This window comes from Haloterrigena alkaliphila (assembly GCF_017352155.2).
In the GTDB taxonomy this organism is placed as follows: domain Archaea; phylum Halobacteriota; class Halobacteria; order Halobacteriales; family Natrialbaceae; genus Haloterrigena; species Haloterrigena alkaliphila.
This window is the reverse complement of sequence record NZ_CP071462.1, coordinates 2,024,517-2,082,187: the sequence shown is the minus strand read 5'-3', so window position 1 is coordinate 2,082,187 and position 57,671 is coordinate 2,024,517. Positions and strand designations below refer to the sequence as shown.

48 protein-coding genes and 1 pseudogene (2 of these 49 cut by a window edge) are annotated in these 57,671 nt (G+C 65.2%); 23 read left to right on the top strand and 26 right to left on the bottom strand.

Translation table 11 applies throughout. From position 1 onward, the window contains the following. Positions 1–231, bottom strand: partial view of a PAS domain S-box protein gene (locus J0X25_RS28865; RefSeq protein WP_207287355.1) — the 5' portion only. The gene continues 3,273 nt to the left of window position 1, outside the view; the window shows 231 of its 3,504 coding nt (coding positions 1–231); it begins with the start codon at positions 229–231; its stop codon lies off the left edge, out of view. A gap of 151 nt (positions 232–382) precedes the next feature. After that, a complete protein-coding gene (locus J0X25_RS28860) occupies positions 383–901 on the bottom strand; it encodes a peptidylprolyl isomerase (RefSeq protein WP_207287353.1) in 519 nt (172 codons plus the stop codon). Between the two features lie 164 nt (positions 902–1,065). On the opposite strand from J0X25_RS28860, the gene J0X25_RS28855 reads away from it, so the two are divergent. The 3 genes from J0X25_RS28855 to J0X25_RS28845 all read left to right on the top strand — a co-directional run bounded on the left by J0X25_RS28855 (position 1,066) and on the right by J0X25_RS28845 (position 2,805). Then, entirely contained in the window at positions 1,066–1,416 is a 351-nt protein-coding gene (locus tag J0X25_RS28855; protein ID WP_207287352.1) for a MarR family transcriptional regulator, read from the top strand. Next, positions 1,413–1,745 (top strand): type II toxin-antitoxin system PemK/MazF family toxin, encoded by a 333-nt coding sequence (locus tag J0X25_RS28850; RefSeq protein ID WP_207287350.1) that lies wholly within the window; start codon positions 1,413–1,415, stop codon positions 1,743–1,745. The genes J0X25_RS28855 and J0X25_RS28850 overlap by 4 nt, the downstream gene beginning before the upstream one ends. 91 nt (positions 1,746–1,836) lie before the next feature. Next, positions 1,837–2,805, top strand: coding sequence for a succinylglutamate desuccinylase/aspartoacylase family protein (locus J0X25_RS28845; RefSeq protein ID WP_207287342.1), 969 nt, complete (start codon positions 1,837–1,839; stop codon positions 2,803–2,805). 36 nt (positions 2,806–2,841) lie between these two features. Here J0X25_RS28845 and J0X25_RS28840 read toward each other — a convergent pair whose 3' ends face one another. The 5 genes from J0X25_RS28840 to J0X25_RS28820 all read right to left on the bottom strand — a co-directional run bounded on the left by J0X25_RS28840 (position 2,842) and on the right by J0X25_RS28820 (position 7,305). Then, positions 2,842–3,228, bottom strand: a complete 387-nt coding sequence (locus J0X25_RS28840) for a small multi-drug export protein (RefSeq protein WP_207287341.1) — start codon at positions 3,226–3,228, stop codon at positions 2,842–2,844. Between the two features lie 102 nt (positions 3,229–3,330). Beyond that, a complete protein-coding gene (locus J0X25_RS28835) occupies positions 3,331–4,089 on the bottom strand; it encodes an SDR family NAD(P)-dependent oxidoreductase (protein ID WP_207287339.1) in 759 nt (252 codons plus the stop codon). 219 nt (positions 4,090–4,308) lie between these two features. Continuing rightward, complete coding sequence (locus J0X25_RS28830) at positions 4,309–5,247, bottom strand: hypothetical protein (RefSeq protein WP_207287338.1); 939 nt, start codon at positions 5,245–5,247, stop codon at positions 4,309–4,311. 96 nt (positions 5,248–5,343) lie between these two features. Further along, positions 5,344–6,411 (bottom strand): anthranilate phosphoribosyltransferase, encoded by a 1,068-nt coding sequence (locus J0X25_RS28825; protein WP_207287336.1) that lies wholly within the window; start codon positions 6,409–6,411, stop codon positions 5,344–5,346. Positions 6,412–6,543: 132 nt separating this feature from the next. Next, positions 6,544–7,305, bottom strand: a complete 762-nt coding sequence (locus J0X25_RS28820; protein WP_207287334.1) for a GNAT family N-acetyltransferase — start codon at positions 7,303–7,305, stop codon at positions 6,544–6,546. Positions 7,306–7,485: 180 nt separating this feature from the next. On the opposite strand from J0X25_RS28820, the gene ahbB reads away from it, so the two are divergent. After that, a complete protein-coding gene (gene ahbB, locus J0X25_RS28815) occupies positions 7,486–8,625 on the top strand; it encodes a siroheme decarboxylase subunit beta (RefSeq protein WP_207287332.1) in 1,140 nt (379 codons plus the stop codon). Positions 8,626–8,710: 85 nt separating this feature from the next. Beyond that, positions 8,711–11,044, top strand: coding sequence for an MEDS domain-containing protein (locus J0X25_RS28810; RefSeq protein ID WP_207287330.1), 2,334 nt, complete (start codon positions 8,711–8,713; stop codon positions 11,042–11,044). Positions 11,045–11,148: 104 nt separating this feature from the next. On the opposite strand, the gene J0X25_RS28805 is transcribed toward J0X25_RS28810, so the two are convergent. Both J0X25_RS28805 and J0X25_RS28800 read right to left on the bottom strand, forming a co-directional pair. After that, on the bottom strand, positions 11,149–14,226 hold the full coding sequence (locus J0X25_RS28805) for an FAD-binding and (Fe-S)-binding domain-containing protein (protein WP_207287328.1): 3,078 nt from the start codon (positions 14,224–14,226) through the stop codon (positions 11,149–11,151). Between the two features lie 664 nt (positions 14,227–14,890). After that, positions 14,891–15,775, bottom strand: a complete 885-nt coding sequence (locus tag J0X25_RS28800; RefSeq protein WP_207287320.1) for a 3-hydroxyacyl-CoA dehydrogenase family protein — start codon at positions 15,773–15,775, stop codon at positions 14,891–14,893. Positions 15,776–16,471: 696 nt separating this feature from the next. On the opposite strand from J0X25_RS28800, the gene J0X25_RS28795 reads away from it, so the two are divergent. Next, positions 16,472–17,614: a thiolase family protein gene (locus J0X25_RS28795; RefSeq protein WP_207287319.1), complete on the top strand. Its 1,143-nt coding sequence runs from the start codon at positions 16,472–16,474 to the stop codon at positions 17,612–17,614. A gap of 215 nt (positions 17,615–17,829) precedes the next feature. On the opposite strand, the gene J0X25_RS28790 is transcribed toward J0X25_RS28795, so the two are convergent. The 4 genes from J0X25_RS28790 to J0X25_RS28775 form a co-directional block, all read right to left on the bottom strand. Further along, complete coding sequence (locus J0X25_RS28790; protein ID WP_207287317.1) at positions 17,830–18,969, bottom strand: acyl-CoA dehydrogenase family protein; 1,140 nt, start codon at positions 18,967–18,969, stop codon at positions 17,830–17,832. Between the two features lie 208 nt (positions 18,970–19,177). Further along, positions 19,178–20,737 carry a long-chain-fatty-acid--CoA ligase gene (locus J0X25_RS28785; protein WP_207287308.1) on the bottom strand — a complete coding sequence of 520 codons (1,560 nt, stop codon included), beginning with the start codon at positions 20,735–20,737 and terminating at the stop codon, positions 19,178–19,180. Positions 20,738–20,893: 156 nt separating this feature from the next. After that, the gene (locus J0X25_RS28780) at positions 20,894–23,044 is read right to left on the bottom strand and encodes a TRAP transporter permease (protein WP_207287301.1); all 2,151 of its coding nucleotides are present in this window, start codon (positions 23,042–23,044) and stop codon (positions 20,894–20,896) included. 12 nt (positions 23,045–23,056) lie between these two features. After that, positions 23,057–24,112 (bottom strand): TAXI family TRAP transporter solute-binding subunit, encoded by a 1,056-nt coding sequence (locus tag J0X25_RS28775; protein WP_207287296.1) that lies wholly within the window; start codon positions 24,110–24,112, stop codon positions 23,057–23,059. Between the two features lie 354 nt (positions 24,113–24,466). Here J0X25_RS28775 and J0X25_RS28770 point away from each other — a divergent pair, with 354 nt between their 5' ends. The 3 genes from J0X25_RS28770 to J0X25_RS28760 all read left to right on the top strand — a co-directional run bounded on the left by J0X25_RS28770 (position 24,467) and on the right by J0X25_RS28760 (position 27,252). Continuing rightward, positions 24,467–25,630: an acyl-CoA dehydrogenase family protein gene (locus J0X25_RS28770; RefSeq protein WP_207287295.1), complete on the top strand. Its 1,164-nt coding sequence runs from the start codon at positions 24,467–24,469 to the stop codon at positions 25,628–25,630. A 217-nt stretch (positions 25,631–25,847) separates the two neighbouring features. Continuing rightward, a complete protein-coding gene (locus tag J0X25_RS28765) occupies positions 25,848–26,609 on the top strand; it encodes an IclR family transcriptional regulator (RefSeq protein WP_207287294.1) in 762 nt (253 codons plus the stop codon). 235 nt (positions 26,610–26,844) lie between these two features. Further along, positions 26,845–27,252: a DUF3006 domain-containing protein gene (locus J0X25_RS28760; protein WP_207287293.1), complete on the top strand. Its 408-nt coding sequence runs from the start codon at positions 26,845–26,847 to the stop codon at positions 27,250–27,252. Between the two features lie 46 nt (positions 27,253–27,298). On the opposite strand, the gene J0X25_RS28755 is transcribed toward J0X25_RS28760, so the two are convergent. Continuing rightward, complete coding sequence (locus J0X25_RS28755; protein ID WP_207287292.1) at positions 27,299–29,269, bottom strand: archaea-specific SMC-related protein; 1,971 nt, start codon at positions 29,267–29,269, stop codon at positions 27,299–27,301. Positions 29,270–29,360: 91 nt separating this feature from the next. Beyond that, positions 29,361–30,008 carry a rod-determining factor RdfA gene (gene rdfA, locus J0X25_RS28750; RefSeq protein WP_207287291.1) on the bottom strand — a complete coding sequence of 216 codons (648 nt, stop codon included), beginning with the start codon at positions 30,006–30,008 and terminating at the stop codon, positions 29,361–29,363. A gap of 390 nt (positions 30,009–30,398) precedes the next feature. Between rdfA and J0X25_RS28745 the strand changes: the two genes are divergently transcribed. The 3 genes from J0X25_RS28745 to J0X25_RS28735 all read left to right on the top strand — a co-directional run bounded on the left by J0X25_RS28745 (position 30,399) and on the right by J0X25_RS28735 (position 33,005). After that, positions 30,399–31,172, top strand: coding sequence for an IclR family transcriptional regulator (locus J0X25_RS28745; RefSeq protein WP_207287290.1), 774 nt, complete (start codon positions 30,399–30,401; stop codon positions 31,170–31,172). A gap of 330 nt (positions 31,173–31,502) precedes the next feature. Continuing rightward, complete coding sequence (locus J0X25_RS28740) at positions 31,503–32,636, top strand: amidohydrolase family protein (RefSeq protein ID WP_207287289.1); 1,134 nt, start codon at positions 31,503–31,505, stop codon at positions 32,634–32,636. Positions 32,637–32,639: 3 nt separating this feature from the next. After that, positions 32,640–33,005 carry a Rieske (2Fe-2S) protein gene (locus J0X25_RS28735; protein ID WP_207287288.1) on the top strand — a complete coding sequence of 122 codons (366 nt, stop codon included), beginning with the start codon at positions 32,640–32,642 and terminating at the stop codon, positions 33,003–33,005. Between the two features lie 433 nt (positions 33,006–33,438). Here J0X25_RS28735 and J0X25_RS28730 read toward each other — a convergent pair whose 3' ends face one another. Beyond that, positions 33,439–34,893 (bottom strand): MATE family efflux transporter, encoded by a 1,455-nt coding sequence (locus J0X25_RS28730; protein WP_207287287.1) that lies wholly within the window; start codon positions 34,891–34,893, stop codon positions 33,439–33,441. Between the two features lie 177 nt (positions 34,894–35,070). Between J0X25_RS28730 and J0X25_RS28725 the strand changes: the two genes are divergently transcribed. Then, on the top strand, positions 35,071–36,465 hold the full coding sequence (locus J0X25_RS28725) for an SLC13 family permease (RefSeq protein ID WP_207287286.1): 1,395 nt from the start codon (positions 35,071–35,073) through the stop codon (positions 36,463–36,465). Between the two features lie 87 nt (positions 36,466–36,552). On the opposite strand, the gene J0X25_RS28720 is transcribed toward J0X25_RS28725, so the two are convergent. The 3 genes from J0X25_RS28720 to J0X25_RS28710 all read right to left on the bottom strand — a co-directional run bounded on the left by J0X25_RS28720 (position 36,553) and on the right by J0X25_RS28710 (position 40,360). After that, positions 36,553–37,890 (bottom strand): CoA-binding protein, encoded by a 1,338-nt coding sequence (locus tag J0X25_RS28720; RefSeq protein ID WP_207287285.1) that lies wholly within the window; start codon positions 37,888–37,890, stop codon positions 36,553–36,555. 81 nt (positions 37,891–37,971) lie between these two features. Further along, complete coding sequence (locus J0X25_RS28715; protein WP_207287284.1) at positions 37,972–38,520, bottom strand: helix-turn-helix domain-containing protein; 549 nt, start codon at positions 38,518–38,520, stop codon at positions 37,972–37,974. A 1,066-nt stretch (positions 38,521–39,586) separates the two neighbouring features. Next, positions 39,587–40,360 carry an IclR family transcriptional regulator gene (locus tag J0X25_RS28710; protein ID WP_207287283.1) on the bottom strand — a complete coding sequence of 258 codons (774 nt, stop codon included), beginning with the start codon at positions 40,358–40,360 and terminating at the stop codon, positions 39,587–39,589. A 199-nt stretch (positions 40,361–40,559) separates the two neighbouring features. On the opposite strand from J0X25_RS28710, the gene J0X25_RS28705 reads away from it, so the two are divergent. Both J0X25_RS28705 and lpdA read left to right on the top strand, forming a co-directional pair. Next, the gene (locus J0X25_RS28705) at positions 40,560–42,221 is read left to right on the top strand and encodes a 2-oxo acid dehydrogenase subunit E2 (RefSeq protein ID WP_207287282.1); all 1,662 of its coding nucleotides are present in this window, start codon (positions 40,560–40,562) and stop codon (positions 42,219–42,221) included. After that, positions 42,221–43,645, top strand: coding sequence for a dihydrolipoyl dehydrogenase (lpdA, locus tag J0X25_RS28700; protein ID WP_207287281.1), 1,425 nt, complete (start codon positions 42,221–42,223; stop codon positions 43,643–43,645). Before J0X25_RS28705 ends, lpdA begins: the two co-directional genes overlap by 1 nt. Positions 43,646–43,796: 151 nt before the next feature. Here the strand turns inward: lpdA and J0X25_RS28695 are convergent, their stop codons facing one another. The 3 genes from J0X25_RS28695 to J0X25_RS28685 form a co-directional block, all read right to left on the bottom strand. Further along, the gene (locus tag J0X25_RS28695; protein ID WP_207287280.1) at positions 43,797–44,762 is read right to left on the bottom strand and encodes an alpha-ketoacid dehydrogenase subunit beta; all 966 of its coding nucleotides are present in this window, start codon (positions 44,760–44,762) and stop codon (positions 43,797–43,799) included. Positions 44,763–44,765: 3 nt separating this feature from the next. Further along, positions 44,766–45,923, bottom strand: coding sequence for a pyruvate dehydrogenase (acetyl-transferring) E1 component subunit alpha (gene pdhA / locus J0X25_RS28690; protein WP_207287279.1), 1,158 nt, complete (start codon positions 45,921–45,923; stop codon positions 44,766–44,768). A gap of 130 nt (positions 45,924–46,053) precedes the next feature. Next, a complete protein-coding gene (locus J0X25_RS28685) occupies positions 46,054–46,203 on the bottom strand; it encodes a hypothetical protein (RefSeq protein ID WP_207287278.1) in 150 nt (49 codons plus the stop codon). Positions 46,204–46,295: 92 nt separating this feature from the next. Here J0X25_RS28685 and J0X25_RS28680 point away from each other — a divergent pair, with 92 nt between their 5' ends. From J0X25_RS28680 to J0X25_RS28670, 3 genes and pseudogenes are all read left to right on the top strand, one after another. Then, on the top strand, positions 46,296–47,384 hold the full coding sequence (locus J0X25_RS28680; RefSeq protein WP_207287277.1) for an amidohydrolase family protein: 1,089 nt from the start codon (positions 46,296–46,298) through the stop codon (positions 47,382–47,384). Continuing rightward, a complete protein-coding gene (locus tag J0X25_RS28675) occupies positions 47,381–47,755 on the top strand; it encodes a Rieske (2Fe-2S) protein (protein ID WP_207287276.1) in 375 nt (124 codons plus the stop codon). The genes J0X25_RS28680 and J0X25_RS28675 overlap by 4 nt, the downstream gene beginning before the upstream one ends. 104 nt (positions 47,756–47,859) lie before the next feature. Then, positions 47,860–48,131 (top strand): annotated as a pseudogene (locus tag J0X25_RS28670) (NAD(P)-binding domain-containing protein); the annotation flags it as partial. 69 nt (positions 48,132–48,200) lie between these two features. On the opposite strand, the gene J0X25_RS28665 reads toward J0X25_RS28670, so the two are convergent. The 4 genes from J0X25_RS28665 to J0X25_RS28650 all read right to left on the bottom strand — a co-directional run bounded on the left by J0X25_RS28665 (position 48,201) and on the right by J0X25_RS28650 (position 52,383). Further along, positions 48,201–48,413 (bottom strand): hypothetical protein, encoded by a 213-nt coding sequence (locus J0X25_RS28665; RefSeq protein WP_207287274.1) that lies wholly within the window; start codon positions 48,411–48,413, stop codon positions 48,201–48,203. A gap of 116 nt (positions 48,414–48,529) precedes the next feature. Beyond that, the gene (locus J0X25_RS28660) at positions 48,530–49,522 is read right to left on the bottom strand and encodes an aminopeptidase (protein ID WP_207287273.1); all 993 of its coding nucleotides are present in this window, start codon (positions 49,520–49,522) and stop codon (positions 48,530–48,532) included. 144 nt (positions 49,523–49,666) lie between these two features. Continuing rightward, positions 49,667–51,871 (bottom strand): LUD domain-containing protein, encoded by a 2,205-nt coding sequence (locus tag J0X25_RS28655; protein WP_207287272.1) that lies wholly within the window; start codon positions 51,869–51,871, stop codon positions 49,667–49,669. 2 nt (positions 51,872–51,873) lie between these two features. Further along, positions 51,874–52,383 carry an LUD domain-containing protein gene (locus tag J0X25_RS28650; RefSeq protein ID WP_207287271.1) on the bottom strand — a complete coding sequence of 170 codons (510 nt, stop codon included), beginning with the start codon at positions 52,381–52,383 and terminating at the stop codon, positions 51,874–51,876. Between the two features lie 339 nt (positions 52,384–52,722). Between J0X25_RS28650 and J0X25_RS28645 the strand changes: the two genes are divergently transcribed. From J0X25_RS28645 to J0X25_RS28625, 5 genes are all read left to right on the top strand, one after another. Then, the gene (locus tag J0X25_RS28645; RefSeq protein WP_207287270.1) at positions 52,723–53,697 is read left to right on the top strand and encodes a Bug family tripartite tricarboxylate transporter substrate binding protein; all 975 of its coding nucleotides are present in this window, start codon (positions 52,723–52,725) and stop codon (positions 53,695–53,697) included. Positions 53,698–53,759: 62 nt separating this feature from the next. Beyond that, positions 53,760–54,257, top strand: coding sequence for a tripartite tricarboxylate transporter TctB family protein (locus J0X25_RS28640; protein ID WP_207287269.1), 498 nt, complete (start codon positions 53,760–53,762; stop codon positions 54,255–54,257). Further along, positions 54,258–55,763, top strand: a complete 1,506-nt coding sequence (locus J0X25_RS28635; RefSeq protein ID WP_207287268.1) for a tripartite tricarboxylate transporter permease — start codon at positions 54,258–54,260, stop codon at positions 55,761–55,763. 139 nt (positions 55,764–55,902) lie between these two features. Beyond that, positions 55,903–57,009: a mandelate racemase/muconate lactonizing enzyme family protein gene (locus tag J0X25_RS28630; protein WP_207287267.1), complete on the top strand. Its 1,107-nt coding sequence runs from the start codon at positions 55,903–55,905 to the stop codon at positions 57,007–57,009. Between the two features lie 626 nt (positions 57,010–57,635). Beyond that, positions 57,636–57,671 carry the start of an ABC transporter substrate-binding protein gene (locus J0X25_RS28625; RefSeq protein WP_345778465.1) on the top strand. 822 nt of this gene lie beyond the right edge of the window, so only the first 36 of its 858 coding nucleotides appear in the window; the start codon lies at positions 57,636–57,638; the stop codon falls past the right edge of the window.

The window sequence follows — 57,671 nt, the reverse complement described above, 5'->3', positions numbered from 1 at the left end:
GCGGTCCGTCGACGGGCCGGCGCTCCCTCGCAGTACGGCCTCCGTACCGTCACCTCGTCGCTCGAAGACGGCACAGTACTCGACGTCGAGCGTCTCCGCGACGGCCGTCGCTGCGTTCCCGAGCAATCCCTCGAGGTCCTCCGTCTCGAGGGCCTGCTGGCTGAGGTCGGTGACGACCTCCTGTCGGCGAATCTGCGCGCGGTGGTCCGCGTCGGTGGACGACGATCCCATTCACCGATACACAGTAGCGCATCGGGTAAAACATCTTGGTCGGGAGCCACTCCGAAGGGAGCAGTCTCCGGCGGGTCATGCCGGCGATTCAGCCGTCCTCGGAGTGGGTCGGTGGCGCGGCCGTTACTCGTGATCGACGGCTACGAGAGGATCACTCGTAGTCGACGTCGACCGACTCGAGGACGACCTCCTCGCGCGGCTGGTCGTTCGGACCGGTGTCGACGCTCCCGATCTCGCGGACGACGTCCATGCCGTCGATCACTTCCCCGAAGACGGAGTGGCGGCCGTCGAGGTGGGGCTGGGCGTCGAGCGTGATGAAGAACTGCGAGCCGTTGGTGTCGGGGCCGGAGTTGGCCATGCTCAGGATGCCCGCGTCGTCGTGGCGCAGATCGTCGTGGAACTCGTCGTCGAACTGGTAGCCGGGGCCGCCGCGCCCGGTTTCGGTCGGGTCGCCGCCCTGAATCATGAAGTCCTCGATGACGCGGTGAAAGGCGACGTCGTCGTACAGCGGTTCGCCCTCGACCTCCTCGCCCGTCTCGGGGTCCTCCCAGGTCTTGCCGCCGGTCGCGAGCCCGACGAAATTGTCGACGGTCCGCGGCGCGCGCTCGTCGTAGAGTTCGACTTCGATGTCGCCCTTGTTGGTGTGCAAAGTGGCAGTAACGTCTCCCATGTCTCCGACGACGGCGGGCTGACGGAAAACGGTAGTGGTCTGGGCCGCTGCTTCCGTCGGCACCAGATGCCCTCGGAGTGATCGGTCGAAATCCGCGCGATACGGAGATAAATTACATCGGTTACAGAATAACTATTATGACTTAGTGTACGATAGTAACACCCGTGCCCATCGATATCGAGACCTTCGACGAACGATCCAGTGACGATCTGCAGTCGGTCACGAACGCCGAGAAGGTGATCCGCTTCCTCGCCGCAAACGACGACAAAGCGTACACGCCCTCCGAAATCGCGGATCGGGTCGACGTCAAGCGGAATTCGCTCGGAACGGTTCTGAGCCGCCTCGAGGATCGAGACCTCGTTCGCCACAAGGGCGACTACTGGGCGATCGGGGATATGGAGACGGTCCGCAACGCGTACGAAATGCATCGGATCATGGAGTCGCTGAACGAACGATACGGGGAAGAAGACATCGAGGAGTGGCGAGCACACGCTGCCGAGGGCGACTCGCGGTGAGTTACGGGCGTGGCGACGTCGTCATCGCTCTCGATCCGTTCAAGAAGGACTCGAGCGGGCGGCCGTTCCTCATCGTTAGCGACGAGGAGACGCCGTTTCACGAAGAGCAGTATATTGCACTTTCACTTACGACGAAAACGTGGTATGAGGAGCGAATATCGCTGAGTCCAGACGATTGGGTGAAAGGAGGTGCTCCACAATCGAGTTCGATCATGTCATGGTACATCAATTCGATCGACGAGGATCTGATCAAGAGGTATCAGGGCCGAATCAGGGACGGTATCGTCGAGGAGACCACGGCACAGCTTTCAGAATACGTCCACGACTGATTTCAACCGCGACAGGTTCGATAGTAGTGGCCGTGCGACATCGGCGAGGAGCGGCCGCAGGTACATACCGCCGGACGTGGAAGGGCCATCCATGACCGGGACGCACACGACCGAGGAGGTGACGCTCGCGCGACTGCCCTCGGGCGTCGAACTCACGACGACGATCCACACGTATCGCGGCGACGACGACGGTCCGACGCTGTACGTACAGGCCGCCCAGCACGGTCGCGAGATCAACGGTACCGAGACGCTCCGGCGGTTTCACGAGCGACTCCCGCTCGAGGAGTTGTCGGGGACGATCGTCACCGTGCCCGTCGCGAACCCGCTGACCTTCGACCTCGTCTCCTACATCACGCCCGAGGAGTTCGACAGCGTCAATCCGAACATGAACCGGATCTGGCCCGGCGACGAGAACGGCAGTCTCCACCAGCAGATGGCCGCGCGCCTCTGGGCGGAGATCCGCCGCGCCGACGCCATCGTCGACCTCCACACGGGGAGTCCCGACATGCTCCCCCACGTCGTCTACCGCGAGGGCGACGAGCGCTCGCGCGCGCTCGCCGAAGCCTTCGGCACCGATCTGTTGCTGTCCGAACAGGCCGACGAGGACGCCCCCGACGAGTGGCACCGGCGGGGCTTTTCGGGGAAACTCCGCGTCGTCGCCGCCGAGGAGGGGATCCCGTCGATCACGCCCGAACTCGCCCACAACAAACAGATCCTCGAGTACGCCGTCGAGGAGGGTGTCGACGGTCTCCTCGGCGTCTGCCGGTATCTCGGGCTCCTCCCCGGTGAGCCCCCCGAACACGAGGGGACCGTCGCCCGGAACCACCTCGGACAGGTCACCGCCGAGGAATCGGGACTGTTCCGCCCGGAGCCGTCGCTCGAGGTCGGGCAGTCGGTCACCGAAGGAACGCCCCTCGGAACGGTGTACGATCCGCGGACGTACGAGCCGCGCCACGAGGCGGTCGCGGATCGCGACGGGATCCTCTACGCGCTCACGCGGGAGGCGACGGTGACCGCGGGCGATCAGCTCGCGAGCGTCGCGTTAGTCCGCGAGGTGTGACGACCGGCGCGACTCGAGAGTGACGACCGACGCGGCTCAGACGAGTCCCAGCAACGAGAACCCGAGCGTCGAGGCGGCGACGAGCCCGACCGTCCAGACGGCGAGCCCGTATCGCTTCCAGACCCGCCGCGCGCGACCGTAGCGATCGCTCGAGTCGATGTCGTCGCCGCCCCGTCGGTTCGCCAACCAGGCGGCGACTCGCCGGTGTGCGAGGACGATCGCCGCGACGCCGGTGAGGCTGCCGGCGAAGGCGGCGACCCCCGTCGCGATCGGATCGAGTCCGAGGCCGATCGCGACCGGGATGACGATGAACGGTTCGATCGCCGGAATCATCGCGAGGACGAACACGAGGAGGTATCGACCGACGCCGGTCGCGCCCTCGAGGGTGCTTCCGACGTCGGCGAGTGCTGGAGCGAGTGTCATAGGGACCGTCGTCCGCCGAACGGACGTGTTAGTAGATAGAAACTACTGGCGGTGGAAAAAACGATTTCGGTTTCGGCCCCGGGCGATTCCCGAGTCCAGTCCTCAGGCCGAGAAGCCGCCGTCGACGACCAGTCCGTGGCCGGTGACGAACGAGGCCTCGTCGCTGGCGAGGAACAGGATCGCGTTCGCGATTTCGTCGGGTTTCCCGAGGCGTTTGAGCGGGTACTGTTCGGCCATCGCCTTCTGCGCTTGCTCCGGATCGTCCCGTTTCTCGAGGTACTCGTCTAACATCTGGGTCTCCGTGAAACCGGGACAGACGGCGTTGGCGCGGACGCCGTGGGGGCCGGCCTCGGCGGCGATCGTCCGGGTCATGTTCAACACGGCGGCTTTGGTCGTCGAGTAGGCGGCCTGTTTCGGGAGGCCGAGAATGCTCGCCAGCGAGCCGACGTTGACGATCGAGCCGTGTCCCTGCTCCTTCATGTGTGGCAGGGCGGCGGAACAGCCGTTCCAGACGCCGTTGACGTTGATATCGACCACGAAGTCGCGGACCTCGTCGTCCAGCTCCTCGAGCGGGCCGCCGGGGTGACCGGTGCCGGCGTTGTTGATCATCACGTCGAGCCCGTACTCCTCAGCGACCTCGTCGACGACGGTGTGGACCCGCTCGCTGTCGGTGACGTCGAGTTCGGCGAACTCCGCCTCGCCGCCGGCGTCCTCGATCAGGTCGACGGTTTCCTCGCCACCCTCGACGTCGACGTCCGTAACGATGACGCGCGCGCCCTCGTCGGCGCACAGTCGAGCCGTTTCGCGACCGATCCCCGCACCCGCACCGGTGATAACGACCGTTTTGTCTTCCAATCGCATACTCGCGGTATCGAACGGCCATTACATAAGTTCGTTCATTATTTTGGCGTAGAACGCCCCCACTGTTTACGAAAGTGGTCGTCTGAGAAAACAGAGATAACATTTGACGCCCGGTAAGCGAACGACTGGTATCGCTGTCGGTCGAAACCGGACTCGAGCGTAATCGCCGTCTCACTCGATGATTCGCTCGAGGCCGACGATCTCGAGAGTGCCGCACGCTCAGTCGTCCGCCGGCTCTTCGAGTCGACTGCCGTCGGACGCGCCGGTGTCGGATGTGCCGGTGTCGGACGTGCCGATGTCGGTCGCGCCGCACGCATCGTCATCGCCGAACGTGCCGACGCGGTCCGCTCGCTCGGGTTCGGGTCGGACCGCCCGCAGGTCCGGGTGGTCGAGATGCTGGCGGTAGTCGGCGGGAACGTCGACGATCGACTCCGCCGCCGCGACGGTCTCGCGGATTTCCTGCCACTCCGCGTGGCGGACGACGACCCGAACGGGAATCTCGAGGTCGAGGAGTTTCGCGATCGAGATCCGGTGGTAGCCGCCGCCCTGCGCGGAGACGAGTCGGCCGTCGCGGCCGACGTTGACGGTCGGAAGGTCCAGTCGCGACTCGACGCCCAGCGGGCCGCCCAGTTCGTCGGGGCCCCGGTACCCCGCTTCCCGGATGCGCTCGTAGAGTTCGTCGATCTCTCGGTATCGCTCGCGGAGGTCCGCGCGGCTCTCGCAGCCGTCGAACCGGCCGCGTTCCGCGATCGTCTCGGCGAGTTCCGCGAAGATGTCGGTCTCCTCCCAGGGGACGCCGTCCTCGAAGCGCGCCGCGACGGCCCGGTACTTGGGCATCTCCTCGAACCGCACCGAGAGGAGGCGGTCCCAGTCGCCGCCGACGACCGCGCCGGCGTGGCGGCGGTTGTGGAACCGCACGACGTCAGCCCCGCCGTGGACCGGTTCGCGCTTCATCGTCCACTCGATCGAACGGGCCGGCACCTCGATCGGTCGCCACGGATGGGGACGGCCCGACAGCCGCGAGCGGAGGGCCCGCGCGTAGTAGCGGCCGACCCGCTGCGTTTTCCACGAGAGGAAGTCCCGCGCGTCGGCGAGCAGTCCCGTCGCTCCGTTCGACCGGAGTCGCTCGAGCGCAGTCGTCGCGAGGCCCGCGTCCATACGCGTCGGGGCTACGGCGTCACACAAGAAAGTAGTCACCCGTTCCGGACAGTGAGGATCGGGCGACCGTCGGGCGGTGACACCGGCCGGCGCCGTTCAGAACGCTCGCAATTCGTCGAGCACCGCTCCGGCGCTGCCGTCGGCGATGACGTCGCGGGCCGTTTCGAGTCCTTCCTCGAGACTGTTCACGTCCTCGCGGGCGTACATCCGGAACGCGCCGTTGAGCGCGATGGCGTCGGCGAAGTGGTCGTCGCGCTCCCCGGCCAGCACGGCCTCGGTGATCGACGCCGAGTCGGCGGCGACGTCGTCGACTGCGAGGTCCTCGCTCTCCATCTCCATGCCGTACTCGGCGGTCTCGATCTCGTAGTCCTCGAGATCCTCACCCTCACTCCATTCCGCGACCTTCGTGTAACCGGGGCGGATGTCGTCGTAGCCTTCCATCCCCTGGAAGAAGATGGCTCGAGAGTAGTCGAGGTGGTCGCTGTTCCGGATGAGGTCGGTCAGCTTCTTCGCGAACGCGAGGTGGTAGAACGAGCCGAGGTGGACGTCGGCGTTCGCGGGGTTGGCGACGGTCTCGATCGTGTTGACGAACGTGCGCACACCCATCTGATCGCGTCGCTCGAGCAGGTCGTGGACGCCGGGGTTGAACGCGGGCTGGTAGTAGAAGCCGAAGCCGGTCTCGTCGACCATGTCGGCGCTCTCGGCGGGTTCGAGGTCGGTTCTGACGCCGAGTTCGTCGAGGACGTGTTTGTACGCCGTCGCCTTCTGGGTGGGGACGCGATCGCCGGAGTGGACGACGATCGGCGTGCCCGCGGCGGCGGCGACGATGCCGGCGCCGACGCCGAGGACGGCGGAGGTGTGCTTGCCGTCGTAGTTGGCCCCGCAGTCGACCGGGTCGGCGTCGGGTTCGGCGGTCACGACCGACTCCTCGCGCATGACGTCGGCGTACGCCGCCAATTCCTCGGGGATGTTGCGCTTCCAGCGGTTGGCCAGCCAGAACGCGCCGAGGGTCGTTTCGTCCGGTTCGCCCGCGAAGATCCGCTGCATCGCCTCGCGTGCCTGCTCGGAACTCATGTCGTCGGCCGATTTGGGACCGGAGCCGACGACCTCCGTCAGCAGCCGCTTGAGCGGCCACTCGCCGAACGTCTGGGATGCATTCGCCATACGCGTTCGTTGGGAGGCGACCCGCAAAAACCCCCCGTAATCGGGAGTGCGTCGGCCGTCGAACGGCGCATTCGTCCAGTCTCGACGGCCACCAAGTTCGAACGATATCGCCGACTCACGTCGGTCGAACCGTCACAGCTCCGTCGCCATCATCACCTCGTCGATGTACTCCTCGTCGAGTTTGTAGTGGGCCTCCCGGACGGCCTCGACGATCCAGCCGCGGTCCTCGAAGAATTCGATCGCCCGCTCGTTGGTCGACGGGACGCTCTGGTAGACTTTCTCGTGATCCGTCGAGCGGGCCCACTCGAGGGCGCGGTCGAGCAACTCGCTGCCGACCCCCATTCCGCGATAGCCCTCGAGGACGCCGACGGTCAGTTCCGCGGTGTGGCGGAGTTTCTCGAGGTTCGGCAGGTGGAGGTGGGCCCAGCCGACGACGTCGCCGTCGACGGTCGCGACGAAGAACATCCGGGACTCGTACTCGTTGTGGCGGAGCAGCGCGTCCTCGTGGTCGAGTTCGTCCGCGACGGACTCGGCCTCGATGGAGGTCAGCTCCGCGACGACCTGTCGCATCGCGCCGACGATCCCCGAGAGGTCCTCCTGTCTAGCGGGTCTGATCGTGACGTCGGCGTCGTCGGTCGCGAACTCCTCGCGGCCCTCGTCGACGTCGATGGCGATGCGAAGGGTACCGTCGTCCTCCTCCTCGAGGTAGCCGTCGCGCTTGAGGATCGCCACGCTGTGCCGGAACGCCCGGGAGTGCTGCGGGTCACCGGGCGGGTCGGCCGGGAACAGCTCCCGTCTGACCCGGTCCCTGTCGACGGCGCCCTGTGCCTCCACGTAGTCGTAGATCCGCGTTCGGTCGTCGTCCGCGATGGCGTCGGGTTCGGCCAGCCTCATGACTACTGGTAACGTCCACCACGATAATAACCGTTTCAATCATCATGCGAGAGAGACGGTCAGCGCTTCGGATACGTACCGGACCGGGTCGGTCCCGGAGACGGCGACAGTCGTCGGAAACGGTCCCGCAAACCGTCACGACCCGAAAGCAATACGGTCCCGTTCTCCCTAGGCCCACCAATGAGCACCCCCTCGGGGGACTGGCGTGCGGGGCTCGACGACGTCGACGCCGCCATCGTCGACGGCTTCCAGAGCGGCGTCCCCGTCACGGAACGCCCCTTCTGCCGCATCGGCGATGCGCTTGGCGTCGGCGAGGACGAGGCCCTCGAGCGCGTTCGCCGACTCCACGAGTCGGGGATCGTCCGCCGGTTCGGCGCCGTCCTCAATCCGCCGGTGATCGGCTCGTCGACGCTCGCGGCCGTCCGCGCGCCTGCGGACCGCTTCGAGGAGGTCGCGGCGGTCGTCAACGAGTACCGGCAGGTCAACCACAACTACGCCCGCGACCACGAGTGGAACATGTGGTTCGTCGTCACCGCCGGCTCCCGGGAACGGCGCGACGAGATCCTCGCCGAAATCGAGGAGCGAACCGGCTGTGCGGTGCTGAACCTGCCGATGCGGACCGATTACTACATCGACCTCGAGTTCCCCGTGGTCAACGCGGACCGCTTCGCGCGGGAGAGCGCGCCACGCTCAGCGGACTCGACGGGTAGCGTGGAACAATGTTCCGCGAACAGTCAAGCGGCGAGGCCGCGAGACAACGATGAACCTGCGAGCCTCGACGCGGGCACGGACGCCTCGGCGACCCGCGTCAGCCAGGAGGCCGCCGGCGACCTCTCGGCGTTCGATGCCGACCTCCTGCTGGCGATTCAGGACGGGTTTGCGCTCTCGCGGACGCCATACCGCGATATCGCGGCTCGGCTCGGGGACGACGTCGACGTCGCGGACGTCCTCGAAGGCGTCGAACGACTGCTCGAGACCGGCTGTATCAAACGCATCGGCTGCGTCGTCAACCACGTCGTCACCGGCTTCGACGCGAACTGCATGGTCGTCTGGGACGTGCCCGACGACCGCCTCGACGAGTGGGGCGAGCGCGCGGGCGGTTTGCCCTCCGTCACGCTCTGCTACCATCGACCTCGCCGGCCCGCGCAGGCGTGGCCGTACAATCTGTTCACGATGATTCACGGCCGCGACGCCGACGCCGTCGACGCGAAGATCGACGAACTGGCCGCGGAATATCTCCCCGTCGACCACGAGCGGCTCTACTCGACGGCAACGCTGAAACAGACCGGGGCGCGCTACGAGGACCTGGTCGGGCGCTGAACTCGAGTCGCGCGTTTTTCGACGGCCGTCCGTGGCGGTGCCAGCCGCACCACGTTTAACCGTCCGGCACGACTAGCCCGCAGCAATGAGTCAACAGGCCCAGGGCGATACGCGGCGCAGCCGGTCGGTCGGAGAGACCGGACTCGACGCGCTGCGTCAGTGCTCGGCGTTTCGCGGGCCCGTCGAGTCGCTCGACGATCACGAGCACGGGAACGATCATCTCGCACTCGTCTACGAGAGCCGCGACGAACAGTTCGCGGCGGTTGTCCCCTACATCCGCCAGGGACTCGAGCGCGGGGAGCGGTGCGTCTACATCACCCACGAGAACTCTCGAGAAACGGTGACCGACGCGATGCGGAAGCGCGGAATCGACGTGGACGACGCCCTCGAATCGGGCGCCCTATCCATTCACGACGAACAGGAGACCTATCTCCGGACCGGGTCGTTCGACCCGGCGGATACGCTCGCGTTTCTCGAGGACGCCATCGCCGAAGCGAACGAGGAGTACGACGCGCTCCGCGTGACCGGCGAGATGAGCTTTATTCTCGGCGACGATCCCGACGCCGACGACCTCCTGATCTGTGAGAGCAAGGCGAACTACCTCTTTCAAGACGCCGACGGGATGGCGCTCTGTCAGTACAACCGCGAGCGATTCTCGCCGGAAGTGATTCGCGACGTCATCAACACCCATCCCCACCTGATGCACGGCGACAGGGTGAGCCGGAACGCCTACTATACGCCGCCCTCCGAGTTCCTCGGCCCCGACCGGCCCGCTCACGAGGTCGACCGCATGCTGGGGACGCTCCGCGAGCAGACCGATGCGAAAGCGGACCTGGAGGAGCGCCAGCGGTTCGAGCGGGAGCAGACCGAGATCATCGCCGACACGGATCGGACGTTCGAGGAGAAACTGCAGGCGCTGTTCGAACTGGGGCGTGAGCGGTTCGACCTCGAACTCGGTGCGATGGCGCGCGTCGATACGGCCGACGACTGGTTCGAGGTCGAGCGCGTCAGCGACGACCACGAGCATTTCGAGCCCGGCGTCGAACTGCCGCTGTCCGAGACCTACTGCACTGCCGCCACCGAAATCAAGTCGGCCGGGAGCGTATCGGACCCCCGCGAGGAAGGGTACGACGACGTCACCGTCTATCGGGAGTTCGGCATCCGCGCGTATCTCGGCACGTACGTCGAAATCGACGGCGGTACCGACCGGACGTTCTTCTTCGTTACCTCCGAGCCGAGGGACGTCGGCTTCTCGGACGACGAGCGCGCGTTCCTGCAGTCGATGGGACAGTGGGTGAAGTACGAACTCGAGCGCCGCCAGCGCGAGCGGGACCTCCGCGAGCGCACGGAGCACCTGAGTGCGCTCGTCGAAACGACCCCCGAGTGCATCAAGACCGTCGGCGCCGACGGCACGCTGTTGCAGATGAACCCCGCCGGGCTGGAGATGGTGGAAGCCGAGTCCGAGTCCGCCGTGGTCGGCGAATGCGTCTACGACCTGATCGCCCCCGAACACCGCGAGTCGTTCCGCGAGTTCAACGAGCGGATCTGTGGGGGTGAACGGGAGACCCTCGAGTTCGACGTCGTCGGACTGGACGGCACGCGACGGCACATGGAGTCGCACGCGGCGCCGCTGCACCGCCCCGACGGAACGACCGTCCACGTGGCGCTGACGCGAGACGTCACCGAACAGGTCGAGCGCGAGGCCGAACTCGAGCGGACGATCGAGCAGTTGAAACAGTCGAACGATCGGCTCCAGCAGTTCGCCTACGCCGCCAGCCACGACCTCCAAGAGCCGCTGCGGATGATCTCCAGCTACCTCCAGCTCCTCGAGAACCGATACGCGGACGAACTCGACGAGGACGCGACGGACTACATCGAGTTCGCGGTCGACGGCGCCGACCGGATGCGGCTGATGGTCGACGATCTCCTCGCGTTTTCGCGGGTCGAGCAGTCCGGCGAGGAGTTCGAACCGGTCGACGGAGACGCCGTCATCGAACGGGTCACCGAGAACCTGCGGATGCAGATCGAGGAGAGCGGCGCGACGCTCACCGTCGACGCACTGCCGACCGTGACGGCCGATCGCGAGCAACTCGAGCAACTGTTCGGTAACCTCGTCTCGAACGCGATCAAGTACAGCGGCGACGACCCGCCAGCGATCGAGATCAGCGTCGAAGAGCGCCCCGACTGCTGGGAGTTCGCGGTGGCCGACGACGGCATCGGCATCGACCCGGAAAAGACCGACCGGATCTTCGAGGTCTTCAAGCGACTGCATCACGAGGACGAGTATCCGGGAACCGGGATCGGGCTCTCGCTGTGCCAAGAAATCGTCGAGAATCACGGCGGGTCCATCTGGGTCGAGTCCGAACCCGGCGAGGGCGCGACGTTCTCCTTCACCCTCGCGAAACAGTTGACGGAGTAGCGGATGAGACGGGTTCGACCGGCGATACCGACGTTTTCGAGCACCGCTCGGCTACGGTCGATCACTCGCGTGGCGCCGACACCCGCTCGAGCGGCACCGCCCACTCACTCGAGCGCGGCCGCCACCAGTTCGATCGGCGTCGGCGGTTCCTCGGTCGCGCCGGGCCGCCCCTCGAGTTGGGTCCGACACGAGGCGCCGGGGGCGACGACGCGGTCGCCCTCGCTCTCGTCGACCTGTTCGTAGAGGATGTCGGCGATGGCGTCGCTCATCGAGGCGTGTTCGGCCTCGTAGCCGAAACTGCCGGCCATCCCGCAACAGCCCGAGTCGAGCGGGTCGACGGCGTACCCCGCCCGCCGCAGGACGCCGACGGCGTGGTGGTCCTTTCGCGTCGCCTTCTGGTGACAGTGGCCGTGGTAGGTCAGCGCGTCGGTCGCCGCGCGCTCGTCGAACGCCATCGTCTCGTCCAGCCGGAACGTATCGATGTACTCGCAGACGCCGTAGGTCGATCCCGCGACCTGCTGGACCTGCTCACCGGTGAGCAGGTCCAGGTAGTCCAGTTGGAACATGACCGCGTCCGAGGGCTCGATGACGACGATATCCCGGCCCTCGTCGACGAGCGCCGCGAGTTTCGAGACGTTCTCGCGGGCGGTCTCGCGGGCCTGCTCGAGGAAGCCCTTCGAGAACGCCGGCCGACCCGTGTCGCCGAGTTCGTCGGGCACGGTGACGTGGACGTTCGCGGCCTCGAGCGCGCGGACGGCGGCTTTCCCGGCTGCGAGGTGGCTGTGGTTGGTGTAGGTGTCGGGGTAGAGGACGGCGCGCCGGTCGGCCTCGCGCTCAGCGACCTGCGACCCGCCGCGGTGTGCGAACCAGTCCCGGAACGTGTTCGCGCGGAACGTCGGCAGCGGCCGACTCGAGTCGATCCCGACGGTGGCCTCGAGGAGCGAGCGAGCGCCCGGGAGCTTCGACGCGGTGTTCGACAACGGCGCGAGGCGCGAGCCCCACTTCGAGAGGGTCGCGACGTTGGCGAACAGCCGATCGCGCAGCGTCGCGCCGTTGCGCTGGTGGTACTCGTGGGTCACTTCGGCCTTGAGCTTCGCCATGTCGACCTCGCTGGGACAGTCGATGGCGCAGCCCTTGCAGCCGATACAGAGCCCGAGGACCTCCTCGATGAACTCGTCGGTAAACGCCTCCTCGGACTCGAGGTCGCCGCTCATGGCCTGCCGGAGCGCGTTCGCCCGGCCGCGGGTGGCCGTGATCTCCTCGCGGCTGGCGCGGAAGGTCGGGCACATCACGCCGCCGGTCGTCTCCTGCTCGCCGCGACAGCCGCCACAGCCGTGACAGAGTTCGACCATCCCCTGGAAGCCGTTGTCGTTCTCCCAGCGGAGTTCGGGCTCGAAGTCGGATTCGAACGCGTAGTCGGGGTCAAAGCGCAGGTGCTCGCGAAGGTCGGTGGGGTCGTCTTCCCGGAAGACGACCTGCCCCGGATTCAGCAGCCAGTCGGGGTCGAACGCGGTCTTCAGGTCCTGGAAGGTCTCCCAGAGCTCGTCGCCGTAGAGCTTGTGATTCCACTGGGTGCGGGCGCGGCCGTCGCCGTGTTCGCCCGACACCGAGCCGCCCAGATCCACGACGAGGTCGGTGACGTCGTCCGCGATACCGTGTAACTGGTCCAGCCCGATCTCCGTCTTCGTGTTCACGAGCGGCCGGACGTGGAGCACGCCGGGGCCCGCGTGGGCGTAGAAGGTGGCGTAGGTGTCGTGATCCTCGAGGATCTCCTCGAAGCGTTCGACGAACTCCGGCAGATGTTCGGGCGGGATCGCGGTGTCCTCGATGAAGCTGATGTGTTTCTCGTCGGTCGTCCGCGAGAGCAGGATCGGGAGGCCGGACTTGCGGAGCTTCCACAGCTGGGCGCGCTCGTCCGCGTCGTAAGCCTCGAGCGCCTCGAGCGCGAGTGTTTCCGCGTCGTCCGCACGCGGCGCGTCCGCGGCCGGTTCGCCGGCGGGGGTCGCCGAGGGGACGCGGTCGGCGAACAGCCCGGCGACCTGCTCCCTCCCGTGGTCGGTATCCTCGGCGTAGAACTCGACCAGTAGCGTGGCGTTGGTCCCCTCGGGGAGCATCTCGGTGACGGGGCCGAACTCCGCCGTATCGCGCGCGAGGTCGATCAGCACGTCGTCGAGCACTTCGACCGCGGCGGGGTCGTGGGCGAGGATCGGTTCGACGTCCCGCATCGCGTCGTGGAGTTCCGGATAACAGAGGAGGGCGACGGCCTTCGTCTCGGGAACGGGCTCGAGCGAGACGGTCGCCTCGGTGACGATGGCCAGGGTCCCCTCGCTGCCCGCCAGCAGGCGCGCGAGGTTGACGGTGCCCGGTTCGCCCGTGTCTTCACCGCCCGGCAATTCCTCGCCGCGGGCCTCGGCGACGAGTCGGTCGAGGTTGTATCCCGAGACGTTTCGCTTCAGGTCGGGATACGTCTCCGCGATCAGGTCGGCGTCCTCCTCGAGGATGCGGTCGACTTCGGCGTGGATCCGGGCCTCGAGGTCGCCGTCGGGGTCGGCCCTATCGGCGATCTCCTCGCGGGTGACCTCGCCGAAGGTCGTCACGGTCCCGTCGGCGAGGACGGCCTCGACTTCCTCGACGTACGCGTCGGTCTTCCCGTACTTCAGCGAGTGGGCGCCCGTCGAGTTGTTGCCGATCGCGCCGCCGATCGCGCTCTTGTCCCCCCACGCCGGGTCCGGGGCGAACTTCAGGTCGTGGGGCGCGAGGGTCTCGTTCAGCGTCCCGAGAATCGTCCCGGGCTGGACCGTCGCCGTTCGTTCGTCGGGATCGATCTCACGGATCTCGTTCATGTGCCGGGAGAAATCCAGCACGACGGCGCGGTTGACCGTCTGCCCCGCGAGGCTCGTTCCGCCGCCGCGGGGGAGCACCGGAATCTCCCGCTGCGCGCAGTACTCGACGATGGCGACGACGTCGGCCGTCGACTGCGGGAAGGCGACCGCGATCGGTGTCACCTCGTAGGCGCTCGCGTCGGTCGCGTACAGTTCCCGCGAGTAGGAGTCCGCGCGGACCTCGCAGTCGACGACGGCCTCGAGGTCGTCGACCAGCGCCGGGCGATCCACCTCGTCGCTCCGGTAGTCGTAGTTCGCACGGCGGTCGGCGGCCGGGTCGCCGCTCGGCTCCAGTGACATACTGCCCCCTTCCGCAGGAGCGGCCAAAAGCGTCGGCATTGCCGAACCCGACCTCGCGGGTCTGGACGACGTCCGATCGTCGAGAACCGTGCGGACCGGGGGTCGGCAGAGAGGCGACCCCTGCCGATCGCGTGAGGTGTTCGAACTGGTGGTGATCGAGTGGTCGTGCCCCGTGTCGTGTTCGCAGGTGCGCCCCCGGGTCGCCGTCCGCCCGTCGGACGGCGCGTACCTGTACGCAGACCAGTAGAACGAGCGCTATCCCTAACTAGTTGGGACAACGTAGCACACGAGAGCAGTCGACGATTCCCGAGGCGCGGAACCGCGGGACTCGCTCGAGATCGATTCGATACGACAGCGTCCACTCTAACTCGTATACTGTCTCTACTCCACACACATCACCGACACAATAACTGTGGATGAGAGAGGGATGAACGGGCCAATTATGGGAAATATAGCTTCTTTCGGCCCTTCTAGGGGTGTTTCGTGCTCGAGAAGTAGTCTCGACGACAGTGATCCGCAGTTCGTCGGCAGTAGCCGCCGATATCCACACGAGAGCCGCTCGGTCGTCGAGCGGATACCGAAACTCGTGATAATATCTAATTTTCGATAGTAACGAGTTTACTACTAAAATCTGATATTTCTGCCGACCGGTCGTCCGCGTCGGTCAGTCCTCGCCCCAGTCGCCGCTCATCCCGACGCGCTCGCCGTCCTCCCAGACGTAGTAGCCCTCGCCGGTCTTCTTGCCGAGATTGCCCGCGCGGACCTTCCGGCGCAGGGACTGGGGCGGCTTGAACCGCTCGCCCAGTTCCTCGCGAAGGTGTTCCGCGATGTGGAGGCGGACGTCCAGCCCGACGTGGTCGGTTAGTTCGATCGGGCCCATCGGATGGCCGTAGCCGATCTCCATCCCCTCGTCGATGTCGGCGGGGCTGGCGACGCCCTGCTCGACCATCCGAATCGCCTCGAGGCCTAGCGCCAGCCCCAGCCGGGAGGTCGCGAAGCCGGCCGTGTCGCGGACGACGACGTCCTCCTTGCCGATGTCCCGGACGTAGTCGACCGCGAACGCTTCGGTGCGCTCGTCGGTCTGCTCGGCGATCACGATCTCGACGAGGTCCATGATGTGGGGCGGGTTGAAGAAGTGCAGCCCGACGGCGCGCTCGGGGTGCTCGAGCGCGCTGGCCATCTCCGTCACCGACAGCGAGGAGGTGTTCGAGGCGATGACCGTCTCCTCGCCGGTCGCCGCTTCGACGTCTGCGAAGACCTCCTGCTTCAGATCCATGTCCTCCGGAACGGCTTCGATCACGAGGTCGGCGTCCGCGACGGCCGCCTCGAGGTCGGTCGTCCCCTCGATTCGCTCGAGGGTCTCCTCCATCTCGTCTTCGGTGAGTTTGTCCCGATCGACGCCGCCCTGGAGGTTGGTTCGGATCCCCTCGAGGCCGTCCTCGACGAACTCCTCCTCGATGTCGCGCAGCACGACGTCGTTGCCCGCCATCGCCGAGACCTGTGCGATTCCGTGGCCCATACTCCCCGCTCCGAGAACCGTGACTTGCATACGTGTAGTCACAGGGGAAACTATCAAAAGCGTTCCCGTTCGGACAAACTGCTCGAACCGTACGAATACGGTGGCGATCCGAGGGCCGCTGCGCAGCAGTCGAATCAGTCCACGTGGCGCGCGCTGTCGATCGTCCCTGAGCGACAACGAAGGGCGATCGATACCGCCGTGCGAGGGACGAACGAGCGCAGCGAGTGAGTCGGCTGGGGAGGACGAGGGCGTGGAACGGGTGGGACTGAAAGGGGCGAACGTCTCGAGGAAGGCGGGCGACATCCTCGCGAACGAAGTGAGCGAGGGGGCAGCGAGACGCGAAGCGTCTCGCAGAGCAAGCACCGCAGGTGAGCGACCAACGGGAGCGAACCGAGGAGCACAGCGAGCCCCCCGACTCGAGACGCTCGGGGCTTTCTGGGTATTGCTAACTCACGAGCAAGAAAAACTGCTGGCGACTAGGATTTCCACGTCCTCCCCAGCCGATTCGCTCGTTCACTGTGGTCACTCGCTCATCCCTCGCGCAATGTCATCGATCCTCCTTCGCTGTCGCTCAGGACGATCGACAGCGCGCGCCACCGCGACGTATCCACGCTGTGCCGGACACGAGTCCAGTCCCTCCCGAAGTGGTGACTGAACCACCGATGGGCGGTCGAATGACGAAGAACGGAGCTACTTTGGGTTCGGAGCGTGAGTTACACAGTACCAATGAGCGATCGACAGCCAGTCATCGTGCAGGCAGTTCGGACTCCACAGGGGAAACACGGCGGCGTCTACGCCGAGACCGGGAGCGAGGAGCTTTCGGTCCCGCTCGTAAACGAGATGCTCGAGCGCACGGGCCTCGCCGGCGAGGACGTCGACGACATCCGCTGGGGCTGTGCCAAGCAGGTCAACGAGCAGAGCAACAACATCGCGCGGGTGATCGCCCTGCTCTCCGATCTCGGCGAGGGGGTGCCGGGAACCACCATCGACCGGCTCTGTGCCTCCTCGGCGGAGGCGATCATGAGCGCCAGCGACGCCATCCGGGCGGGCCAGCGCGAGGTCATCGTCGCCGGCGGCGTCGAGAACATGTCCCGCAACGAGCGCCGGAAGGGGATCGACTCCTACGCGGGCATCGCCGAACAGTACGACGCGGCCGGCCTCGCGATGGGCCAGACCGCCGAGAAGGTCGCCCGCGAGTACGACATCTCCCGCGAGGAACAGGACGCGTACGGCGCGCGCAGCCAACAGCGCGCGGTCGAGGCCACTGAGGCGGGGAAGTTCGACGACGAGATCGTCCCCATCGAAACCGAGGATGGTACCATCACCGAAGACGAAGGACTCCGGCCCGGTACCACGAAGGAGAAGATCGCCGACCTCCCGCCGGCCTTCGAGGAAGACGGCACCGTCACCGCCGCCAACGCCTCGCAGGTCTCCGACGGCGCGGCGGGCGTGCTCATCACGAGCCGCGAGTTCGCCGAGGAGCGGGGCCTCGAGATCACCGCCGAAATCGAGGATCACAACGTCGCCGGCGTCGATCCGAAGGTCATGGGAATCGGCCCCGTCCCCGCGGTGCGGGGCATCTGGGAGCGAAACGGCCGCGACGCCGACGACTACGACCTCGTGGAACTCAACGAGGCCTTCGCCAGCCAGACGATCTACTGCCGTGACGAACTCGGTTTCGACGACGAGACCTTCAACGTCAACGGCGGCGCCATCGCCATCGGCCACCCGCTGGGGGCCTCGGGCGCTCGCCTGCCGGTGTCGCTGATCCACGAACTCGAGCGCCGGGGTGGCGGGCTCGGCCTCTCGACGATGTGCGTCGGTTACGGCCAGGGGGCAGCGGTCGAACTCCGCGTCCCGGAGCAGTAACGGCCACAGTTCGGCCGGTTCGGGGCTCGAGGCGGGGGACTCGAGGGCGCAGCGATTCTCAACTCGAGCTCGAAACGATTCCGCCGACTCGAGGGCGCAGCGATTCGCCAATTCGGAGCCGGCACTCCGGTCTCGAGCGCGACCGAGTTGCTGTCCGCCGTCCGTTCGAACGCCGCAAAAAATCGATGCCCGAAACGTGATCGTCGCGGACCCGACTAGAGGATCTGGTCGGCGATGATGTTCTTCTGAATCTCGCTGGTGCCCTCGTAGATCTTCGTGATGCGGGCGTCGCGGTAGTAGCGCTCGGCGGGGTAGTCCGTGACGTAGCCCGAGCCGCCGTGGACCTGAATACCCTCGTCGGCGACCTCGACCGAGATCTCGCTCGCGAAGTACTTCGCCATGCTCGAGTACTGCGCGGCGATGTCCTGGTTGTTCTTCTCGACTTGCGAGGCGGCGCGGTAGGTCAGCGAGCGGGCGGCCTCGACCTTGGTGGCCATCTCGGCGATCTTGTGCTGGATGGCCTGGAACTCGGAGATTTTCTGGTCGAACTGCTCGCGCTCGTTGGCGTATTCGATGGCGGCGTCGAGTGCGCCCTGAGCGGCGCCGACGGCTTGCGCGGCGACGCTGGTGCGGCCGGAGGCGAAGAACTCCATCAACTGGTAGAAGCCCCTGTCGACCTCGCCGATGACGTTCTCCTCGGGGATACGGACGTCGTCGATGATGACCTCCGCGAGGTCGGAAGCGCGGATCCCCAGCTTGTTGGTGATCTTGTCGGTCGAGATGCCGTCGCGGTCCATCTCGACGAGGAACGCGGTGATGCCGCGGTGGCCCTCGTCGGGGCTGGTCTTGGCCATCAGGACGCCGACGTCGGCCACGGTCCCGTTCGTGATCCACATCTTGTTGCCGTTGAGGACGTACTCGTCGCCGTCCTTCTCGGCGACCGTCTCGATGCCGGCGACGTTCGAGCCGTGTGCGGGCTCGGAGATCATGGAACAGGAGGCCGTCTCGCCGTTGGCGATCTTGGGCAGCCACTCCTCTTTCATCCACTCGTCGCCGAATTCGATGATCATGTCCGAGCCGAATCCGGCGGAGCCGACCGCGGAGCCGATTCCGGGGTCGGCGCGCCAGAGTTCCTCGGTGACGATCGTCGAGGAGATCTTGTCCATCCCGGCACCGTCGTACTCGATCGGGATGTTCGGCGCGACGAAGTCGTACTCCGCGGCCTTCTTGCGGATCTCCTCGGGATAGATGTGGTCCCGGTCGTGCTCCTCGGCGACCGGCGCCATCTCGTTCTCGCCGAACTCGCGGACGGCGTCGCGAATCGCCTGGTGTTCGTCGGACAGCGTGAATGCCATACGTTATCGATCGGGTGCCGGTACCAAAATAGCTTCGATATATTCAACAGTTGCAAGGTATCGCCAAGTGCGGCCTAACGTTGTTAAGACACGATGGTGAAAACGAGCATCCCGCTAGTACCGCCGCTGTGGGCCCTGTTACACAGTCTCGTCCCGGTGCTGAACCGGTCTACAACGAGGGGCGCCGACTCGGGACGATCCCTGGCGACTACTCCTCGTTTTGGAGCTCGAACTTCTGGACTTTCCCCGTCGTGGTCCGGGGCAGTTCCTCGACGAACTCGACCTCGCGGGGGTGTTTGTACTCCGCGAGGTTGGTCAGGCAGTACTGCTTGATGTCCTCCGGCGTCGCCTCGGCGTCCGGCGTCGGAACGACGAACGCCTTCACCGTCTCGCCCCGCCGTTCGTCCGGGACGCCGACGACGGCGGCGTCGGCGACGTCCTCGTGCTCGAAGAGGAGTTCCTCGACCTCGCGGGGGTAGACGTTGTAGCCGCCGGTGACGATCATGTGCTTCTCGCGGTCGACGACGTAGAAGAAGTCGTCCTCGTCCCAGTAGCCGATGTCGCCGGTGTGGAACCACGTCTTCCCTTCGGCCTCGGTGAACGCCTCCTCGTTGGCCTCGGGCAGCCCGTAGTAGCCCTGCATCACGTTGGGGCCGGAGACGACGATCTCGCCGGTGATCTCGCGGAGGTCGGCCTCGTCTTCATTGACGGGGCCCTCCTCGACGCGCGGGACTTCCGCGAAGTCATCGGTCACGACCTTCGCGTCCATTCCCTCGAACGGGCGACCGATGCTCCCCTTCCGGCGGGCGTTCGGGCTGTTCGCGTGAGTCGTCGGACTCGTCTCGGTCAGGCCGTAGCCCTCGTAGAGGGTCACGCCGAACAGGTCCTCGAAGCGCTCGAGGACTTCCATCGGGAGGCTCGAGCCGCCGGAGTTGACGAACCGCAGCGAGGAGAGGTCGTACTCGCCGGCGTCGGGGTGGTTGATCATGTCGTTGAACATCGCCGGGACGCCGAACATCACGGTGATGCGTTCGGACTCGATCATCTTCATGACCTCGGTAGCGTCCCACTCGGGGACGGGGTAGTAGGCCGCACCGTTGAACAGCGCGCCGTTCATCACGACGGACATCCCGTAGATGTGGAACAGCGGCAGCGTCCCGACGAGTTTGTCGTCCGGCTCGATGCCGCCGATGAGGTCGGAGTTTGCTTTCGCGGTCCACGCGAGGTTGTCGTGCGAGAGCAAGACGCCCTTCGGCGTCCCCGTCGTCCCGCTCGTGTAGGGCTGGACCGCAACGTCGTCGTCGGCCCGTTCGACGGTCTCGAGGCTGTCGTCGGCGAGAAAGTCCTCGAAGTCGGTCGCGTCGGCGCCCGATCCGCCGCCACCGACGCTGACGACCTGTTCGACGTCGGTCTCCTCGAGGACCTCGGCGACCGCGTCCACGTTCGAGGCGAGCGTGACGACGGCCTTCGCGCCGCTGTCCGAGAGCAGGTGACTGATTTCTCGAGCTTTGTACTGCGGGTTCATCGGCACGACGATGCCGCCGGCCCGGAGGGTTCCGTGAAACGCCGTCACGAACTGCGGGAGGTTCGGCAGGTAGATGGCGACGCGGTCGTCGGCGCCGATGCCCCGATTCGCGAGCGCCTGCGCGAAGCGGCCGGTTCGCTCCCAGAACGCTTCGTAGGTCAGTTCGGTGTCGTCGACTGCGACGGCGACCGACTCCGGAAACGATTCGACACTCTCGGCGACGCTCGTCACGAGGTTCGTCATACTTGTGAGTGAATGACAGACCGCCACAAAAGGATTGTTACTCGCGAACGCGGGCAATTGCGGATTGACCCGTGACCGACGGGACGGCGTGACGGGTCGAAACGGGTGACGATCGGTGACGCGCGACGCGTCGAGAACGGACGGTCGCCGCCGGAATCAGTCGCCCTCGAACGACGACGTCTCCGCCGGCTCCGCGACCGTCTCGTGGTCGTAGCCGACGACGAAGTTCGCGTATCCGAGGCCGGCGGCGATGAGGAGGCCGGCGGCGACCTGGATTCCGAGATCGACCGCGGCGGTCGTGGTCAGCAGCGGCGCCAGCGGCACGGCGCCGAACATCGCGCCGAAGGCGGCCACCAGATAGAGCGCGCGGGCGGGCACCGACAGTCGGTGTGCGCCGTCGAATCCGATCGTCACGACGACGAGTGCGGTCGTCCCCGCGAGCACGAGCGGGAGCGCGACGACCGTCTCGGGGATCGACCAGTAGATGAGGCTGTTGTTCGTGATGAACGCGAAGGGGATCACGAAGCCGGGCGCGCCGATCCGAAGCGCCTGCACGCACGACTTGGGGAAACTCGCGTCGGCGATGCTCGAGCCGATCGCGACGGAGACGGCGACCGGCGGCGTGATCGCCGACAGCATCGCGAAGTAGAACACGAACATGTGTGCGGTGATCGGCGGGATGCCGACGGCGATGACGCTGGGGACGATCAGCATCGCGACGAGGATGTACGCCGCCGGCGTCGGCATGCCGAGGCCGAAGAGGATGCTCGCGATCATGGCCATCACGAGCAGGAAGAAGAGGACGCCGCCCGCGATCGACACCATCTGCTGGCTGATCGATCCCGAGAGACCGGTCCCCTCGACCATCCGCAGGATGACCCCGAGCGAGCCGAGGATGCCGACCAGCGGCGCCATCTCGACGGCGCCCTGCTTGAAGCCGTCGAGCGTCTGTTTAGTCGTCGCGAGGACGTTCCGGCCGATTTCGCCGGCCGAGACGTCCTCGGTGTCGGCCTCGAGGGAGCCGTTCGCAACCGACACGTTCAGCACGTCGACGAGGACGTTCCGGACGTACATCACGCCGACGATGGTCGCGATCGTGTACAGTCCCGCGGCCAGCGGCGTGAACCGCAGGAAGACGAGCGTGTAGATCAGGACGGCCAGCGGGATCGCGAAGTGAAGCCCGCCCAGCAGGACGGTGTAGTCGAACGGGCGGATCTCGTCGGTCGTCCAGCCGAACTTCAACACGAGGAGGTAGACCGCGATCCCGACGCTGACGTAGAACAGCGCCGCGGGGATGATCCCGGCGCGAATGATCGTCAGGTAGGGCACGTTGAGGATGTCGGCCATCAGGAACGCGGCGACGCCCATCACCGGCGGGAGCATCTGCCCGCCGCTCGAGGCGACGGCCTCGATGGCGGCCGCGAAGTCCTCGCGGATGCCCTGATCCTTGATCATCGGAATGGTGAAGGAGCCGGTCGTCGCCGTGTTCGCGGCGGCGCTGCCGGTGATCGAACCCATGATCATGCTGGCGACGACGGCGATCTGGACGACGCCGGTTCGGAGGCTCGTCCCCATCTCCCGGCCGACGCCGAGCACGTAGTCGAGCGCGCCGTAGGCCTTCGCGATGCCGGCGAACATGATGAAGATCGCGACCCACGTCGACCCGATGCGGAGGATGAAGCTGTAGGTCCCCATCAGGCCGATGGCCCCTTCGCGGGCGATCCGGGAGATGCTCATGCCGCTGTGGTTGAAGATCCCGGGCAGCAGCGGACCGACGAACGCGTAGACCAGCGAGAAGACGACGACGGACGTGAAGAGGTAGCCGAAGGCCCGCCGCGTCGCGTCGGTCACGATGAGGATGATGAGCAGTCCGACCAGGATGTCGAGCGTCGAGTAGCCGACGGTGTAGGCGGACTGCAGTCGGCCGAAGTGGAAGTGGACGTAGCCGGTCGCGAACAGTGATGCGATCGCGATGCCGACGGCTACCGCCGCGAGGGTTCGAGCGCCGTTCCGTCGGACGACCGGCGAGTCGGGGACGATCGCGTCGAGGACGCGCCCCGTGAAGGGGTCATCGACGAGGTACTCCCTGGCCTGCATGAGGTAGTAGAGGGCCAGCCCGATGCCGAGGAAGATGTTGGCGTACACCATCGGCTCCGGGAACCGCAGCGTCCGCGCGTAGTCGACGGTCAACACCGTCAGCGAGACGGCAAAGACGTAGATGAGCCCGGTCAAGACGTCGACGACGGTGAGCTCCCCTGGCGACGGGAGTTCACGCCGGATCCGCTCCGGAAGGGTGGCAGCGCTCATGACGGTATCTCTCTATTCCTCACCGCGGACGAAGTCGTCGCTCCACATTCCCTTCTCCTCGTAGAAGTCGGCCGCGGCCGGGTGGAACGGGAAGTCGTCGTACATCCGCGTCGTCCACCACTCGTCGTCCATGTAGTAGCTCAGATACGGGTGATCGTTTTCCATCTCCTCGCGGTACTCGTACATCGTCTCGAGGAAGCTGTAGATGTAGTCGTACTCGTGGCCGTTGCGGACGACGAAGTTGTACGGGATGTTGATCCCCATCGCCTCGTCGGGTGCGTGTGCGTACCCGCTGAGGTTCTCCCTGGTCATATCGATCGGCTCGACGGGGACGCCGGCGTTGTCCTCGAGTTCGCTCAGGGCGTCCTCGGGCCACTCGAGGACGCGCGTGTCGACGGTTTGTTTCATCTCCTGGATCCAGGAGGCCTCGAAGTCGAAGTTCGAAATCGTCACCACGCCGACGTCGAGCTGACCTTCCTGCATCGCTCCGGCCTGCTCGCCGTAGCTGACGCTGATTTGCTCGTAGTCGTCGGTGACGGTCCCGAGAGCCTCCGTGAGCGTCTCGCGGGTCCCCGATTCGCCCGGCGTCGGGGAGATCCGGGCCCCGGACTCGACATCGGCCAGCGACGTCCAGTCGTTGTTCGTCACGAACAGCCACGGGAGGTCGTTGTAGTGGAAGATCTGGTTCGGCGTGTAATCGAGACTCCCGTAGGGCTCGTCGCCGTTCGTGATCTTCTGGGCCGAGCGGTGCTGGATCATCCCGATATCGGCTTCACCGCGGCCGAGCCGACCGATGTTGTCCTCGGTCCCCTCGCTCGGCTGGGCCTCGACGTCGATGTCGTCGGCGTGCTCGTCGACCGTCGCGGCGATCCCCTGACTGGCCGCGTAGGTTCCGGTTTCGGACTCCGCCGTGACGATGGTGAGCTGCGAGTCGTCACCACCGCCACCGCCGAGTCCTTCGTCGAGAGCATCGAGACAGCCCGCGAGCGCAGTGGTTCCGATACCGGCAGCAGCGAGCATGGCTCGACGACTCGTACGACTGGTCACGTCGTTGTCTGGCTTCTGCATGGTAGGCACCAACAAAATATCCATGTATAAGATTTCCGGTGTTTTCTATTACTATTCATCATCTAAGAAATAATATCACACCAATCGTGCATCACGATCGCACGACGCTGGCGACCCTGTGCAGAAACCGAGCTGTTTCACTGTTCCTAAACTACTGTCAGCCATAATATTTTTCGGGCGAAAGCGGGGCTATCCGATCGAGTAACGGTCAGTGAGTCGATTCGATTCGGCGTCCCGACGACGAGAATGGCGGCGTGAACGCTCTCGACGCCCGTGAGCGGGTCATGCGGCTTGTGAACAGTATCCTTGGGAGGGACCGCAATACCTATACCCCTCATTCCGTACGTACCACGTATGCTGGATTTCGTTCAGCTCGAGTCGGACCTCGATCAGGAAGAGCGCATGATCCGGGACACGGCCCGGGAATTCGTCGAAGAGCACGTTAGACCGGACATCGGCGAACACTTCGAGAACGGGACGTTCCCGAAGGACCTCATCCCGAAGATGGGCGAACTCGGCTTCTACGCCCCGAACCTCGAGGGCTACGGCTCCCCGAACGTCTCCGAGACGGCCTACGGGCTCCTCATGCAAGAACTCGAGGCCTGCGACTCGGGGCTGCGCTCGATGGCTTCGGTGCAGGGCGCGCTCGTCATGTACCCCATCCACGCCTACGGGAGCGAGGAACAGAAGGAGGAGTGGTTGCCGAAACTCGGTGAGGGCGAAGCGGTCGGCTGCTTCGGTCTCACGGAGCCCGAACACGGCTCGAACCCGTCAGCCATGGAGACTCGCGCGGAGGAGGACGGCGACGGCTACGTCCTCAACGGGTCGAAAACCTGGATCACCAACTCGCCGATCGCGGAGGTCGCGATCGTCTGGGCGCGCGACCAGTCCGATCCCGATACGCCCGTCCGCGGCTTCCTCGTCGAGACCGACCGCGACGGCGTCTCGACGAACAAGATCACCGAGAAGCTCTCGCTGCGCGCCTCGATCACGGGCGAGATCGGCCTCAACGACGTCCACGTCCCCGCGGAGAACGTCCTGCCCGGCGTGGATGGGATGAAGGGACCGCTGTCCTGTCTCACGCAGGCCCGCTACGGCATCGCGTGGGGCGCCGTCGGCGCCGCCCGCGACTGCTTCGAGGAGGCCCGCCAGTACGCGAAGGACCGCGACCAGTTCGGCGGGCCGATCGGCCGGTTCCAGCTTCAGCAGCGAAAGCTCGCGGAGATGGGTACCCAGATCACGCTGGCCCAGCTGCTGGCCTACCGGCTGGCCGAACTCAAAGAACGGGGCGAAATGCGGCCCCAGCACGTCTCGATGGCCAAGCGGAACAACGTGCGCACGGCCCGGGACCAGGCCCGGATCGCCCGCGAGATGATCGGCGGTAACGGCATCACGACGGACTACTCGCCGATGCGCCACATGGCCAACATGGAGACGGTCTACACCTACGAGGGCACCCACGACATCCACACCCTCGTGCTCGGCGAGGAGTTCACCGGCATCCCGGCCTACCAGTAACCGGACGACGGCCATCCGTATTCGTTTTCCCGAATTGCGCGCGCGTGACTCCGTAATCCCGTGATCCGCAACTCACGTTCCGGAGACGCATCGGGATCGTTCCGTATCCCGGGACGGACGCGCCCCGGTCGCGACCTAGCCGGCAGTTCGTTCCGGAGAGCAGGATCGGCGTTTTACTATCCGGAACATTGATCCCGCTGGTAGCGTATGCACGTCTATGGGCACGGACGAAGCGGAAACCGACGCGGGCGTCTCGACGACGCGGAAGACGTTCGAGATTCTCGAGGCGCTCAAGGAGGAAGAGGGGCTGACGATCACGGGCCTCACGCGGCGAACGGGGCTGAGCAAGAGCACCGTCTACCGCCACCTCGCGACGCTGACCGACATGGGGTACGTCGTCGAACGCGACGGCGGGTACTACATCGGCTTTCGGCTGCTCGAGATCAGCGAGCAGGCCCGCAACCGGAAGACGGGATACAACGCCGCGAAACGGAAGGTGTTCGAACTCGGGCAGGAAACGGGCGAGCGCGCGGTCTTCATTGTTGAGGAATTGCGGGAAGCCGTCTACATCCACCGGTACGGAAGCCTCTCGAACACGATGATCGGCAAACGCCGGCCGCTGCACTCCATGGCCTCCGGGAAGGTGATCCTCTCGGAGTGGGACGACTGCGCGGTCGCCGACTTCATTGAAGAGAAGGGACTCCCGAAGATCACGGACAACACCATTACCGATCCCGACGATCTCACCGCCGAACTCGATCGGATTCGCGAGCGCGGCTACGCCGTGAACAACGAGGAGCACATGGACGGCCTCCGGGGCGTCGCCGTGCCCGTCTATACCCCCGACGACGAGTTCCTGGGCTCGCTGGGCCTGTTCGGACCGGCGAGTCGATTCAAGGACGAACTCGTCCACGAGGAGTTCCCGACGCTCCTCCGGGACAAGGCCGGCGAGATTCGCGTCACGCTGGCCTACGGCTGACGGGGTCGCAGCGCGCTCTCGGGACGGCGTCGGGGCTCGAGACCGCGGACCCGCCGAGACGCCCCCTGTTCCCGACCGCCGAGACGGAGTCCGCATAGCGAAACTCGACCGCATCACGACGACGCTCTCAGGATCCACATTCGGCCGCGGTCCCGGTACCTGGGTCCGATCGGTCGACCGAGAAGCGGACGATATCGTCCGAGGGTTTATCACCCAATCCGCGGCCAACGGGGGTATGTCGGAACGACACCGACCCACGCGACGGACAGTCCTTCGAACCATCGGCTCGCTCGCAACCGCCGGAACCGCCGCCACGGGGGTCGCCAGCGCGGACGACGGACCCGACGTTCCGGAGAGTGCAACGGGATACGTCGGCGTCGTCGACCGAATCGTCGACGGGCGCTACGTCGTTCTGTTGCTCGAGCGGCGCGGCGAACTCGTCGATCAACACGTGGCTCCGCGCTCGCGGCTCCCGAACGTCGAAGCAGATGACGCCCTGTTCGTCGTGATCGACGACGACGAACTCGTCTGGACGTGGCGGATTCCGGAGTGGATCCGGCGCCTGCGACGTGACCGGAGCCCACAGGAGCGGTTCGACGACATCGCCGAGCCGCTCCCGTCATCGTCGTCGGAGCAGGAGTAGTCGCGCCAAAGCAGTCTCGGCGGAGCGAGAGCCGCCGCCGACGCAGTTAGATCTCCGAGACCACGCCGTGGTCGACCTCGACGGCCTGCGCGTCCTCGTCCAGCAGCGCCACGACGAGATACGGGACGTAGTCCTCGAAGTACTCGATCAGGGCGCCGATCCGCTCGGCGTCGATCGCCTCGAGCGAGTCCAGCAGCATGAACGGCACCGTCTCGTAGACGTCGTGGACGAGATACCCCGCGAGCGCGAACACGAGCCCGGTCACCTCCCGTTCGCTCTCGCTTAAGTGGTCGATCGTGTCCTCGTAGGCCGCGCCGTCGTCGGTGCTGCGAACGATCTTGAGGTCGAACGACGACCGCTCGGTCTTCCGGCGGCCCTCGCGGACCTCCCGGGTCGTCCGGTCGATCCAGATCCGATCGAGATTCCCGTACTCGAGCGTCTCGAGGAGGTTCTCCATGTGTTCGTTGAACGCCTCGACCGCGTTCGCCTCGATCCGGTCGATGCGCGTCCGGAGCGACGTCAGTTCGTCGGTAACCTCGTCCCGGCGGCTCTCGAGGCCCTCCCGTTCGTCGAGACGCTCCTCGATCTCGGCGATCTCCGCCTCGATCTCCTCGCGCTCGCGCTCCGCGCGCTCGAGTTCGAACTCCAGCTGGTTGACCTCCTTGTACTGGTCGAGGACGCCGGCGTAGTCGTCGGTCTCGAGGTCGTCGATCTCGGACTCGAGTGCCTGAATTTCGTCGGTGAGCTCCTCCCGTTTCGCGGTCTGTTCCTCGAGTCGCTCCTGACGACGGTCGATCTCGGCGTCGATCGAGTCGAGTCGCTCCCGGGTCTGTCGGTGCTCGGTGCGGTTCTCGTTGATCGTCGAGAGCGTCTCCTGTCGCTCCTCGAGGTCCGCGTTGATCTCGGATCGCTCCTCGAGTCGCTCCTCGCGGACCGATCGGAGCTGTTCGATCGTCGTCTCGACCTGGTCGCGAGCGACCGACGACCCGCAGGTCCAGCAGGTGACCGCCTCCGAATCCCCGAGCAACTGGTCGGTGAGGTCGTCGTCGGTCTCCCGGTCGTCGGGACCGCTCGCGTTCTCGAGGAACGACGCCGACTCGTCGAGGAGGCGTTCGTTGAACTGAATGGTGCTCTGGAGCTGCGAAATCTCCTCCGAGAGGTCGGCCTTCTCCTCCCGGAGGGCGTCGATCTCCGCCTCGAGTTGATCGACCGCCGTCTCGTCGTCCGGCGAGAGCGAGTCGAGTTCCGACTGGACCTCCTCCCGTTCGTCCTCGAGGGCCTCGATGCTCTCGCGTTCGGTCTCGATTCGATCGCGGACGCGCTCCAGGTCCGACCGGGTGTCGCGAAGGCTCTCGAGTTTCGTCTCGAGTTCGGACTGGTCCTGTCGGCGCTGTTCGACGTCGATGGGCGTCTCCTCGAGCTCCGCCTTCGCCGCCTCGAGATCCTCGCGCAGCGTCTCGATCTCGTCGGCTTTCCGCGTCCGTTTGGCCTCGAGATCGGGAAGTCGCCCCTCGAGATCGTCGAGTTCCGCGAGTTGCTCGTCGATCTGTCGTTTTCGCGCTTCGTACTGGGTGATCTCGGCCTGAATCGCGTCGGTGTCGACCGGCCGCATGATCGGCTCGCGGAGGTCGTCGCCGCGCCTGACGGCCCGTCGTGCCCCGTTGGCCTCGAGGAGAAACGCGAACAGATCCGCGACTTCCGGGTCGTCGAGATAGGGGTCGCCGTCGGTGACGATCGTCCCGTTTCGCCGTTCGAGGGTCCGACGGTAGATCTCGTCGCCGAATTCGAGTTCCGCGTGACCCTCGTCGGCGTCGGCCTTCAGACTCACCTGATCGCTCCCCAGCGCCGCCATGATCGCCTGTAACAGTGAGGTCCGGTTGGTCGCGTTGCGACCGGACAACACCGTCACCCCCCGCTCGAACGAGACTTCCGTGCGGTCGATGCCGCCGATATTGTCGGCGACGAGCGTCGCTCGCTCGGGAACGTCCCGTTCCGTTCTATCTACATTACGTTGCATAGCCACTGCTTCTGCCTCCTGCCAGATATATTTTGCCGCCCACGGAGCCGTAGAAACGGCCCGTCCGTTCCGCTAGGCGGAATACCCGTCGTCACTCCGCGGATTCGCCCGCATCGCCGCACTGACAGCCCCCCTCGTCGAGCAGCGTTCTGACGGGATACTCCTGCAGGCACTCCTCGCAGGTCACGGTCACTGAAACGGTGACGTTGAACTCGCCGATATCGACGATCCCGTTGCGTTCGAGTTGGGCGACGGTATCCGACGTCACCGCGGCTGTGCGGTTCTGGAGCGCGCCGAGTCGGTCGCCGCTTCGTTCGAGGCGTTCCTCGTCGCTCGGCGACTCGAGTTCCGCTTCGAGACACGACGTCAGGTGATTGTAGACGGTCTGGTGGGAGACGAAGTCCGACTCCACCTGCTCGATGGGGACGCCGTCGCGCTCGAGTTCGTTTCGCGTCTGGACCCGCGTCCCGCTGCTAACCTCGTCGTCGGTCAACAGTCGATACGTGTTCTCGACTTCGCCGTCTTTCAGCAGGACACCTGCGTCCTGAAGGGCCGTCTCGAGGACGCGCTGATTCACGTAGGTCGCGAGTTCACGTGTACTCATCTGGTCGTCGCCGGCACCGGTCCAGTACGCGACCAGATCCGCGTCGAGATTCCGTAACTCGTACTGGTCGCCGATCCGTCCGAGTTTGCAGCCACACGACCCGTCCGATTCGGACGACTGGTTTCGTTCTGTCACTGATTCAGGTAGCCGAGGCGAAACCAAAAACGTTCGGATTGCAGAGCGGTTTACGGAAGTATGGGCGTAATCAAAACTCATATATTGATGATGAGGAACCGGGTACGATATAGCAGAGTTATCCAAATATAATACTATATACTGAACCGGTATACGAGACGTCAGTCGAGGGCGAAAACCAGATACTATCGCTACTAAGCCGGGTTTACCGAATCCCTGGCTAAGAGAGTGTGGAAAGAATATACCTTGTGAATTCGAGAGTTTTCGGTACGTGTGTGATAATTGGTTTGAGTGGTGATCTGATCGATCCGGCTTCGGGTTCGGACCCCGATTCCAGAGCGACGGCCGTCCAGACGAAAGTACTTTGCCAGATCTGTTCGACTACTCGGTATGGGAACAGGAGGCAGTCCCCGTCGGCGGGTCAAGACGGCCGACACGCTGTTCGAGATCGTCGATGCGTTACAGGCGATGAACGGCGCGACGCTCGCTGAACTCGCCGCCGAACTGGACTTCGCGAAGAGCACGCTACACAGCCACCTCGCGACCCTCGAGCACAACGAGTACGTGGTCCGAACCGGCGACGAGTACGAACTCGGCCTCAAGTTCCTCGACCACGGGATGTTCGCCAAGAACGGGACGGCGATCGCACGGGTCGGGAAGCCGATCCTCGAGGAGTTGGCCGAAGAGACGGGCGAAGTGGCCTGGATCATCGTCGAGGAACACGGTCGAGCGGTGTACCTGGAGAAGGCGATGGGGGAGAAGGCCGTCCAGACCCACGCGAGCGTCGGCGGCCGGGCGCAGTTGCACCACCTCGCGACGGGGAAGGTCATCCTGGCACACCTCTCCGAGGAGCGCATCGACGAGATCATCGACCGCCACGGGCTCCCCGCGCAGACGCCCCACACGATCACCGACCCCGACGAGTTGCGGGCCGAACTCGAGCGCATCCGAGAAGAGGGGGTCGCGCTCAACGACAGAGAGACGGTAAACGGACTGCGAGCGATCGGCGCACCCGTGTTAAGTGAGGAGACGGTCCACGGCGCGGTCTGCGTGTCCGGCCCCGCCACCCGGCTGACCGTCGAGCGCTGTCACGAGGAAATCGAACCGTTACTGCTCGAGGCGACCAACGAACTCGAGTTGAAACTGCAGTATCCGCAGAACTGACGGTGGTGGCCGCCGGACTGTCGACAGTATTCGTCGAATGGAGGCCGTTCTTCCGATCACAGCTGCGCGTCGGTATTGCGAACGCAGCCAACGGTGACCGCTTCGTTCGGCGTCACCGAACGCACCGCACTATTATTTACATACATATCTATGTAATTGTCGGGCAACGAATCGAGTTACCGTTCGACCGGTACCGGCCCACGCCAGATTTTCCGTCAGTTCGTTCGGGAATTCCGAACGTCAGAGGCCGTATTTTTCGGCTCGAGAGGGCGAATACGGGCCGTACGCGGACCAAACGCTTGAGTAGCTCCGGTCCGAACACTGAGTTGTATGGCATCATCGATCAGGCGGTTAGCCGACGATGCGGAGGTCCCGGAGCAGGCGTTCGAGGACGAAATCATCGATCTGGACTTCCACGTCAATCCGCTCGAGGACGAGTTGCTGGCGTACGTCGAGGACGAGCGAGCGCTGGACAAGTTGACGACCGAATTCGGCGCGACGCCGGTCATGGGGAAGTGGGACGCGGCCTACGGGATCAAAGAAGGCCAGGAAGGGCTGTTCACGCAGGGCCGAGCCAAGTACGCCGAGGACGTCCACGAGGCCTGCGAGTCGCTCGCGGTCGACGAACCGATCGTCAATCCGGGGATCAACAACCTCAACCTCCAGCACCACCCGGTGCTGAAGAACGCCGTCTGCCAGGCGGCCAACGACTACATGGTCGACAACTTCGTCGACGAAGGGGTCTACACCTCGATGATGGTCCCGAAGTGGGATCCCGAGTACGCCGTCGAGGAGATCGAGCGCGTGGCCTCGGAGGAGAACGTCGTCGCGGCCTACTCCTGGTTCGATCCGAAGGTCCCGTGGGGGAACGAGCAGTTCGACCCCGTCTTCGAGGCCCTCGTCGAGAACGACCTGCCGCTGTTGCTCCACGGCTCGCTCGCGTACTGGCCCCAGCACTCCTACGTCGGCGACGACATGCTGACGTGGACCGAGGTGCTCGGCTTCGACTGGCCGATCTACGCCATGATCAACGTCGTCAACATGATCATGCGCGGCGTCTTCGACAAGTACCCCGAGCTGGACGTCGTGATCCAGGAAGGGGGCCACTGGTGGGTGCCGTTCCTCCGCTACCGGATGGACGAGTTCTACGAGATGCACCCCGAGGACGTCCAGATCACGCCGCGCAAGATGGAGTCCGGCGAAACGTACCTGCAGCGCGCCCCCAGCGAGTACCTCCGGGACAACATCTCCCTCTGCACGCAGCCGTTCGCGCTGCCGCGCAACGCAGGGGACGCGGAGAACCTCCTCGACCTCTCGATGGCCGCGGAGATGTTCACCTACTCGAGCGACTGGCCCCACCAGACGCTGGACCCGCCGACGTGGTTCTACACGTCGCGGGCGTTCGACGACGAAACGCGCGAGCGAATACTCAGCCGCAACGCCAGGGAGATCCTGGACATCTAACCGATGGTCGACAGAGATAACTTCACCAAGGTGGCAGAGGTCGGCGACATCCCGAAAGGCGAAGGCGAGGGGTTCGAGATCGACGGCATCGAGATCGCCGTGTTCAACACCGGCGACGAGTACTACGCGATCAGCAACCGCTGTTCCCACCAGCGCGCCCCCCTGTGCAAGGCGGGCGACCGGAAGATCAACGCGGAAGACACCTGGACGGAGGAACGCGGCGGCCTCGACACCGAGGCCTGCACGGTCTCCTGCCCCTGGCACCTCTGGGAGTGGGACCTCGAGACGGGCGAACACGAGGCGTCCGGCCAGCGCATCGGCACGTTCGACGTGACGGTCGACGACGACGACGTGCTCGTCCGAATATAACCCCTTCGACGGCGCGGCCGTCGGTGTTCTCTCCGATACTATCAGATTTAGATAGTAGTCGGAACAAAGAGAGGTCTGGAAGCGACCGCCACTGCGGAGCGGTCGCGACCGGCGAGAGGGAGCGGCCGACAATTCGACTTCGAATCGGAGCGGCAGTGACATCGAGGACGGATTTCACGGGAGACGTGTGACTAAGCGGTTGTGTGGGGAGCCTTCGTGGCCCAACGCCGACTCGAGACAATCACCTGCGACGGTCGCACGCCCCGGTTTCGATCGAACGGTGCCGACGAGGAGAACGCACTCGAGGCGACGCAGTTACGCACCACTCATCGGCCAACGTATCTCTTATCGGATAACACGGTGTAACTCTCTATCATCGTATACTCGTTCCGGAGCGGAGATCGCTCGAGCGATCGGTGGTTGCCCCAGTCGCTCACTCGGAGACGGCCTCCGAGCGCTCGCGGAGGGATCGACTGACGTCGCGCCAGACGCCCGAATCGTATCGATACAGGGTGATCGCCGCCGGGACGAACATCTCCGCGAGCAGGGACAGGTAGAGCGCCGTGACCCCCAGCGGCGTGACGACGCCGACGTACGCGATCGGGAGTGCGAAGCCGTACAGTCCGACGAGCGCGGCGTAAAACGGCCACCGCGTGTCGCCGGCGCCGCGCAACGCGCCGGTCGCCGCCTCGTCGATGCCGAGGCCGATCGTCGCGACCGCGGTGACGCGTACGAACGTCGTCGCCAGATCGACGACTTCGGGCTCGGTGACGAAGACGCCGGCGATCGGCCGCGCGAAGGCGACCACGAACACCGCGGCGACGGCGTAGGAGAGCACCGAGAACCGGATGATCTCGCTTCCGTAAGCGGCCGCCAGCTCCTCGTCGCCGCCGCCGATGTGTCGCCCGACGAGGCTGCTCGAGGCGATCGAGAACCCCCACGAGAGGCTGTTGATCAGGTCTCGGATGCGCCGGGCGATCTCGTAGCCGGCGACGGCGACGGAGCCGAAGACGGCGGCGATGGCCAGCAGCGGGAACGCGACGACCGCTCGCGCGAGTTGCTGGAAGATCAGCGGCGCGCTGACCGTCACGAGCGGCTTCAGTAGCCCCCGATCGACGAGCGGACCCGAGAACGACAGCCGAACCGGGAGGGGGTCCCGCGTCGGGTATCCCTTCCCGACGAGACCCCACAGCAGGCCGCCCGTGATGATTGCGGTCGAGACGGCGGTACCGAGCGCGGCGCCGACGACGCCCATCCCGAGGCCGAAGATCAACACGGCGTTGAGGACGATGTTGATGACGGCGCCGCCGCCCCGGATCACCATCGGCGTGAACGTGTCGCCGACGCCGGCGAAGATCCGACTGGCGACCTTGTTGTAGAACTCGAAGACGATCGCCGGTGCGACGACCATCAGATACGTTCCACCGTAGTCGACGGCGGCAGCGTCGCCACCCATGAGTCCGATCAGAAGATCGGCCTGCCAGTAAAACAGGACGGCGAGGGGAATCGACAGCGCCGTCGCGAGCAGATAGCTCTGCGTGATCGCCCGGTTGGCCAGTTCGATCTCGTCGGCGCCGTAGTGCTGGGAGACGAGGCTGATCGATCCCCCCGAGAGCCCCAGCGAGAGCCGATCGCCGAGTTGCCAGTAGGCGTACGCGAACGCGAGGCCGGCGATCGCCGACGGCCCGAGGACCACGCCGACCATCGCGACGTCGGCGGTCTGCTTCGACATGCGGGCCAGTCCGGTGACGATGCGCGGCCAGGCGAGGTCGACCGTCGCCCGCAGCCGGGATCGCTCGATGACGTTCGCCCGCTGTAGCAGCCCCGAGAGAGCGCGGAGAACCGACCGAAGGAGCCGAGACAACAATACGAGCAACCGAGACAGCATCTGGAGAAAACTCGCTGAGAGATGCAATAATAGTTGTCATCCCCCACGGCACGGTATCAGTGATTGTCAGGAAGAACCGGGGTCTTGGGGCCAATCGAACGGGACAGATCGCCCTACGGGTGACGAATGCTGAAACCCCGATCGATTTAACCTAGCGCTGTGTGGTGGCACGTATCGATGGATCTCTCGAGGCACGTCGAACGGGTGCGGTCGCCGCCGGTCGCCTTTCTCGTCGCGGCCGTCGTCGCGGCGGCCACGCTGGCGACCGTTCCCGGCGGAGACGTGGCGTGGATGCTCTCGATCACCGTCTTCTGCATCGCACTCTGGATCCTCACGCCGATCCCGCCGGCGTACACCGGGATCATCGGGATCGGCCTCATCGCCGTCGCGTTCTCGACCGACCGGGCGCTGACCGGGTTCCAGAAACCCGCGACGTGGCTCATCGGATTCGGACTCGTGATGGGCGAGACCACCCGCCGGAGCGGGCTGGCGGCCTGGGCCGGCGACTGGATCACGAGTCGCACGCTGACGGCGTCGACCGCCTCCAGGCCGGTACGGACCTATCGACGACTCCTCGTCGCGCTCGCACTCGGCGCACACGCCCTCGCGCTGCTCATCCCGTCCGCCCTCGTTCGTATCCTCATCATCGCCCCGGTCCTCAAGGAGACCGGCACGCTGTTCGACTCGCGGGAGGCGCGGGTCGGCCTCTTTCTCGGGCCCGTCTTCGCGACGTTCTACGGCTCGTCGGGGATCCTCACGGCCGACCTCCCGAACATCATGATCACCGGCTTCGGGGGGTCGATCGCCGGCCACCACGTCTCCTGGACGGAGTGGCTGTCGCACATGTACCCCGTCATGGGAATAACCCGCGTCGTGCTCGTTTGCGCCATTATCTACCTGCTGTTCCGTCCGGACCCTGACTCGAGCGTCGAGTTGCCGGCGGGGACGCGAGACGCCGCGACCAGCACCGAACGGCACATGCTGGCATTCCTGCTGGTGGGCGCGGGGATCTGGGCGACCGACTTCGTCCACGGCTTCCACCCGGTCGTCGGTGCGCTCGCCGTCGTCGTCCTCGCGTTGCTTCCCCGGGTCGGCGTCACCGACTTCGGAACCGTCGCCGAGGAGACCGACTTCTCGATCCTGTTCTTCCTCGCCGCCGTCTTCGCCATCGGCGACGGACTGGCGGCCACCGGGTTCACCGAGGACGCGGCCTCCCACCTCCTCGAGTTCGTCCCGACCGAGGCGCCCCTGGCCGTCGTGCTGGCGGTCGTCTTCGGAATCACGTTCGCCCTCGCGTTCCTGATGGAGGGGTTGGCCGTCGCGAGCGTCCTCACGCCGATCCTGATCCCCTACGCCGAGTCGGCGGGGCTGCCGCTGACGCCGGTGTTGATGTCGGAGGCGATGGCGCTGAGTTCGTACTTCTTCCCCTACCAGTCCGCCGTGCTCGTCGTGATTCTGGCCGAGGGGACCGCCGACACTGGCGAGGTGATCCGGACGACCGTCGCCTGTTCGGTCGCGACGATCTTGCTCCTGCTCCCGCTCCAGTTCGGCGTCTTCACGCTGCTCTACTGAGCGGACTCTCGGTCCGCCGAACCTCCGGTCGACGAGCGAATCGGCGAATCGAAAATCAGCGGCTCGAACCGCGACCGGCCCGTCGACCTACGCGTCGTCGGCGACCGAGTCGATCAGGGCCGCGACCGCGTGCGCGCCCCGTTTGGGTGCCTGGAACGTCGGAATGCCGACCTCCTCCATCCGGAGGCGTTCCGCCTCGAGGGAGTCGGCCGGTCCGGCGACCGTAAAGAGGATCGGCTTGTCGACCTCCGCCGCGAGGGTCTCGAGTTCCTCGAGCGGGTAGCCCAGCGAGTCCTCGTAGATCTCGTAGACGACGACGACGTCGACGTTGTCGTCGCGGGCGACGGCGTCGATGACCTGTCCGAACTCGGGGAGCGGGCGGCCGGTGTCGACCGGATTCTCCGTGTAGGTGATCCCCTGCAGGAGGTCGTCGACCCGCTCCTGGGTCTCGGGCTCCAGATCGGGGAAGTCGGCGCCGCGTTCGTGGAGCTCGTCGGCGATGATGATCCCCGGCCCGGCCTGAGCCGTGACGACGCCGACGTTTCGTCCGTCCGGGGTCGGCGCGTCCGCGATCGCGCGGCTGGCGTCCAAGAGTTCGGTCACCGACGAGACGAAGACGACGCCCTCGCCGGCGAGGGCCTCCTCGTAGCTCGAACGGTCCTGAATCGGCGCTCCCGTGTGGGACTGGACGAACTCGCTCAGATCCTCGCTACCGGCCTTGAAGGCGATGATCGGCGTCTCCGACTCGCGGAAGGCCTCGATCGCGTCGTCGATGTCGTCGGTACCCTCGATGTGGACCGCGATCGCGTCGGTCCGCGGATCGTCGTCGAGCACCGGGACGAACTCCGCAAAGTCGGTGTTCGCCCGGTTCCCGAGGCCGAACATCGCCGAGACGCCGTACTCCTCGCGATCCAGCTGGAAGGCGGAGGTGATGCCGACGCCGCCGCTTTGGGCGAGCAGGGCGACGTTCCCGGTCTCGACGTCGCGGATCTCCGGAACGAACGAGCCGTAGAGGTCCAGATGAGGGATACAGTAGCCCGCCGTGTTCGGCCCGAGGATCGTCATGTCGTACTCCTCGCCGATGCGACCGATCTCGTCCTCGCGCGCCCGCCCTTCGTCGTCGACTTCCGCGAAGCCGCCGGCGAAGATCACCGCCGCGCCCACGCCGGCCTCGCCGCACTCCTCAAGTACCTCCGGGACGACGGGGCTGGGGACGCAACACAGCGCGAGATCGGCGTCGGTCTCGTGAATCGAGTCGACGAAGTCGTAGCCGTAGACGCTCCCCTCGCTGGAGGGGTTGACCGGGTAGACCTCGCCGTCGTACGTCCGGATGTTGGTCATCGCGTCGTTACCGAGCTTGCCGGCCGTCTTCGACGCGCCGATGACGGCGATTCCGTCCGGATCGAAGAAGTCGGATACTCCCATACTGGGGCATGGCCGAACCGTGTAATATAAATTACGGAGTGAAGGTTCTATCAGTCGATGATACCTAAACTGAGGTGACAATCAGTCGCTTTCGTGGTCGAGATACTGTCGGCCCTCCTCGGTCTCCGCGAGGATGTCGTCGAAGACCGCGGCCTCGGTCTGGAACTTGTGGACGCTGTGGAGCATCGTGTTGTGGAACCCGCCGATCAGATCGCCGTGCGCTTTGAAGAACTCGTGGACCCACCGCTCCATCTGGTTGTCCGTCCGGAACTGCGTGATGACGTGCCAGTGATAGCTGCTGTCCGCGGTGAAGAACATCAGGACGTGCGGATCATTCTGCAGGGCGAAATAGCAGTCTCGCCAGTTTTCCTCGAAGTTCGTGAAGTTGAACCCGATCCGAAACAGGTAGTGGCGAAAAATCTCCCGGTTCGGGAGGATCGTCTCCCGAAAGATCTCCTGCTCGGACATCGTCCGCAGAATTTCGTTGATACGATTGTGGGAGAGGGAGATCCCGTACTCCTCCTCGAGGATTCCGCTGAGTTCCCGCGTCGACGACGTGGGATGATCGACTCTCGCTTTGAGGATGGCGATATCCCGCGGTGATACGTCGAACGAGTCGTCTTCGTCCATGTACGTGAACCTGCAGTAGTCTCTATAAAAAGTTTATTCAAAATGCCTTGTGAAGACGCGACGGGACGTCCCACCGATACTGTCAGACGTGGTCGACTCTCCGTTCGATTGCGACGGGCGACTGTTCGCAAGAGGCGAACGGCAATCCGCTTCGTCCGCCGACCCTTCGGGATTCTCTCGAGGATCGTAGAGTCAGGCGCGTAGTTATAATAAGAGCGCTATATTAGCTGTATTACCAGATAAATTACCTATCGATCAGTCCCGTCGACTGCGATCGAACGGGGAGAGCAGTTCGGTGTAAGTGCCGAGACTTACCGCGAGATCCGACGAGATAGTCGAAACGAATTGATAGTTTTTAGGACATAGCGGACACCTACCGTTGATTCGGTTTCGAGTCGAGGTGCGACAGTGATTGGCCGCCCCGTAGTCAGTTCTCAGTCGGACGGTGGCGCACCCGGCCGATAGTCCGACACTGGCGAATAATATACGTAATCCATCACTGTAAGAATACAGATTATTTCGGAGATCAGAACCCAACGTTTGGAAGGTTCGTCGATGACGCACAGCACCAATTGCCCTGCGATAGATTATTTACATCCATACTGTCGTAATAAACGTAGGAACTCGAGATGATCCGTTCGGACGACGTCCGATTCCGTCCCGCTCGACAGGTCGAATTCGCCAGTAGAGACGCAATAACAGTCCGAGACGAAGGTACGTTCGTTAAGAACGAACAATCATCCGATTCATTCCGACTATCGCGCATCCGGCCGATACCACGTCCAAAACTGACGAAGGACTACTACGGGAAGCGTCGATTCACCGGACTGATCGGTCGGTAACGCGCGGGCCCACCCGCACCAGCAGCCAAGTTTACAACTGTACTTTCGTAATTAAGAGGAGCCTCGAGACGAGGGAGCCGATCGACAACCGATTCCGATCAAGCCGGGCGTATTCGGCAGACGATCCCCCGTAGTAGGAGGAAACGAACGTATGTTCGTGATACGCGAACCAACGCCTCGATCCAGTTCGGCGGCGGTCTTGCGACGGGTTTCCCGCGTTGCCGTCACGAGTACGTCTGATTGAGTTCGATGATGTTCGCCGCGTGTCGCAGTTTCGGGAGGACCTCGGTCTGGATACGCTGGTCGTCCATGCGACTGTTCGGGCCGGAGACGCTGATCGCTCCGGAGATGCGGTCGTCGCGGAAGATCGGTATCGCGACGCAGCGGAGCCCCTTGATTCGCTCCTCCAGGTCGTACGCGACGCCCTCGTTCCGGATCTCCTCGAGTGCGTCCTCGAGTTCATCACGGTCGGTGATCGTGTTCTCCGTCTTCTCCGGCAGGCCGTGGCGGTCGATGATCTCCGCCCGGCGCTCGGCCGGCAGGTGAGCCAGCACCGTCTTCCCCAGCGCGGTCGTGTGCAGGTGGACGCACTGGCCGGTGTAGGAGTCGATGTTCACCGACTGGGGGCCCTGCTCGCGCAGCAGAAAGATCCCGCGGCCGTTCTCCTCGACCAGCAGGTTGACCAGTTCGCCGGTCTCCTCGGCGACCGACTCGAGTTCGGGCTGGGCCACGTCGGTCAGTTTGCCCTTCTTCTGGCGGGCGAACGCCCCCAGATCGAGGAACCGCAATCCGAGTTCGTACGTCTGGTCGTTCTTCACGACGTACCCGTCGTGCTCGAGGGTCTGGAGGTGGTTGTAGACGCTGCTCTTGGGCATGTCGAGGTGAGTGGCGACTTCCGTCGTCGTGGCACCGTCGAGCGATTTCAGCGCTTCGACGATGTCGAGCGCCGTCCGCACCGTCTTGACCCGCGTTCGCATGTGGTCGTTGTCTGCATCCATGTGACTGACTGATGGTTCGCGAGCTAATAACTGTTGGTCGTCGCTTCCGAACAGGTGTCCGGTTACTTGTTCTCGATACCCCGTCGAAATTCGAACGGCGAGTGGACGGGTGAGTCCGGGAGCGGAACGGTCGCCGCGGCGAAAATCCGCCGACCGAAGAGCGTATACTACTGTGTGAGAATGTCCCTATCACCCACAGATGAGAACGGAGTTCGAACTACCAGACGTCGGCGAAGGCGTCGCCGAGGGTGAACTGGTCACCTGGCACGTCGCCGTCGGCGATACCGTCGAGGAAGACCAGGTGCTCGCCGAAGTCGAGACCGACAAGGCGCTCGTGGAGATCCCGTCGCCGTACGACGGTGAGGTCGCGGAACTGCGCGCCGAGGAAGGGGAGGTCGTTCCCGTCGGCGACGTCCTCGTCGTGTTCGAGGTCGACGACGCGAGCGGGGACGAAGCGGATACCAGCGCCGACCCTGACGAGGACGCGACGACCGAAGGGGACGCCGACGAGACGTCCGCCGATCCGTCCGAATCGGTCGACGCCGTTGAATCGACCGTCCCGGAGGGTCGCGTCTTCGCCGCGCCCAGCGTCCGCAGACTCGCTCGCGAGGAGAGGGTCGACATCGCGACGCTCGGCGGGAACGGTACCGGGAACCGGGTCACCGAACGCGACGTCCGCGAAGCGGCCGGCGAGGCGTCAGCCCCGATGACGGCGGAGTCGGCCGAAATTCCGGGCGTCGAAGACGCCGACGCCGAGGCCGAGACGGCCGATGCCGACGAATCCGCGGCAGCGGCCGCTCGGGACGGATCGGCGGCGGCCGCTCCGGGCGGACCCGCGGCAGCATCGGGAACGTCCGCGGCGACCGGAACCGCCAGCGCCAACGACCGCGGGCAGTCGGGGGCACTCGAGACCCTCGAGTCGCGCGACGGTGCGGATCGCGACCGGACACTGGCGATGCCAGCGACTCGACGGCTCGCGCGCGACGAGGGCGTCGATATCGACGACGTTCCGGCGAGCGAGCAGCGCGACGGCGAATCGTTCGTGACGCCGGCCGACGTCAGCGCGTTTGCGGCGGGCGACCGGTCGTCTCCGGCACCCGCTGGAGACGGGACGTCGGCCTCGAGCGCGGGGCAGGGCGGGACCGACGGATCGGACGGCCCGACGGCCGGCGATCGCATCCCGTACACCGGCGTCAGGCGGACGATCGGCGAACAGATGGCGACCTCGAAGTTCACGGCGCCGCACGTGAGCCACCACGACGAGGTCGAGGTCTCGGAGTTGGTCGACGCGCGCTCCCGGCTCAAAGCGCGCGCCGAGGAGCGCGGCGTCAAACTCACCTACCTGCCGTTCGCCGTCAAGGCCGTGGTCGCGGCGCTGCAGTCGGTGCCGTCGCTGAACGCTGAACTCGACGAGGAAGCCGAGGAGATCGTCGTCCACGACGAGTACAACATCGGGATCGCCGTCGCGACCGACGCCGGACTGATGGTGCCCGTGATCGACGACGCCGACGAAAAGGGGCTGCTCGAGCTGGCTCGAGACATCAACGACAAGGCCGAACGCGCTCGGAACCGGCGGATCAGTCCCGACGAGATGCAGGGCGGGACGTTCACGATCACGAACATCGGGGCGATCGGCGGCGAGTACGCCTCCCCGATCATCAACTACCCCGAGGCGGGGATCCTCGCGCTCGGCTCGCTGAAGGAGCGACCCTGGGTCGAGGACGGGGACGTGGTCGCCCGGCCGACGATGCCGATCTCCATGTCGGTCGACCACCGGCTGGTCGACGGCGCCGAAGCCGCACAGTTCACGAACGAGGTCAAGCGCTACCTGAATGCGCCAGCACTACTCCTACTCGAATAATGGTCGTCGGAGACGTAATGACAGCCACTGACGTACTGGTTATCGGCGGCGGACCCGGCGGCTACACGGCCGCGATCCGCGCCGCACAACACGGACTGGACACGACGCTCGTCGAACGGGACGCCTACGGGGGGACCTGCCTCAACTACGGCTGCATCCCGTCGAAGGCGCTGATCACCGCGACGGACCTCGCCCACGAGGCGGGTCGCGCCGAGGAGATGGGGGTCCACGCCGATCCGACCGTCGACATGCGGACGCTCGTCGAGTGGAAAGACGGCGTCGTCGACCAGCTCACCGGCGGCGTCGAGAAGCTCTGCAAGGCCAACGGCGTCAACCTGATCGAAGGGACGGCCACGTTCGTCGACGAGGAGACCGTCCGCATCGCCCACGGCGGCGAGGGACAGGGGAGCGAGTCAATCGAGTTCGACCACGCCATCGTCGCGACCGGCAGTCGACCGATAACGCTCCCCGGGTTCGACGTCGAGGACGACCCCGTCTGGTCGTCGCGCGACGCGCTGGCCGCCGACGCGGTGCCGGACGACCTGCTCGTCGTCGGGGCCGGCTACATCGGCATGGAGCTCTCCACCGCGTTCGCGAAAGCCGGCGCCGACGTGGCGGTCGTCGAGATGCTCGAGGACGCGCTGCCGACCTACGAGGACGATATCGCCCGAGTCGTACGGGACCGCGCCGAGGATCTGGGCATCGAGTTCCGATTCGGCGAGGGCGCCAGCGAGTGGCGCGAGACCGACGACGGGATCGAGGTCGTCACGGAGACCGCGGACGGCGACGAGTCGGTCTACGGCGCCGACCGCGTCCTGATCGCGGTCGGCCGCGAGCCGGTGACCGAGAGCCTCGAACTCGAGTCGCTGGGCATCGAGACCGACGAGCGCGGCTTCGTCGAAACCGACGACTACGCGCGAACCGATCTCGAGCACGTCTTCGCGGTCGGCGACGTCGCGGGCGAGCCGATGCTGGCCCACAAGGCGAGCGCCGAGGGGCTGGTCGCCGCCGGCGTCGCTGCCGGCGAGCCGGCGGCGCTGGATCACCAGGCCATTCCCGCGGCCGTGTTCACCGATCCGGAGGTCGGCACCGTCGGGCTGACGGAAGCCGAGGCCGCCGCGGCCGGCTTCGATCCCGTCGTCGGCACGATGCCGCTTCGCGCCAGCGGGCGCGCGCTCACGATGGGCGAATCGGACGGGTTCGTTCGACTCGTCGCCGACGAGGGAACCGGGTTCGTCCTCGGCGGACAGATCGTCGCCCCCGAGGCGTCGGAACTGATCGCCGAAGTCGGCCTCGCGATCGAGATGGGCGCGACGCTCGAGGACATAGCCGACACGGTCCACGCGCATCCGACCCTCTCGGAGGCGGTCATGGAGGCGGCCGAGAACGCGCGCGGGCAGGCCATTCACACGCTGAATCGGTAGCCAGCGCCCGGATCTGAACCGGTAGCCAGTTCCCGGATCAGAATCGGTAGTCCCCGTTCGAATCGGAACCGAACGCCGAACGACGTGCTCGAGCGAGCAACGGGCGCAATCAGGACGGCCTGCTATCGAGACCGCGAAAATCGGTGGTCCGTCAGTACGCGACGGTGTCTTTGATCGCTTCCTCGATCCGCGGCGGGTGCGGGATGTAGAAGTCCTCCATCGACAGCAGCGGGACGGGGACGTCGAACCCGGTCACGCGCTCGATCGGCGCCTCGAGGTACATCAGCACCTCGTCGTTGATCGAGGCGACGATTTCGGCGGCGAAGCCGCCAGTCTTGGCCGCCTCGTGGACGACGACGCAGCGACCGGTCTTCTCGACCGACTCCGTGACGGTCTCCTTGTCGAAGGGGGAGATCGTCCGCAGGTCGATCACCTCGGCGTCGACGTCCAGGTTGTCGACCGCCTCGAGAGTCTTGTGCATCATCGCGCCCCACGAGATGACGGTGAGGTCCGAGCCCTCGCGGCGAACGGCGGCCTTCCCGAGCGGTTCGGTGTAGGTGCCCTCGTCGATCTCCTCTCTGAAGGAGCGGTAGACGTGCTTGGGCTCCATGAACAGCACCGGGTCGGGGTCCCGGATGGCGCTGACGAGCATCCCCTTGGCGTCGTGGGGTGTCGAGGGGATCGCCACCTTGAGGCCGGGAATGTGGCCGTAGGCCGCCTCGAGGCTCTCGGAGTGGTGTTCCAGCGCGCGCACGCCGGCACCGTAGGGCGTCCGGACGACCATCGGGGCCGAGAGTTCCCCGCGGGTGCGCCACCGGATGCGGCTGGCGTTGGTGACCAGTTGATCGAACGCCGGCGGCAGGAAGCCGGAGAACTGGATCTCCGCGATCGGACGGAAGCCGTGGGTCGCCAGCCCGACGGCCGAGCCGACGATCGCGATCTCCGACAGCGGCGTGTCCAGCACCCGCTCCCCGCCGAACTCCTCTTTCAGGCCGTCGGTCGCGCGGAACACGCCGCCGGACTCGGCGACGTCCTGCCCGAAGACCAGCGTTCGGTCGTCGTTCGTCATCTCCTCGTGTAGTGCGTCGTTGACTGCTTCGACGATTGTCGCGTTCATTGATTACCCCTTGGGCCGTCGTTCGATGTAGTCGTACATGTCCGGTCGCTCCTCCAGCAGTTCGCGGAACTCCTCGAGCTGGTGTTCCAGTTCCGGCGGCATCTCCTCGTGGAGGTGGGCGAAGATCTCCTCGATGCCGCGTTCCTCGAAGGCGTCGGCGGCGTCGACGGCCGCCGAGAACTCCTCCTCGACGTCCTCGCGGATCGCCTCCTCGTCGATGGCATCCCACCGCCCGGTCTGCTCGAGGAACGCCTGGTAGCGCTCGAGCGGGTCGCGGTCCTTCCACTCCTCGACCTCCTCGTCTTCGCGGTACCGCGTCGGGTCGTCGCTCGTCGTGTGGGCGCCGCGGCGGTACGTGACCGCTTCGACGAGGACCGGGTTGCCCTCGAGCGCGCGTTCCCGCGCCGTCGACATCGCGTTGTACACCGCGAGCACGTCGTTGCCGTCGACGCGGATCCCGTCGACGCCGTAGGCCAGGGCCTTCTGGGCCACCGTGTTCGCGTTCGTCTGCTCGTCGAACGGCAGGGAGATCGCGTACTGGTTGTTCTGGCAGAAGAACACCGCCGGGGCGCCGAGCACGCCGGCGAAGTTCATCCCCTCGTGGAACGCGCCCGTCGAGGTCGCCCCGTCCCCGAGGTTCGCGAAGGCGATCGAGTCCTCGCCCTCGAGTTGCATCCCCCACGCCTTGCCGGTCGCGAGCGGGATGTGCGAGCCGATCGAGATGGCGAGACCGAAGACGTTGGCCCCCTCCATCCGCGAAGCGTCCTCGATGCCACGCCAGTACAGCAGCAGGTCGCGCATCGACAGGCCATGCATCAGGAGCGCGGCGGCTTCCCGACCGTACGGGAAGATCCAGTCGTCGTCGGACAGCGCGTAGCCGCTGCCGACGATGCTGGCTTCCTGGCCGCGTCCGGAGGCGACCGTTCCGAGTTTCCCGCGTCGCTGGAGTTTCGTCGCGCGATTGTCGTAGACGCGCTGCAGAAGCATCCACCGGTAGAGATCGCAGAGCGCCTCGTCGTCGATGTCCGGTACCCGGTCCGAATCGTACGTCCCGTCCGGACGGACGACCTGGTACGTTTCGATCTCGAGGTCCCCCTGCGAGAGCGGGTCGACGCCGACGTCGACCGACTCGGGGGGGACCGATCGGAGACTATCGTCCATAGTACGGCTCAACATGTCTCGAACAACGGCATAAATCTTTGCTAGGCCACCCCATCCCGCGGGCCGCCGCGCTCGGGTATCGCGGCTCACCGGAACGCGTGCCGACGGCGCCTCGCGGTCCGCTGACGCGTCAGTCGTCGGGTGGCCCGTCCTCGGCGACGAACCGCCGCTCGAGGTGGCCGTCGGCAACCTCCTCGAGAACGGCGACCGGTGTCGCCCTCGGGTCGACCGCCGGCGCCTCGAGAACGCAGCCGACACCTGTGAGGGCCGTGGATTTCAACGCCTTTAGGATATTAAACATGACTAAAGATTTATTGCGAATGGATACTTCTACTCGGGCATGCCGCACGTTCACACGGGAGTGATCCGTCGATGATCGATCCAAGCGAGCATCTGGTCGTCGACTGCGACTGGCACTACGCCGACACCTTCGAGCAGGCCGCGCCGTACATGCCCGAGCCCTGGAAGACCAAGTTCCAGAAGAGTGGTTGGGGCGGGACGGGAGTTAAACAGAATCTGAGCGCGTTCTTCCCCGCGTCGACCGGCAATCGGTTCAATTACGGGAAGGTCGACCGGGAGTTCTCGGAGTACCCTGACGGCGGGGACGAGAAGGAGGACGTCCTCGAGGGGATGGACCAACTCGACATCGACGCGACGCTCCAGATCTCACACCTCATTCTGGCGATGGGTGGGGTCAGAGCCGACGACCGGCGCGTCGAATCCTTCGTCAAGGGCCACGTCGACTACATGCTCGACCAGGTCCTCGATCCCGACGAGGGGATCTACGGCCTCGCGCCGATGCCGTACCACGACATCGAGGCCTCGATGGACGTCCTCGATCGGGTCGAAGACGAAGAGGCCATCAAGGGCGTCGTCTTCGTCACCGCGGGAGCCTCCCCGCCGCTGGGCAACCGCAAGTACGATCCCATCTACGAGCGCTGCGAGGACCTCGGACTCCCGGTCGTCTACCACACTGGCGGCTCCGGCCTCGACGAGTACGTCCGCGCCGGCTACCAGGACATGATCGAGACGCACACGCTCGGGTTCCTCGAGTCGAACATGTCCCAAATCGTCAGCGTGACCGCCCAGGGGGTCCCGGTGAAGTTCCCGGACCTCGACATCGTCTTCATGGAATCGGGCGTCACCTACCTCCCCGGTCTCATCAGCCGCCTCAACGAGGAGTACCTCAAGCGCTCCGAGGAGGCGCCGCTGCTCGAGAAGAAGCCCGGCGAGTACATCGCGGACTACTACTACGGCACGCAGCCGCTGGAGGTGTCCGCGCGGCCCGACCTGCTCGAACTCTGTTTCGACATGCTCGGGACCGAGAACCTGCTGTACGCCTCGGACTACCCCCACTGGGACTTCGACAGTCCGAGCATCATCACGGATCTGCCCATGATCGACGACGACGACCGGCTTGACATTCTCGGTCGGAACGCCGCGGGGGTGTTCGACCTATGAGCGACGACGGTCGCGTCGAGGTCGCACCGGTGAGCGACTTCGACGACGGCGAAGCAAGAATCATCAACGTCGGTCGCGCCGAGGTCGGCGTCATCAAGGCGAACGACGAGTTCTACGCGCTCCGCAATCAGTGTCCGCACGACGGCGGCCCCGTCTGCAAGGGACAGGTCGAACCCCGACTCGTCGGCGAGTGGCCCGGCCCCGGGAACCGCGTCGAACAGGAGTACAGCGACGAGTGTATCATCTCCTGTCCGTGGCACGGCTGGTCGTTCGACGTCGAGACCGGGAAACACATCGGCGACGACAGCTACATCGTGCCGACCTACGACGTCGTCGTCGAGGACGGCATCGTCTACGTCAACACCGAGTAAGTCGTCGACGTTCGAACGCCGCGTGTTCGTCCGTCGCCACCGGTTCGCCGTGGCCGCTCTCAAATTCCGCGCGTCGCGGGACAAAAACGTTATATCACATTGGTATGGAACGTGATAGCATGTCTGGCACAGAGCCGACGCCGACGGTCGGAGTTATCGGTCTCGGCATCATGGGAGGCGAAATGGCGCGAAATCTCGTCGACGGCGGATACGACCTCGTCGTGAACGACGTGGACCGGGACGCCGTCGAGACGATGGTCGAATACGGGGCGGACGCCCGATCGTCCCCCTCGAAATCGCGGCCGCCGCCGACGTCGTCATCTCGTCGCTCCCGAAGGGCGAGCACGTCCACCAGATCGCGCTCGGGGACGACGGACTCGTCGAAGGCGCGGACGACGACCTGATCTACGTCGACATGAGTACGATCGGCCCGAGCGCGATGGGCCTACTGTTCGACGTATTCGTTGGTGATGTAATCACCGACGGTGAAGTTCTCGTCGAGGAATCCGAGGTCGGTCAGGTCGTCCATCATAGTCTGCATCCGGTCGACGTCCGTGACGGGTTCGTCCCAGTAGTAGTCGTTCTCCGTTAGGAAGAACGCGTCGAGCAGGTCCTCGGACACCGACAGATTCGACTGGACCGTCTCGTTCGGGTTCATCGGATTCCTCTGTGCCGTCGTTCCCGTCTGCTACGCCGCGAATTGGTGGTTCGAACTGGGGTACTAGCGCTCGGCATCAAAGATAGCGCAGCGGCAGAAAACGCGTCTCGAGACGATTACCGCGCGTCGACGGCGGGAATCTTGAACTCGCGGTCCTCGAGCACCGTCTCGCCGTCGAGTTCGAGGGTGGCCGACTGGAGGGTGATGTCGAAGTGCAGCGGCGTCCGGGTCTCGCCGCCGAGGTTACTACTCGTACCGAACCCGACGTGGACGGTCCCGAACACGCCGTGATCGTTGATGAAGCCGCCGTCGAGTTCGGTACACTTCGGGTTCATGCCGACGGCGAGTTCGGCGGCCTGACGTACCGCCGGATCGTCGTACTCGGCCCAGATCCGCTCGACTTTCTGGGCTTCCTGTCCGCCGTCGATGCTCGTCACGCTCCCGTCTTCGATCTCCACCACGATGTCGTCCTCGAGCATCCCGATGCCGAGGTTCGGGATGGAGCCGTCGAAGACGATCCGGCCGTTCGTCCCCTCGGCGACCGGCGTGACGTTCGCCTCGGCGCAGTACGCGACCGTGAAATCGCCCGGTTCCGCGACGGTGCAGGTCAGGCCGTTCCCCCCGCGCCCGCCGAGGGCAAACGTCACGTCGGTCCCGTTCGGCGCCGTCAGCCGGGCCGTCTCGGCCGACGAGAACAGATCGCCCATCTCCCTCACTTTCGGCGCCAGTTCCTCGAAATCGACCCGCAGTCCGTCCGCGCGTAGTTGCTCCAGGGACAGCTTTGCCATCGCGACGACCCGGCCCCCCTCTTCGAGCGCCCGATTGGCCGCCGCGCTGTGGGCGATCGCCCTGGTCGGAACGAGGATTATCACGTCCGCCTCGCCCATCGCGGCGGCGACCGTCTCGGGCGGCTCGTTCCCGTCGTACTCCCGCGGCGCCATGAGCGCGACCGACGCCTCGGCGTCGAGCGTGTGGACGGCCGCAGCGAGTCGTTCCGTCACCGCGTCCGACCGCCAGTCTCCGACAATCAATACGTGCTCGTCCGGTTGAACGTTCGCGATACGGTCGGCGATAATTCTCGCGCCTTCGATCTCCTCGACCAGACTCATACCCGATAAACAGGGTATTCGCTAATAAACATGACGAACGTCGAAACAGATCACTCAAACGGAAATTGGGCTCGCGCCGATACGCATCTGCGAGACCGAGTCCATCGCGGCGACCGGTTGGCCCCGATATCCTCGCCGCGCCGATCAGCGCGGCGCGACGAGTTCGATCGGATGGACGGACTCGCGGGGGAACAGCGATCCCAGCTGTTCGTGACAGGACGCCCCGCTGGCGACCAGCGTGCGATCGGTCTCCCCCTCGAACTGCTCGCGCAGGGTGTCGCCGACCTCCATGCTGAGCTCGTAGTACTCCGACTTGTAGCCGAACGAGCCGGCCATCCCGCAACACTCCACGTCCGAGGTCACGACGTCGTAGTCCAGTTTCGAGAGGACCTCCTCCGTGTATACGTCCACCCCAAGCGTCCGCTGCTGGCAGTGGCTGTGGTAGGCGACGTCGGCGCCGCCCTCGAGGACGGCCGCGTCCGCACCGTTCTCCAGCAGGCCGTAGACGTACTCCATGATCTCGTAGCTGTGCTCGGCGAGGTTCTCGGCGCGGTCGGCGGGCAGCAACCGGTCGTACTCGCGGCGAAACGCCGCCAGATCCGAGGGTTCGATGACGACCACGTCCCGCCCCGCCTCGATGGACGGCTCGAGGCTGTCGGCGACGCGGGTCGCGTTCGTCCGCGCCGTCTCGATCATGCCCTGGGAGAGCGGCGCGCGGCCGCTCTCGTAACAGGGTGCGACGGCGACGTCGACGCCGAGCGCCTCGAGCGTTCTGACGGCGGCTTTCCCGCGGTTGACCAGCACGTAGTTCGTGTAGGCGTCCGGGTAGATGACGGCCGACCGGTCGCCGTCGTCCGCCGACGGGAGCGGCTCGCGGTCGGCGAACCAGTCCCGGAGCGTCGTCCGCTCGAACGCGGGTAACTCGCGGCGCCGGTCGACGCCGAACGCGCGCTCCATGAGCGCCCGGGACGGGCCGAGATCGGCCAGCCAGTTCGAGACCGGCGCCGTCGCGCTGCCCAGGCGGGCGAGCGTCCCGTAGTTGCCGAACAGGCGCTTCTGAACGTCGAGTCCCCCCGGCTCCTCGTCGGGCGTCAGCCCCTCCACGAGCGAGTCGAACCGCTCGGGGTCGGCGCCGCGGTTGATGCGGTCCCGGACGGCCGTGTTGATCCACGGAATGTCGATCTTCACCGGACACGCGTTGACACACCGAGAGCAACCCGTACAGAGGTCGTTGAACTCCGCGGCGGACTCCTGCCCGTGGACGCCCGCCTCCCAGCCGGTCGCGATGCCGCCGGTGTAGGTCTCGCCGCCGAAGGCGTGGCCGCCGACGTGCTGGAAGTTCGCACACGAGTTCGCGCAGGCGCCACAGCGGATGCAGTACAGCGTCTCCCGGAGCTCGTCGTCCTCGCGCATGGCCGTGCGGCCGTTGTCGATGAGCACGAGGTGGAACTCTCGGTCTTCGGGGCCGCCGCCGGACAGCGGTTCGTCGGGGTTCTCGAAGTCGATGACCGGCGAATCGACCGGCGGCGACAGCAGCGACAGGTAGGTCGCGATGTCCTGGCCGCCGGCGGCCTTCGCGATGAGTTCGGCGAACGGCGGGAACTCCCGCACGCTCGGAATGAGCTTCTCGATGCCGGCGACCGCGACGTGGGTCTCCGGCGTCACCGCGCACTTCCGGGCGTTGCCCTCGTTGGTCACGAGCGCGATGGTTCCCGACTCGGCGAACACGAAGTTCGCACCCGTCATCCCGACGTCCGCGTCCCTGATCTGCTCGCCGACGTAGTCGCGCGCGAACTGCGTGAGATCCGTCGCGGTCTCGAACGGCGTCTCGGGATCGAAGTGGGCGTTGAAGAGTTCGGCGATCTCCTCGGTGGACTTGTGGAACGCGGGCCCGACGAGGTGCGAGGGCGCTTCGTCGGCGACCTGCAGGACGAACTCACCGAGGTCGGTCTCGTAGACGCCGACGTCGTTCGCCTCGAGCGCCTCGTTGACGTCGATCTCCTCGCTGGTCATCGACTTCGACTTGACGACCGACTCGGCGTCGTTGTCCTCGACGACCTCGGTGATGTAGCGGTTGGCGTCGGCGGCGTCGTCGGCGAGGTAGACCGTTCCGCCGTTCGCTTCGACGCTCTCGCGGATCTCCTCGATCAGTTCGGGGAGGCGCTCGATGGCGTCTTCTTTGATGCGGCGGGCCGTCGACCGAAGCTCTTCGATGTCGTCGGTTCTGGCGTTGGCCTCGTACCGACCGTTGTTGATGTGGTTCGTGTTCTCGAACACCGCCTCGCCCTCGGTCTGGAAGAGGTGTCTGATGCGCGCGGCCTTCTCCGCTCGAGTGGTGGTTTCCGACATAGTTAACGATCCGTGATGACGATGGCGTGGACGGTTTGCGGGCCGTGGACGCCGCGGACAATTTCGCCCATATCCCCGGTCGCGCTGGCGCCGGTCGCCAGAATCGCGGAATCGCGGCCCGCGTCGAACTCCTCGTCGAGCCACGCGGCGACCGACTCGACGTCCTCGTGGAGGTCGCTCGCGCGAACGACGCCGACGTGCGTCCGCGGGTACAGGCTCACCGGTTCGGTTCCCTCTGCGTCCGACTGGATCACGAACGTGCCGTACTCTGCGATTCCGCCGTGCACGCGCGTCACGCCGGTCTCGGCGTCCATGAGCAGTCGCGGCGTCGGCGGGACGGTCACCGCGGTGTCCTCGAGGGAGACGCCCTCGATCCCGAGTGGCGCACCGACGGCCGGCGATTCGACTACCTCCTCGAGGGCCGCCTCGAACGCCGCCGCCTCGACGCGCGTGGACTCGACGTTCGCGGCCGCCATCGACGATGCGAAACGTTCTGTGATATCCGCTACCATTCATCGAGAAATCGATCCGACACGTGTTATACCTACCGATCGGGTACACCGGTCGGTTCCGACGAGGGTCGAATCGCTGACGACCAATGATGAATGCGCCACCGACCGATGGTGGCGGGCCGAACGCTCGGTCGACGGTCACGTGACGTTCGACGGGTTCGCCTCCCGCGTCTCGTCTCTTTTCCGCTCGGCGGGGTTCGGATCGGCCAGACCAGAGCGAGAAGCTTCAGCTCTGATTCTGTATTAAAATTCAACTATCTTCCCAGGAATATGGATACCCTCTATATGTCCGCACATTATAATAAGTATTAAGGGGTGCGTCGGGTTCTACCACACTGCATGTTCAGTAGGCGGTCGTATGTCACGGCTGCGGGTAGTATCGGGACTGGGTTGCTCGCCGGTTGTCTCGGCGGCGACAGCGGTGGAGAATACCCCAGCGATCAGTTCCACGTCATCATCTCGTGGGGACAGGGCGGCGGGACCGACATCTACACGCGACAGATCTGGCAGGAAATCGCGGACAACCACGACGTGGGTGTACAGTTCGAAAACATCGAAGGCGCGGCGGGAATGCAGGGACTGAGTCGGATTTACAGCGCCGATCCGGACGGCTACACCCTCGGTCCTATCAACTCGCCCGACGTGGCCCAGTTCCTCATCCAGGAACCCGGATTCAGCGTCGGCGATTACAGCTACATCGGCGGTTACACGCGGGACGTCTGGGTGCTCGTCTCGAACCCGGACGCTGGGTTGGACGACTTCGGAGCGATCGCCGACGCGTACGAGAGCGGCGACATCGAGGCGATCGGGGGCCAGCCGACGGGTTCTCCAAGCCACATCCTCGCCGAGACGATGAAGGGACGACTCGACATTCAGTGGGAGAACTTCATTGCGTACAACGGGAGCGGTCCCGTCCTCGAGGCAGTTGCCAGCGGCGAGGTTCCAGTCGGGATCGTCACCGAGACGGCCGCCGAAGACGCCCAGAGTCAGGTCACCGTGAACACCGCGTTACACAGCGACGGGAGCGGCGTGTTCCCCGACCTGCCGACGTACACCGACGCCGGCTATGATCCCGAGATCGACTTCATGGGTGGCTTCATGCGTGCGTTCATCGCGCCGCCGGACCTGCCGGACGATCAGCTCCAGACCCTGACCGATAGCCTCGAAGAGACGCTCCAGAGCGACGCGATGGCGGAGTGGAGCGAGGAGACGGGCAACGACGTCCAGTTCATCAGTCCCGACGAGGCGGTCTCGGTCATGGAGGAGAACGAGGAAGCGATCCCCGAGAACGTCGACCTCGAAGAACTGCAATAGGCACAGGCATGGCCAACTCAATTTATCGTACGATAACGGACCGAGCGACGCCGGAAGCCGTGATGCTCGTCGGCATACTCGTGGTCTCGAGCTACATGCTCGTCGAGTCGTTCGCGTTTTCCTACCAGGTCGCCATCTTTCCCCGCTTCACCGCGATCGCGACGATCTGCGGCGCCCTCCTGTTGCTCGCACGGGGGTATCTCCCCGAATCGGTACGGAACGCTGTCGACGACTCGGGCTCGATGTTCGATTACGAGGAAGACGAACTCGTCGAGTCCGAGGAGGCGGTCACCTCGCGAGCGGAGCGAGACGGCGAGCACGAGGACGCGTCGCCACACGCCGAGCGGCAGCAAGCGATACTCGTCGGCCTGTTGGCCGGATACGGAGTCGTCGGCTACGCCATCGGCCTCGTGCTGGCGACGCCGCTGTTCGTGATCGCGTACTCGGCGCTCTTCGGCATCCGAAAGCGGATTGCGGCGGTATTGCTCGGCGTGGCGATCGCGATCGCCCTCTCGTTCGACTACATCCTGCCGGTCGACCTGATGCAGGGTGGGTTGTAGATGATCGGGAGCAGCCTCACCGGCGCGATCGATATCCTCTTCACGGGGACGACGTTGGGCTGGCTGCTCGTCGGCGTACTCCTGGGAATCGTGATCGGTGCGATACCCGGGCTGGGCCCCAACCTCGGGTTAGCGATCGTGCTCCCGTTGACGGTCCGTCTGAGCGGACCCGACGCAATCATCCTGCTAATAAGCATCTACAGCGGCGCGATGTACGGCGGCAGCATCGCGGCGATCCTGATCAACACCCCGGGGACGGCGGCGGCCGCGGCCACGACGCTCGACGGCTACCAGATGACGCGACAGGGCCGCGCGATGGACGCGCTCTCAATCTCGGCGACGGCGTCGGCGGTCGGCGGGCTGTTTGCGATCGTCACGCTGATCCTGCTGACGCCCTATCTGACGACGCTCGTCCTCCTCTTCGGGTCGCCCGAGTACTTCCTGATCGCGCTCTTCGGGATTGCGTTGATCACCGTCGTCGCGCGCGGCTCGCTCGTCAAGGGTCTCACCGCCGGCGCGTTCGGCTTGCTCCTCTCGACGATCGGCTTCCCGATCGCCGTCGGACAGCCGCGGTACACCTTTGACACGATGTTGCTCTTCGACGGGTTGAACTTCGTCGCGGTCCTGATCGGTATCTTCGCCATCGGCGAGATGATCAAGCTCGCTGGCGAGCGCGGCGGGATCGCCAGAGACGGCGTCGACATGGACGGCAGCGTGTTCTCCGGTGTCGTCGATGTGTTGCGGGCGCCGATCACGACGATAAAGTCCGGATACATCGGGATGTTCATCGGGGCGATTCCCGGTTCCGGCGCCTCTATCGCGAACTTCGTCTCCTACGCGGAAACGGTCCGGAGCGGCAGCGGTGACGAGGAGTACGGCTCCGGGAACCACCGCGGGGTCATCGCCTCGGAAGCGGCGAACAACGGAACGGTCGCCGGCTCGCTGATTCCGACGTTCTCGTTCGGCATCCCGGGGAGCGGATCGACCGCGATCCTGCTCGGCGGGCTGATGATGCACGGACTGAACCCGGGACCGGAGCTGTTCACGACGAACATCGACATCACCTACAGCGTGTTCCTATCGCTGCTGATTGGCAACATCGTCATCCTCGCCGTCGGGCTCTTCTTCATCACGAAGACCTCGTACGTCACCGCGGTGAACTCCAACTACCTCATTCCGCTCGTGATCGTATTCTCCACCCTTGGCTCCCTCGGACTTCGGGGGAACTGGCTCGACGTCTTCACCGTCCTGTTCTTCGGCGTGTTCGGGTTCTTCCTGATGACATACGATTACTCGATCATCGCGTTCGTCCTCGGGATCATTCTCGGCCCGATCGCGGAGGAGAACCTCATTCGCTCGCTACAGTTGTCGGACGGCTCACTGATGATATTCGTCAACGAGCCGATCCCGCTGCTCCTGACGCTGATGACGGTTACCCTCGTCGGGCTTCCCCTCCTGAAAGCGCTCGCGTCGCCGTTCCGACGGTACGTGGCGAGTGCCAGGTGACGAGGGACTCACCCCTTCGATGGAAGACGGAGCGTTCGAGGCCCCGTCCCGTCAGCCCACGTTCGGGTACGGTCGCCCGAACACCCGAGATGGGTAGCTATTTGGCCTTAGATCGGATTGCTACCGATGGGATTCCTGTATGGAAATCACAAGCGTACGAGCGTCGACGTACACAGTTCCCGCCGACGTTCCCGGCGGGGATGACGTGGAGGACACGATCGTGTTCGTCACCGTCGAAACGGACGAGGGAATCACCGGATACGGTGAGACCGGCTACCTCTATCCGGAGGCCACGGCGTCGTTCGTCAACGAGCAGATCGCACCGCTGGTAACCGGACGGAACCCGATCGAGACGGAGCGCGTCTGGGACCGGCTGTACCGCGAACTCAATCCGCGAGCGCAGACGGGAACCTGGAGCACGGCAGTGAGCGCCGTCGACATCGCGCTCTGGGATATCAAGGGGAAGGCGTACGACGAACCGGTCTGGCGCCTCCTGGGCGGGGCGTCCGAGACGGTTCCGGTGTACCACACGATCGGGCGAGCGATCCGGGACGAGGAGCGACTCGCCGAGATCGCGAGCGACCTCGTTTCCGACGGCGCGGATCGCATCAAGATCGTCGTCGGCAAGGGCGAGTGGGCGACGCCGAGGATCGACGCGGAGCGAGTGACCGCGGTCCGCGACGCGATCGGCGACGACATCGGGCTCGCGATCGATGCGAACTACCTGTACTCGGTCGACGAGGCGCTCGAGTTGTGTAACCGGCTCGAGTCGGCGTCGGTCTCGCTCAGCTGGTTCGAGGAGCCGGTCTACGGGAACGACGCGTCGCTGCTGGCGGACCTCCGGAGCCGAACGCGGGTTCCGATCGCTGCAGGGCAGAACGAGGGCCACCGCTTCCGACACCGGGAACTCATCGAAAACGGAGCGGTCGACATCAGCATGCCGAACGCGTGTTTCGTCGGCGGATTCACCGAGGCGACGAGCGTCGCCGGGATGGCGGACGCGTTCAATCTCCGGCTCGTTCACGGCGGTGGCTGGCCCTTCCAGAACGCGCACCTGTACACGGGTCTCGCTGCCGGCAACCTGGTCGAATTCCACGACATCGTCTGGAGCGTCGGCAACGAAATCTACGAGTCGCCGCCGCAGCCGTCGGGCGGCTCGATCACGCTCCCGGAAGAGCCGGGACTCGGGATAACGCCGGACTGGGACGTGCTGGACAAGCACAGGGACGGGAACGATCGCTCGTAACTGTACTGCCGGATCGGTCGGTCACTACCGGGACGAACGGACCGACCGACGGCCAGTACCGCTCCGCAAATCGGCCGGTCGACCGAGAACTACTCCGAAATGGCGCTCCCACGTACGGTCGACGACCGGTGCACAGCGAGCCGAGAGCCGACTCGGGTACGGCGCCGACAACGGCGCGACTCGGCGCCGCGAACGAAACACGTCCTAAACGCCGGTATATCTGCTCTTTTACTGGGATTTTCGTCCCATTAGCGGACTCGAGACTGCGACTTTGGAACGTGCGCTCGTCCACACGCAGGCAGTCGATGTCTGCAACGACGCTCGGGTAGTCGACGACTAGTCCGACAGGACGCTTCTCGTCGCCGGAGTTGGTCGACTCAACGCAGAAAGATACTCGTCCAGTATAGTCGATATATAATACGTGTCGATGTCTGTCGTTCACCACAACCTTTTTACCAGTATAGCGAATTTGGGCGCATATGCTACCAAGTAACAGGAGGACCTTCCTCAAAACAGGTGCAGCGGCGGCAACCGCCGGCCTCGCGGGACTAGCGGGATGTACGGGTGGATCGGATACAGGGACACTCAGGTTCAATTTCGTCGTCCCGGTCGAAAATCTGGGTTCGTTGCTGGATATCCCCGACATTCAGGATCAACTCGAC

Excerpts from the sequence above, each read along its gene's own strand:
- J0X25_RS28650 (WP_207287271.1), bottom strand. The coding sequence starts at position 52,383 with ATGGTAGCGGATATCACAGAACGTTTCGCATCGTCGATGGCGGCCGCG.
- J0X25_RS28740 (WP_207287289.1), top strand. The coding sequence starts at position 31,503 with ATGGCATCATCGATCAGGCGGTTAGCCGACGATGCGGAGGTCCCGGAG.
- J0X25_RS28735 (WP_207287288.1), top strand. The coding sequence starts at position 32,640 with ATGGTCGACAGAGATAACTTCACCAAGGTGGCAGAGGTCGGCGACATC.
- J0X25_RS28730 (WP_207287287.1), bottom strand. The coding sequence starts at position 34,893 with ATGCTGTCTCGGTTGCTCGTATTGTTGTCTCGGCTCCTTCGGTCGGTT.
- J0X25_RS28710 (WP_207287283.1), bottom strand. The coding sequence starts at position 40,360 with ATGGATGCAGACAACGACCACATGCGAACGCGGGTCAAGACGGTGCGG.
- J0X25_RS28765 (WP_207287294.1), top strand. The coding sequence starts at position 25,848 with ATGGGCACGGACGAAGCGGAAACCGACGCGGGCGTCTCGACGACGCGG.
- J0X25_RS28810 (WP_207287330.1), top strand. The coding sequence starts at position 8,711 with ATGAGTCAACAGGCCCAGGGCGATACGCGGCGCAGCCGGTCGGTCGGA.
- J0X25_RS28660 (WP_207287273.1), bottom strand. The coding sequence starts at position 49,522 with ATGAGTCTGGTCGAGGAGATCGAAGGCGCGAGAATTATCGCCGACCGT.
- J0X25_RS28675 (WP_207287276.1), top strand. The coding sequence starts at position 47,381 with ATGAGCGACGACGGTCGCGTCGAGGTCGCACCGGTGAGCGACTTCGAC.
- J0X25_RS28825 (WP_207287336.1), bottom strand. The coding sequence starts at position 6,411 with ATGGCGAATGCATCCCAGACGTTCGGCGAGTGGCCGCTCAAGCGGCTG.
- J0X25_RS28720 (WP_207287285.1), bottom strand. The coding sequence starts at position 37,890 with ATGGGAGTATCCGACTTCTTCGATCCGGACGGAATCGCCGTCATCGGC.
- J0X25_RS28695 (WP_207287280.1), bottom strand. The coding sequence starts at position 44,762 with ATGAACGCGACAATCGTCGAAGCAGTCAACGACGCACTACACGAGGAG.
- J0X25_RS28630 (WP_207287267.1), top strand. The coding sequence starts at position 55,903 with ATGGAAATCACAAGCGTACGAGCGTCGACGTACACAGTTCCCGCCGAC.
- J0X25_RS28845 (WP_207287342.1), top strand. The coding sequence starts at position 1,837 with ATGACCGGGACGCACACGACCGAGGAGGTGACGCTCGCGCGACTGCCC.
- J0X25_RS28640 (WP_207287269.1), top strand. The coding sequence starts at position 53,760 with ATGCTCGTCGGCATACTCGTGGTCTCGAGCTACATGCTCGTCGAGTCG.
- J0X25_RS28785 (WP_207287308.1), bottom strand. The coding sequence starts at position 20,737 with ATGACGAACCTCGTGACGAGCGTCGCCGAGAGTGTCGAATCGTTTCCG.
- J0X25_RS28755 (WP_207287292.1), bottom strand. The coding sequence starts at position 29,269 with ATGCAACGTAATGTAGATAGAACGGAACGGGACGTTCCCGAGCGAGCG.
- J0X25_RS28820 (WP_207287334.1), bottom strand. The coding sequence starts at position 7,305 with ATGAGGCTGGCCGAACCCGACGCCATCGCGGACGACGACCGAACGCGG.
- J0X25_RS28830 (WP_207287338.1), bottom strand. The coding sequence starts at position 5,247 with ATGGACGCGGGCCTCGCGACGACTGCGCTCGAGCGACTCCGGTCGAAC.
- J0X25_RS28680 (WP_207287277.1), top strand. The coding sequence starts at position 46,296 with ATGATCGATCCAAGCGAGCATCTGGTCGTCGACTGCGACTGGCACTAC.
- J0X25_RS28790 (WP_207287317.1), bottom strand. The coding sequence starts at position 18,969 with ATGGCATTCACGCTGTCCGACGAACACCAGGCGATTCGCGACGCCGTC.
- J0X25_RS28635 (WP_207287268.1), top strand. The coding sequence starts at position 54,258 with ATGATCGGGAGCAGCCTCACCGGCGCGATCGATATCCTCTTCACGGGG.
- pdhA (WP_207287279.1), bottom strand. The coding sequence starts at position 45,923 with ATGGACGATAGTCTCCGATCGGTCCCCCCCGAGTCGGTCGACGTCGGC.
- J0X25_RS28860 (WP_207287353.1), bottom strand. The coding sequence starts at position 901 with ATGGGAGACGTTACTGCCACTTTGCACACCAACAAGGGCGACATCGAA.
- J0X25_RS28840 (WP_207287341.1), bottom strand. The coding sequence starts at position 3,228 with ATGACACTCGCTCCAGCACTCGCCGACGTCGGAAGCACCCTCGAGGGC.
- J0X25_RS28745 (WP_207287290.1), top strand. The coding sequence starts at position 30,399 with ATGGGAACAGGAGGCAGTCCCCGTCGGCGGGTCAAGACGGCCGACACG.
- J0X25_RS28715 (WP_207287284.1), bottom strand. The coding sequence starts at position 38,520 with ATGGACGAAGACGACTCGTTCGACGTATCACCGCGGGATATCGCCATC.
- J0X25_RS28705 (WP_207287282.1), top strand. The coding sequence starts at position 40,560 with ATGAGAACGGAGTTCGAACTACCAGACGTCGGCGAAGGCGTCGCCGAG.
- J0X25_RS28795 (WP_207287319.1), top strand. The coding sequence starts at position 16,472 with ATGAGCGATCGACAGCCAGTCATCGTGCAGGCAGTTCGGACTCCACAG.
- J0X25_RS28770 (WP_207287295.1), top strand. The coding sequence starts at position 24,467 with ATGCTGGATTTCGTTCAGCTCGAGTCGGACCTCGATCAGGAAGAGCGC.
- J0X25_RS28805 (WP_207287328.1), bottom strand. The coding sequence starts at position 14,226 with ATGTCACTGGAGCCGAGCGGCGACCCGGCCGCCGACCGCCGTGCGAAC.
- J0X25_RS28835 (WP_207287339.1), bottom strand. The coding sequence starts at position 4,089 with ATGCGATTGGAAGACAAAACGGTCGTTATCACCGGTGCGGGTGCGGGG.
- J0X25_RS28725 (WP_207287286.1), top strand. The coding sequence starts at position 35,071 with ATGGATCTCTCGAGGCACGTCGAACGGGTGCGGTCGCCGCCGGTCGCC.
- J0X25_RS28780 (WP_207287301.1), bottom strand. The coding sequence starts at position 23,044 with ATGAGCGCTGCCACCCTTCCGGAGCGGATCCGGCGTGAACTCCCGTCG.
- ahbB (WP_207287332.1), top strand. The coding sequence starts at position 7,486 with ATGAGCACCCCCTCGGGGGACTGGCGTGCGGGGCTCGACGACGTCGAC.
- J0X25_RS28665 (WP_207287274.1), bottom strand. The coding sequence starts at position 48,413 with ATGAACCCGAACGAGACGGTCCAGTCGAATCTGTCGGTGTCCGAGGAC.
- lpdA (WP_207287281.1), top strand. The coding sequence starts at position 42,221 with ATGGTCGTCGGAGACGTAATGACAGCCACTGACGTACTGGTTATCGGC.
- J0X25_RS28775 (WP_207287296.1), bottom strand. The coding sequence starts at position 24,112 with ATGCAGAAGCCAGACAACGACGTGACCAGTCGTACGAGTCGTCGAGCC.
- J0X25_RS28645 (WP_207287270.1), top strand. The coding sequence starts at position 52,723 with ATGTTCAGTAGGCGGTCGTATGTCACGGCTGCGGGTAGTATCGGGACT.
- J0X25_RS28800 (WP_207287320.1), bottom strand. The coding sequence starts at position 15,775 with ATGCAAGTCACGGTTCTCGGAGCGGGGAGTATGGGCCACGGAATCGCA.
- J0X25_RS28655 (WP_207287272.1), bottom strand. The coding sequence starts at position 51,871 with ATGTCGGAAACCACCACTCGAGCGGAGAAGGCCGCGCGCATCAGACAC.
- J0X25_RS28760 (WP_207287293.1), top strand. The coding sequence starts at position 26,845 with ATGTCGGAACGACACCGACCCACGCGACGGACAGTCCTTCGAACCATC.